Annotated in this window: 48 protein-coding genes and 1 pseudogene (1 of these 49 running past the window's edge); 36 read left to right on the top strand and 13 right to left on the bottom strand. The window is 55.1% G+C overall.

The window, feature by feature from the left end; genetic code table 11:
- Positions 1-762 carry the 3' portion of a hypothetical protein gene (locus HUS66_RS12215; RefSeq protein ID WP_175071189.1) on the top strand. It extends 483 nt beyond the left edge of the window, so the window shows 762 of its 1245 coding nt (coding positions 484-1245); its start codon lies off the left edge, out of view; its stop codon occupies positions 760-762.
- Complete coding sequence (locus tag HUS66_RS12210; RefSeq protein ID WP_175071188.1) at positions 759-1658, top strand: DUF7281 domain-containing protein; 900 nt, start codon at positions 759-761, stop codon at positions 1656-1658. The genes HUS66_RS12215 and HUS66_RS12210 overlap by 4 nt, the downstream gene beginning before the upstream one ends.
- 53 nt (positions 1659-1711) lie before the next feature.
- Here HUS66_RS12210 and HUS66_RS12205 read toward each other — a convergent pair whose 3' ends face one another.
- From HUS66_RS12205 to rarD, 7 genes are all read right to left on the bottom strand, one after another.
- Positions 1712-2248: a winged helix DNA-binding protein gene (locus HUS66_RS12205; RefSeq protein WP_175071187.1), complete on the bottom strand. Its 537-nt coding sequence runs from the start codon at positions 2246-2248 to the stop codon at positions 1712-1714.
- On the bottom strand, positions 2248-3546 hold the full coding sequence (locus tag HUS66_RS12200; protein ID WP_175071186.1) for a TRAP transporter large permease: 1299 nt from the start codon (positions 3544-3546) through the stop codon (positions 2248-2250). The genes HUS66_RS12205 and HUS66_RS12200 overlap by 1 nt, the downstream gene beginning before the upstream one ends.
- 15 nt (positions 3547-3561) lie before the next feature.
- Complete coding sequence (locus tag HUS66_RS12195) at positions 3562-4113, bottom strand: TRAP transporter small permease (protein ID WP_175071185.1); 552 nt, start codon at positions 4111-4113, stop codon at positions 3562-3564.
- 78 nt (positions 4114-4191) lie between these two features.
- Positions 4192-5205 (bottom strand): TRAP transporter substrate-binding protein, encoded by a 1014-nt coding sequence (locus HUS66_RS12190; protein WP_175071184.1) that lies wholly within the window; start codon positions 5203-5205, stop codon positions 4192-4194.
- A 300-nt stretch (positions 5206-5505) separates the two neighbouring features.
- Positions 5506-6168: a DNA-binding transcriptional regulator CsiR gene (gene csiR / locus HUS66_RS12185; RefSeq protein WP_254628816.1), complete on the bottom strand. Its 663-nt coding sequence runs from the start codon at positions 6166-6168 to the stop codon at positions 5506-5508.
- Positions 6169-6662: 494 nt separating this feature from the next.
- Positions 6663-8375, bottom strand: coding sequence for a SulP family inorganic anion transporter (locus HUS66_RS12180; RefSeq protein WP_175071182.1), 1713 nt, complete (start codon positions 8373-8375; stop codon positions 6663-6665).
- 5 nt (positions 8376-8380) lie between these two features.
- Positions 8381-9310 carry an EamA family transporter RarD gene (gene rarD, locus HUS66_RS12175; RefSeq protein WP_175071181.1) on the bottom strand — a complete coding sequence of 310 codons (930 nt, stop codon included), beginning with the start codon at positions 9308-9310 and terminating at the stop codon, positions 8381-8383.
- A 179-nt stretch (positions 9311-9489) separates the two neighbouring features.
- Between rarD and HUS66_RS12170 the strand changes: the two genes are divergently transcribed.
- Both HUS66_RS12170 and HUS66_RS12165 read left to right on the top strand, forming a co-directional pair.
- Positions 9490-10293, top strand: a complete 804-nt coding sequence (locus tag HUS66_RS12170; protein WP_175071180.1) for an amidohydrolase — start codon at positions 9490-9492, stop codon at positions 10291-10293.
- Entirely contained in the window at positions 10293-10994 is a 702-nt protein-coding gene (locus tag HUS66_RS12165) for a pseudouridine synthase (protein WP_175071179.1), read from the top strand. Before HUS66_RS12170 ends, HUS66_RS12165 begins: the two co-directional genes overlap by 1 nt.
- Positions 10995-11207: 213 nt before the next feature.
- On the opposite strand, the gene HUS66_RS12160 is transcribed toward HUS66_RS12165, so the two are convergent.
- Both HUS66_RS12160 and HUS66_RS12155 read right to left on the bottom strand, forming a co-directional pair.
- A complete protein-coding gene (locus HUS66_RS12160) occupies positions 11208-11795 on the bottom strand; it encodes an outer membrane beta-barrel protein (protein WP_175071178.1) in 588 nt (195 codons plus the stop codon).
- 79 nt (positions 11796-11874) lie between these two features.
- Positions 11875-12336: a hypothetical protein gene (locus tag HUS66_RS12155; RefSeq protein WP_175071177.1), complete on the bottom strand. Its 462-nt coding sequence runs from the start codon at positions 12334-12336 to the stop codon at positions 11875-11877.
- Positions 12337-12530: 194 nt separating this feature from the next.
- On the opposite strand from HUS66_RS12155, the gene pyrC reads away from it, so the two are divergent.
- Positions 12531-13571 (top strand): dihydroorotase, encoded by a 1041-nt coding sequence (gene pyrC / locus HUS66_RS12150; RefSeq protein ID WP_175071176.1) that lies wholly within the window; start codon positions 12531-12533, stop codon positions 13569-13571.
- A gap of 57 nt (positions 13572-13628) precedes the next feature.
- Positions 13629-16079 carry an ATP-dependent helicase HrpB gene (gene hrpB / locus HUS66_RS12145; protein WP_175071175.1) on the top strand — a complete coding sequence of 817 codons (2451 nt, stop codon included), beginning with the start codon at positions 13629-13631 and terminating at the stop codon, positions 16077-16079.
- A gap of 9 nt (positions 16080-16088) precedes the next feature.
- Here the strand turns inward: hrpB and HUS66_RS12140 are convergent, their stop codons facing one another.
- Positions 16089-17441, bottom strand: coding sequence for a pyridoxal phosphate-dependent aminotransferase (locus tag HUS66_RS12140; RefSeq protein ID WP_175071174.1), 1353 nt, complete (start codon positions 17439-17441; stop codon positions 16089-16091).
- Between the two features lie 73 nt (positions 17442-17514).
- Positions 17515-18465, bottom strand: coding sequence for a MurR/RpiR family transcriptional regulator (locus HUS66_RS12135; RefSeq protein ID WP_175071173.1), 951 nt, complete (start codon positions 18463-18465; stop codon positions 17515-17517).
- Positions 18466-18759: 294 nt separating this feature from the next.
- Between HUS66_RS12135 and HUS66_RS12130 the strand changes: the two genes are divergently transcribed.
- The 27 genes from HUS66_RS12130 to HUS66_RS12000 all read left to right on the top strand — a co-directional run bounded on the left by HUS66_RS12130 (position 18760) and on the right by HUS66_RS12000 (position 50919).
- The gene (locus HUS66_RS12130; protein ID WP_217488002.1) at positions 18760-19551 is read left to right on the top strand and encodes a ZIP family metal transporter; all 792 of its coding nucleotides are present in this window, start codon (positions 18760-18762) and stop codon (positions 19549-19551) included.
- Positions 19552-19749: 198 nt separating this feature from the next.
- Complete coding sequence (locus tag HUS66_RS12125) at positions 19750-19953, top strand: cold-shock protein (RefSeq protein WP_092523673.1); 204 nt, start codon at positions 19750-19752, stop codon at positions 19951-19953.
- 614 nt (positions 19954-20567) lie between these two features.
- Positions 20568-21734, top strand: coding sequence for a polysaccharide export protein (locus HUS66_RS12120; RefSeq protein ID WP_175071172.1), 1167 nt, complete (start codon positions 20568-20570; stop codon positions 21732-21734).
- 149 nt (positions 21735-21883) lie between these two features.
- Complete coding sequence (locus HUS66_RS12115) at positions 21884-24142, top strand: polysaccharide biosynthesis tyrosine autokinase (RefSeq protein WP_175071171.1); 2259 nt, start codon at positions 21884-21886, stop codon at positions 24140-24142.
- 139 nt (positions 24143-24281) lie between these two features.
- Positions 24282-25292: an NAD-dependent 4,6-dehydratase LegB gene (locus HUS66_RS12110; RefSeq protein ID WP_175071170.1), complete on the top strand. Its 1011-nt coding sequence runs from the start codon at positions 24282-24284 to the stop codon at positions 25290-25292.
- Between the two features lie 100 nt (positions 25293-25392).
- Positions 25393-26019 carry a NeuD/PglB/VioB family sugar acetyltransferase gene (locus HUS66_RS12105; RefSeq protein WP_175071169.1) on the top strand — a complete coding sequence of 209 codons (627 nt, stop codon included), beginning with the start codon at positions 25393-25395 and terminating at the stop codon, positions 26017-26019.
- Positions 26016-27035 carry an N-acetylneuraminate synthase gene (neuB, locus tag HUS66_RS12100; RefSeq protein WP_175071168.1) on the top strand — a complete coding sequence of 340 codons (1020 nt, stop codon included), beginning with the start codon at positions 26016-26018 and terminating at the stop codon, positions 27033-27035. The genes HUS66_RS12105 and neuB overlap by 4 nt, the downstream gene beginning before the upstream one ends.
- Entirely contained in the window at positions 27032-28228 is a 1197-nt protein-coding gene (gene neuC / locus HUS66_RS12095; RefSeq protein WP_175071167.1) for a UDP-N-acetylglucosamine 2-epimerase, read from the top strand. The genes neuB and neuC overlap by 4 nt, the downstream gene beginning before the upstream one ends.
- Before the next feature lie 14 nt (positions 28229-28242).
- Positions 28243-29301, top strand: a complete 1059-nt coding sequence (locus HUS66_RS12090) for a sugar phosphate nucleotidyltransferase (RefSeq protein ID WP_175071166.1) — start codon at positions 28243-28245, stop codon at positions 29299-29301.
- A gap of 76 nt (positions 29302-29377) precedes the next feature.
- Complete coding sequence (locus tag HUS66_RS12085; protein ID WP_254628810.1) at positions 29378-30067, top strand: cytidylyltransferase domain-containing protein; 690 nt, start codon at positions 29378-29380, stop codon at positions 30065-30067.
- Positions 30048-30845, top strand: coding sequence for an SDR family oxidoreductase (locus HUS66_RS12080; RefSeq protein ID WP_175071165.1), 798 nt, complete (start codon positions 30048-30050; stop codon positions 30843-30845). The genes HUS66_RS12085 and HUS66_RS12080 overlap by 20 nt, the downstream gene beginning before the upstream one ends.
- Entirely contained in the window at positions 30842-32092 is a 1251-nt protein-coding gene (locus HUS66_RS12075) for a polysaccharide pyruvyl transferase family protein (protein WP_175071164.1), read from the top strand. Before HUS66_RS12080 ends, HUS66_RS12075 begins: the two co-directional genes overlap by 4 nt.
- A 65-nt stretch (positions 32093-32157) precedes the next feature.
- Positions 32158-33087, top strand: coding sequence for a Gfo/Idh/MocA family protein (locus HUS66_RS12070; protein ID WP_175071163.1), 930 nt, complete (start codon positions 32158-32160; stop codon positions 33085-33087).
- Entirely contained in the window at positions 33065-33892 is an 828-nt protein-coding gene (locus tag HUS66_RS12065) for an SDR family NAD(P)-dependent oxidoreductase (protein WP_175071162.1), read from the top strand. The genes HUS66_RS12070 and HUS66_RS12065 overlap by 23 nt, the downstream gene beginning before the upstream one ends.
- A gap of 47 nt (positions 33893-33939) precedes the next feature.
- Positions 33940-34935, top strand: coding sequence for a polysaccharide deacetylase family protein (locus HUS66_RS12060; RefSeq protein WP_175071161.1), 996 nt, complete (start codon positions 33940-33942; stop codon positions 34933-34935).
- A gap of 31 nt (positions 34936-34966) precedes the next feature.
- The gene (locus HUS66_RS12055; protein ID WP_175071160.1) at positions 34967-36256 is read left to right on the top strand and encodes a DUF4910 domain-containing protein; all 1290 of its coding nucleotides are present in this window, start codon (positions 34967-34969) and stop codon (positions 36254-36256) included.
- A 101-nt stretch (positions 36257-36357) separates the two neighbouring features.
- Complete coding sequence (locus HUS66_RS12050; protein WP_175071159.1) at positions 36358-38163, top strand: ABC transporter ATP-binding protein; 1806 nt, start codon at positions 36358-36360, stop codon at positions 38161-38163.
- A gap of 110 nt (positions 38164-38273) precedes the next feature.
- Positions 38274-39704, top strand: a complete 1431-nt coding sequence (locus HUS66_RS12045) for a hypothetical protein (protein WP_175071158.1) — start codon at positions 38274-38276, stop codon at positions 39702-39704.
- Positions 39705-39800: 96 nt separating this feature from the next.
- Positions 39801-41582, top strand: coding sequence for an asparagine synthase-related protein (locus tag HUS66_RS12040; protein ID WP_175071157.1), 1782 nt, complete (start codon positions 39801-39803; stop codon positions 41580-41582).
- Between the two features lie 384 nt (positions 41583-41966).
- Positions 41967-42860 (top strand): hypothetical protein, encoded by an 894-nt coding sequence (locus HUS66_RS12035; protein ID WP_175071156.1) that lies wholly within the window; start codon positions 41967-41969, stop codon positions 42858-42860.
- A 277-nt stretch (positions 42861-43137) separates the two neighbouring features.
- The gene (locus tag HUS66_RS12030) at positions 43138-43947 is read left to right on the top strand and encodes a glycosyltransferase family 2 protein (protein ID WP_175071155.1); all 810 of its coding nucleotides are present in this window, start codon (positions 43138-43140) and stop codon (positions 43945-43947) included.
- A gap of 95 nt (positions 43948-44042) precedes the next feature.
- Entirely contained in the window at positions 44043-45206 is a 1164-nt protein-coding gene (locus tag HUS66_RS12025) for a hypothetical protein (RefSeq protein ID WP_217488001.1), read from the top strand.
- Between the two features lie 271 nt (positions 45207-45477).
- On the top strand, positions 45478-46689 hold the full coding sequence (locus HUS66_RS12020) for a glycosyltransferase family 4 protein (protein WP_175071153.1): 1212 nt from the start codon (positions 45478-45480) through the stop codon (positions 46687-46689).
- Positions 46670-47263, top strand: a complete 594-nt coding sequence (locus HUS66_RS12015; RefSeq protein WP_175071152.1) for a sugar transferase — start codon at positions 46670-46672, stop codon at positions 47261-47263. Before HUS66_RS12020 ends, HUS66_RS12015 begins: the two co-directional genes overlap by 20 nt.
- Before the next feature lie 67 nt (positions 47264-47330).
- Positions 47331-48533, top strand: a complete 1203-nt coding sequence (locus HUS66_RS12010) for an alanine racemase (RefSeq protein WP_175071151.1) — start codon at positions 47331-47333, stop codon at positions 48531-48533.
- Positions 48534-48614: 81 nt separating this feature from the next.
- Complete coding sequence (locus HUS66_RS12005) at positions 48615-49721, top strand: ATP-grasp domain-containing protein (protein WP_175071150.1); 1107 nt, start codon at positions 48615-48617, stop codon at positions 49719-49721.
- A 25-nt stretch (positions 49722-49746) separates the two neighbouring features.
- Positions 49747-50919, top strand: coding sequence for a DegT/DnrJ/EryC1/StrS family aminotransferase (locus tag HUS66_RS12000; protein ID WP_175071149.1), 1173 nt, complete (start codon positions 49747-49749; stop codon positions 50917-50919).
- A 142-nt stretch (positions 50920-51061) separates the two neighbouring features.
- Here HUS66_RS12000 and tviB read toward each other — a convergent pair whose 3' ends face one another.
- Together tviB and HUS66_RS11990 are read right to left on the bottom strand one after the other, a co-directional pair.
- Positions 51062-52348 (bottom strand): Vi polysaccharide biosynthesis UDP-N-acetylglucosamine C-6 dehydrogenase TviB, encoded by a 1287-nt coding sequence (gene tviB, locus HUS66_RS11995; RefSeq protein ID WP_175071148.1) that lies wholly within the window; start codon positions 52346-52348, stop codon positions 51062-51064.
- 21 nt (positions 52349-52369) lie between these two features.
- Complete coding sequence (locus HUS66_RS11990; RefSeq protein ID WP_254628809.1) at positions 52370-54463, bottom strand: polysaccharide biosynthesis protein; 2094 nt, start codon at positions 54461-54463, stop codon at positions 52370-52372.
- A 515-nt stretch (positions 54464-54978) separates the two neighbouring features.
- Here HUS66_RS11990 and HUS66_RS11985 point away from each other — a divergent pair.
- The 3 genes and pseudogenes from HUS66_RS11985 to HUS66_RS11975 all read left to right on the top strand — a co-directional run.
- The gene (locus tag HUS66_RS11985; protein ID WP_175071147.1) at positions 54979-55986 is read left to right on the top strand and encodes an NAD-dependent epimerase; all 1008 of its coding nucleotides are present in this window, start codon (positions 54979-54981) and stop codon (positions 55984-55986) included.
- Positions 55987-56023: 37 nt separating this feature from the next.
- A complete protein-coding gene (locus HUS66_RS11980; protein ID WP_175071146.1) occupies positions 56024-57376 on the top strand; it encodes an O-antigen ligase family protein in 1353 nt (450 codons plus the stop codon).
- A 163-nt stretch (positions 57377-57539) separates the two neighbouring features.
- Positions 57540-57671: pseudogene (locus HUS66_RS11975) on the top strand (UDP-glucose 6-dehydrogenase); the annotation flags it as partial.

Below are 57671 nucleotides of genomic sequence, written 5' to 3'. Positions count from 1 at the left end.
CGTGAGAATCATCGCGCCCAGAAGCAGATCGAGCGCCTTCTGGATGGCCTGACGCTGATCGACTTCGACGAGCTGATCGATCTGGTGGGTAGCGATGGCACCCTGCGCAAGTTGTTGATCAGCCAATTGCAGCAGCAACTTAGCCAACACTACACCAGCCTGCGCGAGGTGCAGCGACGCCTGACCGAGCTGATGGCACGTTTTCGTCAGCAGCAGTCGCAAAGTCGCCTGGTGGCCGGCATGGCCGCCTTCCTGCGCGAGCATCCGGGGTTCGTGCCAGGCAATTATGCCCGTCGTAGCGAGGTCCCGGCGCTGGTCAATCGTGCCACGCCTCTTGTCGCGGCGGCGGCACCCGCGCTGGACCGCCACCAGGATGCCGCTGTGCTCAGCGAGCTGATTAGACAGCTACCGGTGCCGGTGCACTCGCCACAGACCGTGGAAGCCGCGCAACCCGCCGAGCAACAGCAGGAATCCCATGTCGCTGCTCGCCAGCAGGCCCTGAAGCAGGATGTCGAACGCTTCTATCTGACGGTGGTCGACGAGGCGGATGTCTCCGGCGTCAGCGCCTTGGGCTATCTACATGCCAGGGAGCTGGAATGGCAGGACGAGATTTGGCTGTTCCAGGTAATCGCCGAGTATCAGAGCCTGCCGCGTAGCGAGCAGCGCGCCTTCCGTCTTCATCAGGAAGAGAGCCAGGCCAGCAGCTACAACCATGTGCGGCTGATCCATGACGTCACCCTGACGCTGGCGATTTCGGCATGAGGCTCTCCGGTGCCGCCCGTCGCGCGCTCAACGAAGTCGAACGCCGGCTGCGCGGTCAGCCAGCGCTCGACAAGCCGCGCAGTGCCAAATGGGTCAAGGAGGTCGAGGCGTGGTGCGAGCAGCAGGATATCGATCTTCGCTCAAGGCTGAGCGTCAAGACGCTGAGGTTTGATCGTGACCTGCTTTCCCAGATGAATGATGTGTTGGAGAGCCATGGGCAGGCGCCACTCGGAGTCAGCCTCAGTGGGCTCACGACGTCAGAACAGGCCGTTCTGGGCAATGAGGAAACGAAGGGAGTGAGAGAACGCCCGCGCTCGCGGCGTGTGCTGGTCAACCTGCCAGTCGATTCTTCTCTGTCTTGGCTTTCTGACGAGTCCCGCCAATATCGCGATCTGGACTGGCCGTCGATTGACCTGAGGGTCTTCGATGCACTCATCGAGATAGAGAATCTCGACAGCTTCTATGCCTTTAGCGGCGACACAGAGGCCAATGCCAGTCGCGCTACAATCGCAAGTCACACTTATCGGCCGTTGGTGGTCTATCGCGGTGACAAGCACTACGGCGAAGGGTTCGCCGACTTGGCCAGGGCGTGGAGTGCCACGGGTAAGCCGCATGGCTATCTGGGTGACTTCGATGCCTCCGGTGTGTCGCTAGCGCTTTCGGGCCACTCAACACACCTGATCTTGCCGCCATTGGACTGGCTTGTCGCCAATGTGATCGGCGAGCACCTGCCTCCAGGTCAGTTAGAGACACAGGCCGGGCTTCGCCGTCACCTGGAAAGGCTGGGGCGATACCATCCCTTGCCGTCTTACCTAGCGCTTATACTCGATAAGCAGCGTGGGCTTCGGCAACAGTGGTTTGGGGCCGATCTCGAGTGGATACCGCTGCACCCGTGATCGGATCAAGCTTCTTGCGACAAAATGAGCTGCGACTGAATGAGTAGAGGTTGCTATAGCGAGGCCGCCGAGCGAGCCGCCTGGTCGTAGAGCCCCGACATGGCACGTAGCAGCCCGGCCATCTGGTGCATGTCCTCGCGGCCGATGCCTAGCGAGGACAGCGATTCGACCAAACAGTCCTCGCGGATCTCGGCATAGCGCTGGCAGGCCGCACGCCCTTCAGCGGTGGTGCGAAACAGGGTTTCCTTGCCCTGTTTCTCGCCGGCCACCAGGCCATGCTTGCCCAGTTTCTTCAGCGCATAGGTGACGGTGTGGGTGTCCTCGACGTTGAGCACCAGGCAGATATCCGCCTGGCGCTTGGCGCGTTCACGATGGTTGACGCTGTGCAGCACCAGCACATCCAACACCCCAAGTTCCGGATATCCCGCCGCGGTCATGCAACGCACCATCCAGCGGTTGAAGGCATGCCCTGAGATGATCATGCCAAACTCGAACTCCGACAGCTCCTGTGCGCTGTGTGAGAGGTGTTCCGACGACACGATCGGGCCTCGGCGGGTCGCGGCGGGTGCGACGGCGCTGTCCTTGCTCATCAACTGTTCCCCATGGCCTCGGGCAGGTAGGTGACTATCTGTGGAAAGAGAGTGATCAGGATAACACCCAGCAGCATCAGGCCGAAGAAAGGCAGCGCGGCCCTGGCGATATGCAGAATGTTGCGTCCGGTCATGCCCTGCAGCACGAAGAGATTAAAGCCAACCGGCGGGGTGATCTGTGACATCTCCACCACGATCACCAGGAAGATACCGAACCAGATCAGATCAATGCCAGCGGCCTCGACCATCGGCAGCATGATCGAGGTGGTCAGCACCACCACCGAGATGCCATCGAGGAAGCAACCCAGCAGGATGAAAAAGACCGTCAGCACGGCCAGCAGCATCAGCGGTGACAGCCCCAGGGTGCCGATCCAGGCGGCCAGGTCGCTTGGCAGACCGGTGAAGCCCATGGCAGCGGTCAGGAAGGACGCGCCAGCGAGGATGAAGGCGATCATGGTCGAGGTCTTGACCGCACCGAGCAGCGCGTCCATGAAGATGCGCCGGCTCATGGCGCCCTGCAGCTTGGCGAGCAATAGCGACAGCACCACGCCGACGGCGGCCGCCTCGGTGGGTGAAGCGATACCGGCATAGATCGAGCCGATCACGCCCACGATCAGTGCGAACAGCGGAATCAGGCGGCGAGAGGCCCGCAGCTTGTCCATGAAGCTCATGCGGGCTTCGGCTGGTGGCACCTTGTCCGGATAGCGCCAGGACCACAGCATCAGATAGCCGGCGAACAGCGTGATCAGCATCACGCCCGGCAGCACGCCGGCCATGAACAGACGTGCGATGGACTGATCGGTGGCGACGGCATAGACGATCAGGATGATTGAGGGGGGAATCAGCAGGCCAAGGGTCGCCGAACCGGCCAGAGTCCCCAATACCAGGCGTTCATCGTAGCCCCGCTTGGTCAGCTCTGGAATCGACATCTTGCCCATGGTGGCGCAGGTGGCAGCCGATGAGCCGGAGACCGCCGCAAAGAGGCCACAGCCGACCACATTGGTATGCAAAAGGCGCCCGGGAATGCGTTGCAGCCAGGGCGAAAGACCGCTGAACATGTCTTCGGCAAGTCGCGAGCGAAACAGGATCTCGCCCATCCAGATGAACATCGGCAGGGCGGTCAGTTCCCAGCTGTAGCTGGCGCTCCAGATATCCGAGGCCATCACGTCGCCGGTGGGAATCGAGCTGAACTGACTGATGGCGATCCAGGCGAGCCCCATCAGGGAAAAGGCCACCCATACGCCGCTGCCGAGCAGCAGCAGTAGGGTGACCAGTAATACGGTCATCATGACGAGCATGGGAGTACTCCGCGCTTATTCGTGGCCGCTATCGTCGACCTGGAAGGTCGCCGGGCGAGTCAGGGCAATGACCAGGGTATTCACCCAGGCCTCGAGCAACGCCAGGCAGAACAGCAGGGTGCCGATCAGCATGGCGCTTTGCGGAATCCATAGCGGAATGCGTAAAAGCCCGTAGGAGGTCTCATTGAAGGCAATGCTGTCGGCCAGCAGACGGTATTCATAGAAGGCCAGATAGCTGGCCAGCAGCAGCGCCAGGCTCAAGCACCATAGCTCGATGAATACCCGGACCCTGGGGGGCAGGTTGCTGATCAGCAGGGTCACGCGGATATGGCCGCCATTGACGAAGGTGTAGGCCAGCCCCAGGAAGCTGGCGCCTACCAGCAGGAAGCCGGAGATTTCTGAGAGGCCGGGGATGGTCAGCCCCAGGCTGTCCAGGCCCAGCTGTTCTGCGGCCATGTCAGCCAACCGTCCAAGGATCTGGGCGGTGATCAGTGTACAGATCACACTCAGGCAGAGGGCCGCACCATAGGCCCCGAGGTCATACAGCGGGCGAAGTCGGAATTGCATGAGAAGTACCTAGGCGAGGGAAGGGTTAGGCCCCGGCAACGTGGCCGGGACCCTAGCTAACCGTTTGCTGTGCTGAACTTATTCTTGTGCGCCTTCCTTCGCATCGCGGTAGTTCTGGAGAATCTGCATGCCCTGGGGGCCGGCGCGATCGACCCACTCTTCGGTCATCATGCTGCCGATGTCTTGTAATGCCTTGGCCAGTTCCGGGGTAGGCTCGCTGACGGTGATGCCGTTTTCCTTGAGGGTCGCCAGGGCGTCCTGAGTTTCCTGGCGGCTCATGTCCCAGCCGCGCTGCTCGGCTGTCTTGGCGGCCTCGAGTACGGCCTGCTGGGTCGCTTCATCCAGGCGTGAGAAGGCTCGCTCACTGACGATCACCATGTTCTTGGGCAGCCACAGCTGGGCGTGGTTGAAGTGGCTCAGATAGTCCCAGGCCTTGGTGTCGGCGCCGGTGGCCGGCGAGGTCACCATGGCATCGACACGGCCGGTGCTGAAGGCGGTGGGGATGTCCGGCACCTCGATTTGCGTCGGCACGGCATTGGCCAGGCTCGCCAGGCGCTCGCTCGAGGTGTTGTAGGCGCGCATCTTGAGGTTGCGCAGATCCTCAATCTTCTCGACCTCACTCTGGGTGTAGATGCCCTGCGGTGGCCAGGGTACGGCGAATAGCAGGCGCAGCCCCTGTTTCTCGAGCTCCTCGCCGATGATCTCGCGAGAGGCCTCCCACAGTGTCCAGGCATCTTCGTAGTTGGCCGCCAGATAGGGCACCGAGTCGACCTCGAAAATCGGATTCTCGTTGGCCAGACGCGACATGATCAGCTCCCCCGCCGGGACGATGCCGCGACGGACTGAGTTCTTGATCTCAGCATGATCGATCAGCGAGCCGTTGGAGTGCACGGTGATATCGAGCTCACCGTCGGTGGCGTCGCGTACGTCATCGGCAAATTCGCGAATGTTCACGGTATGGAAGGTGCGGTCGCCATAAGGGGTTGGCATGTCCCATTCGGTGGCGGCCTGGGCGTTGGAGGCAAGCGTCAGGCTCGCGGCGGCAACACCGAAGCTGACGAGACTTGCGCTGGCAAAGGTCTTGGCGGTCATCGAAAAATCCTCATTGTTATTGGCGAGGTTGTTATCGGGGCATCGGTACATGGCCAAGCATCACATGGATACGGCGGAACCAAGGTACGAGAGGAAGCCTAGGTTGAGATAGTCGTCGGCGTCAACGATATTTCGACTATTTAGTAGCGTTTTAATAACAAAATGTAGATAAATTATTTTGCCTAGGCGTGCGATAGCTAGGTCGAGGAGGTAAAAAAGAGTGGAGTCCCGGTTCGTCAGCTTGCGTATCGCGAGAGGTAGGTAGGGTGGACACGGCCCCGGCGAGCCGGAGACAAGGGGTCAGACCAGTCCGCGGGCGTGCATCAGGTCGGTAATGATCGGCACCGGCGTCATAATGTGATCGCGCGTCAGGTCCCCGGCCCGCTTGGCATCGCGGGCGAGTATCGCATCGACGAGGTCGGCATGCTCCTGGCGCTTGGCCGCCAACGCCCGGTCGGAAAATACCGTTTGGCAGAGCCATAGGTGGCGATAGCGAGCGGCCTGGTCGAAAAGGCTCTCTCGAGCTATCAAAAGCTGGCGCGAACCACAGCCGGCCACCAGGGCGCTGTGGAAGGCCTGGTGTCGCCTGTCCCAGATGTCGAGCATTTCATCCGCACCATGTACCTCGGCCACCTTGGCCAGCGTGTGGGCCTTGGCCAGTATCTCTGCCTCCCAGGTGTCGTCGCCGCGCTCGATAGCCAGTTGCACCAGCATGGCCTCGAGCTGGGACCGGGCATCATAGATATCGGCAAGCTCCTCGATCGACATGGGGGCCACGCGATAGCCGCGCTGACTGATGGCCACCACCAGGTGCTCGGATACCAGCTGTGACAGAGCTTCACGCAGGGGACTGATGCCGAGGGCATATCGCTCTTTCAGACGACTCATCAAGAGTTTCTCACCCGGCTGGTAGACTCCACAGATGATGTCCTGCTTGAGCCAGGCATAAGCACTGATTCCCATGTTCTGGCGAGGCGTGCCTTGCTGTGTGCTGCTCTGGCGTGGGGGCTTGTCCTTGTGTGGGGACTTGTCCGTGGGGGATGAGTGATCCATTGGCGCTATCCATCGCGGGGTGGTGACAATATCAACATGATACCCAATCCGCAGGGAGCGAGCATATCGTCGCGGAGAGTCACTATTTTTCACGAAAGATTAAAATATCTATATTTTTAATATGCTGTTGTTATTACGCCTGACTATGGGTCCAACATTGGCCGAGCAGGCTTTTTGCAGGCCCTGGGCGGCTTGAGGGTTGCTTTGTCATGCCGGCGCCATGGGAGCGTATCACCACCAATGGCCTTGACGTCGACACCCGTCAGCGTCTGCAACGTGCCTTCGCTGGCGGCGACTTCTGCACCCCCCGTCGGCGAGTACATCGTCGATCGAGTCAAGGGGCGCTTGGCTGATATGTGCTGAACCGAGCTGCAGAGTAGCGCTGCTGAAAACGACAAAGGCGCTCACTCCTTGCGCTGACGCAGCTCGCACCAGGCCGCATAGGTGCTGAGGAAGATTCGTCCGCTAAGGCTATCCAGTAAATCGCTTTGCTTGAGCTTGTCCATCACCGGTCCTTTGACCTCGGCCAGGTGCAGGGTGACCCGGGAGTCTTTCAGGCGCTGATTGATGGCATCGAGGCTCTCGAGGGCCGAGGCGTCGATCAGGTTGACCGCCGAGCAGATCAGGACGACATGCTCGACCTCAGGGCGGTTGGCAATCAGGGCATAGACGGTATCTTCCAAATAGCGGGCGTTGGCGAAGTAGAGGCTCTCATCGATGCGCAGCAGTGCTACATGGCTATCGCTTTCGACATCATGGCGGGTGATGTTGCGGAAATGCTCGGTTCCCGGCACGCGTCCGACCAGGGCGCTGTGGGGGCGACTGGTGCGATACAGGAAGAGGCCGATCGACAGCGCTACCCCGGCAATGATCCCCGCTTCAACCCCTTCGACCAGGGTCAACAGGATGGTGGCCGCCATGGCGGAAAAGTCGCTGCGCGAATAGCGCCAAGTCTGGCGGATCATCTTTACGTCGACCAGGGTCAGGATGGATACCGTGATGGTGGCGGCCAGAGTGGCCACCGGGAGATGGTAAAGTAACGGCGTTAACGCCACGGTCACCAGGGCAATGCCGATGGCGGCGATAGTGCCGGCGGCAGGGGTCTGGGCGCCGGCATCGAAGTTGATCACGGTCCGAGATAGTCCACCGGTGACCGGCATGCCCGCTGACACGGCGGCCGCGATATTGGCGGTGCCCAGCCCGATAAGCTCCTGATTGGGCGAGATACGCTGGCGGCGCTTGGCGGCCAGCATCTGGCCCATGGACACCGATTCGACGAATCCGACTACGCTCAGCAGCAGGGCGGGTATCAGCAGTTCGTGCCACAGGGAAAGATCGAGGACGGGCAGCGTCAGAGGCGGTAAGCCGCGGGGAATGTCGCCGACCACGGCAACGCCCTGATTGGCGAGATCGAAACGCCAAGTCACCAGCGTGGTCACGATCACGGCAAACACTGGCCCTGCCTTGGCCAGCAGATCGGCGGCTCCCACGGGCAGACCTATCGCGCGCAGGCCCTGGCGGCCGTGGCGGCGCATCAGGACCAGGAAGGCGAGACTACCGGCTCCGATGGCAAGCGTCGCGGCATGTGTATCGGTCACGCCCGTAATCAAGTTCGGCAACAGCTCGGCGACGGTAAAGCCCCTAGCCGAAATGCCTAGTAGATTGGCGATCTGGCTGGTCGCAATCAATAGCCCCGATGCGGTAAGGAAACCGGAAATCACCGGGTGGCTGAGAAAATTGGCGAAAAAGCCAAGCTTGAGGACCCCCATCAGCGTCAGCATAAGACCCGAAAGCAGCGCCAGTACCATCGCCGCCTGCAGATATTCCGCGCTGCCGACTATCGCCACGGGCGCCAGGGCAGCGCCGGTCATCAGCGCAAGTATTGCGACCGGTCCCACCGCCAGAGTGCGGCTGGTCCCGAACAGCGTATAGGCCAATAGCGGCAGTATGCTGGCATAAAGCCCGACCACTGGTGGTAGTCCGGCGATGATGGCATACGCCAGCGACTGGGGAATGACCATGATGCTGACGATGATGCCGGCCACCAGATCGGCCGCAAACAAGCGGCCCGTGTAGTGAGGAAGCCAGGTCAGGATGGGAAGGTAGCGCTTTAGCATGGGCTCTACTTTTGGCTGGCAACGGCGGGAGCCGTGCGTGCACGAGATGTCCAGGCCGACCATGAGTAGAGCGCCAGGCCTACCCAGATCAGCAGAAAGCTCGTCAGTTGCAGCGGCGCCAGGGGTTCATGGAACACCAGCAGGGCGATACCAAACTGGATGCTCGGGTTGATGTACATCAGAAAGCCGAGGGTGGCCAAGCGTAGTCGTCGGGCTGCACCGGCAAAGGCCAGCAGCGGCAGGGCGGTAATCACCCCGCTGGTGATCAATAGCACCGTCTTGGTTGGGGTTTCCAGGAAGTGTCCACTGCCCTGGACGCCTAGCCAAGCGACAGCGGCCAGGGCCACCGGGAATAGCAACAGTGTTTCGACGAATAGCCCCGACAGGCCATCCAGCGGTACCTGTTTGCGCAGCAACCCATAGGTGCCAAAGGAGAAGGCCAGCGCCAGGGTGATCCAGGGCAGCTCACCCAGGCCCAGCAGCTGAATGGCGATGGCGATGCCAGCGAGGATGACCGCCACGCCCTGCAGACGGTGCATGCGTTCGCGCAGCACCAGCATACCCAGTGCTACATTGACGAGTGGTGTCAGAAAGTAGCCCAGGCTTGCTTGGAGCACCTGACGGCTTTCCACAGCATAGATATAAATGCCCCAGTTGATGCCAATCAACACCGCGCAGGCCAGCACCCGTCCGAGGCGCCGGGGCTCTTTTAGTGCACCGATGACTGGTGACCAGCGTCCCAGGGCGCTAACGAGTATCACCAGAAACAGGCATGACCAGAGCACACGGTGCGGCAGGATCTCGAGGGCCGGCACGCCATCGAGGAGGGCAAAAAACAGCGGGAAACAGCCCCACATGATATAGGCGCCCAGGCCAAATGTGACCCCCTTGGCAGCCTCTGGGTCGCGGGGTAAGGAAGTCGTCGTTTGTCCCATTGCTGCGTCCCTGCATCGCCTCGTAAAAGCCCTAAGCTAGCATAACGCTTGCATCAGCCCCAGCCGATGTTGATAGCGCGGGGCCAGCACCGCTCTTTCATCGGCAGGCGCACGACGACACGAGGCGGTCGAGACCGTTACGATAGGAACAGACTGGGTTGAATAACGGAGGGCATGTCATGAGCGACTTGAGAACCACTCTGGTGCAGTGCGACTTGCGCTGGGAAGACCCCGATGCCAACTGCGACATGCTCGAGGAGCTGCTCGGCGACCTGGGGTCGGCCGACACGGACCTGATTGTGCTGCCTGAGATGTTCGCTACCGGCTTCACCATGAACTCTCGGGAGATGGCCGAGCCCATGGCTCAGAGTAGAACCGTCGCCTGGCTTAGGCAGCAGGCAAGGTCGCGTGGCTGCGTGGTAACAGGCAGCGTTGCCATCGAGGATAACGGTAACTGTTACAATCGCCTGATATGGGCGCGGCCTGACGGTAGCATCACCCACTATGACAAGCGTCACCTGTTCCGTATGGCCGGGGAGCATGAACGCTATGGTGCTGGTGACGAGCGAGTGATCGTCGAACTCAAAGGCTTCCGACTGCTGCTGTCAGTCTGTTATGACCTGCGCTTTCCTGTATGGGTGCGTCAGCATCCGGATCACGAGGAGCATTTCGAGTACGACGTACTGCTGTGCATCGCCAATTGGCCGGCGCCGCGCCGCCAGCCATGGCGCACCCTCCTGGCAGCCCGGGCGATCGAGAATCTTGCTTATGTGATTGGCGTCAACCGCGTTGGTGAAGATGCCAAGGGTCTTGCCTATGCCGGTGATTCCATGCTGTTGGATTTCAAGGGCGAGTCCATAGTCGACCGTCCCCGTGATCAGCCTTTTCTGTACACCGCGACTCTCGAACGACAGCCGCTCGAGGATTTTCGCGACAAGTTTCCCGCCTGGCGGGATGCCGATGATTTTGAGGTTTCTCTTTAATGCGTTTGGACAAGTTTCTCAGTGACACCACCGACCTGACCCGCAGTCTGGCCAAGAAGGCCATGCATCGGGAAGAAGTCATGGTCGATGGTGTCGTCGTCAAGAACCCGGCTACCCAGGTCGGCTCGCACAACACGGTGAGCTGGCTGGGGCAGACGCTGGCATTGGTTGGGGTACGCTATGTGATGCTTCACAAGCCCGCCGGCGTCGAGTGCAGCGCTCGTCGCGGTCTTTACCCTCTGGCCCATGAGCTCATCGAGCTGCCCAAGGCAGAGCGGATGAACACAGTAGGGCGCCTGGACGTCGACACCACCGGCCTGGTGCTGATGACGGACGATGGTCAATGGTCGCATCGCATCACTTCGCCCAAGCGGCGTTGCGAGAAGGTCTATGAGGTGACCCTTGCCGAGTCGCTTCACGGTGAGGAAGTCCAGCGTGCGATAGAGGCATTTCAGGAGGGTGTGCTGCTTGACGGCGAGGAACAGCCGACCAAGCCGGCCACGCTCGAGATGCTTGGCTCTCATCAGGCCAGGCTGGTACTGATCGAAGGCAAGTATCATCAGGTCAAGCGCATGTTCGCCGCGATCGGTCATCATGTGACGGGCCTGCACCGTTCCTCCATCGGTCCGATTGAGCTGGATGCCGCCTTGGCTCCCGGAGAGTGGCGACACCTAAGCGAGGAAGAAATCGCCGCTTTTTAAGGCGATCCACACCGAGTAAGTATACCGTTATCTTGCTCGGTGTGATTTTGCGTATTGGGGCCTGGATTGAGAGAGCCTGAATTGAGCGCGCGTGATGGAGAGCAAGTCTTGAGTGGCAGGCCTGGAGAGAAAGTTCTGGAGAGAGGGTTCTAGAGAGAGTTCTAGAGAGAGTTCTAGAGAGAAAGGCCAGAAAAGCCACTCGGCTTTGCTAGATCAAAACCGGAAAATCAGTGAGGCGGTGGCCATGGTCAGGTGCTTGAGGTCGTTGGAGTCGATGACCTCGTATTCCATTTGCCCAATCAAGGAGCGGTGTAGCCGCATGTTGGCCCCCATGCCGTAGAGAGGAGCGGTACCACCTAGGGACCCTGACGAATCGGGGGAATTGGTGTCTCCGCGCCATTCTGCGAGCCCAGATTTGGCAAAGACGCCCACTCGCCCCATTTTTACACCGGCCAGCAGGCTGCCGTTTACGCTAATGGTGTCAAGGAGGGTGGGAGAGCCATCGAGTGATACAGAGACATTGTTGCTCTCTAGGTATGCAAGCTCTGCGCCGAATTCCAGGTGCGGAAGGCGAGAGAAGAAATAGCCTGCCATTACCCGAAAGCCGCTGGTATCGCCGTTGGCAGTACTCACTTGGCTTCCGCCAATTGTCAGACCATTGTCCAGAGTAAGGCCGCCGCCTTCGGCGTCCGCGTAGATCGAGCGGTTGTCAGGCTTGGCGGCCAATGCCGAGAAGCTAGTGCCCAGTAGACAGAGCAACGTCAAATGAATTAGCCAGCGGCTCAACGTTGGGGGCGTCATGTGATGTTCGCCTTTGCGTGGACCCCGGGAGAGTCAGCCATTAATCAGCTTAAAGCTTAGTGCTGGGAACGAAGTTTATCTACTTTTTGTCGCTCAGGGTCTTGGCGCTGTCACCGGCCTTCGCCTTGAATTTGCTGCGCAGGGTGAACAGCAGCGACTTGAAGGCCTGCGTCAATACAAAAACTACCCAGGCCGCCGTCGCGAGGATATTGACCATCAGCATTTTCTGGCTGCCGCTTAGCGGCGTAGCCAGGAGTCCCTCGACCACCACTGCAAAGAATAGCGCCATCAGCAAGGGGAGGGCGAAAAGGTGCATCTGCATCTCAGTGCGCCGACGGCGGACCCGGAAGCGGCGCAGGGTGATGCGCATCGGGCGGTGGCCCCAACTGACCACTAGGATGGTCGCGACCAGGGTCAAGGCCGCCACCGTTGGCATCGCCGAGCCATCCCAGACCGAGAAACTGACCGACCAGGCCAGGGCCAGCCACATGGCGCCCTCCAGGGCGGCAATGATATCGGCTGATTGGCGAACCCTTGGCATGTTGTCTCTCCCTAAATAAAGGCCACCATAATACGTAACCCGATGGGACTTGTCGCAAGCCGTTAGCGTAAGTGTTGCCGCTCTGAAGGCTAGCCGCTTCCGCTAACAACCGGGTTTGTCGGATCGTCTTGGGGCCACGCGGTGGGGGCGAGACGTTATACTATGCCCCCGCCATCCACTACACAGGATCCGCCGTGAATCAACTGACCATCACCACCCCCGACGATTGGCACCTGCACCTGCGCGATGACGAACCGCTTGAGGCGGTCTTGCCCTACAGCGCTCGCCAGTTTGCCCGGGCGATCATCATGCCCAACCTGACTCCACCGGTCACTACCACCGAGCAGGCACTGGCCTACCGGGAACGCATCCTGGCAGCGCTGCCTGAAGGGGTGAGCTTCGAGCCGCTGATGGTGCTCTACCTCACCGACAACACCCCGGCTGAAGAAATAGAGCGGGCCGTGGCTAGCGGTGTGATCAAGGCGGTCAAGCTGTATCCTGCTGGCGCTACCACCAACTCATCTTCTGGCGTGACTGATATTCGCCACTGCGATGCGGCCATCGGCGCCATGGCACGTATGGGCTTACCCCTGCTGGTTCATGGCGAGGTAACCTCGCCGGAGATCGATATCTTCGATCGTGAGGCCATCTTCATCGATCAGGTCATGACACCGCTACTCGAGCGCCATCCGAGCCTCAAGGTGGTGTTCGAGCACATCACCACCGCGGATGCGGTGAACTTCGTGCGCCAGGCGTCGGATAATGTCGCCGCCACCATCACCGCGCACCACCTGCTGTTCAACCGCAACCATATGCTGGTCGGCGGTATCCGCCCGCACTATTTCTGTCTGCCGGTGCTAAAGCGTGAGACTCATCGCGCAGCGCTGATCGAAGCGGCGACCTCCGGTTCTCCCAAGTTCTTTCTGGGCACGGATAGCGCGCCCCATGCAAGGGGGGCTAAGGAGTCCGCTTGTGGCTGTGCTGGTGCCTTCACCGCCCCCGCAGCCCTGGAACTCTACGCGACCGCCTTTGAGCAGGCAGGTGCATTGGATAAGCTCGAGGGATTCGCCAGCCACTTCGGTGCGGACTTCTATGGACTGGCGCGCAACCAGGGCACGGTCACTCTGATGCGTGAGGACTGGCAGCTGCCAGACGCGCTTGACTATGTCGGCGATGAGGTGATCGTGCCGCTTATGGCGGGAGAGACGCTTGGCTGGAAACTGGCTGGCGCCTGAAATACGCATGCCACATGAACGACAGCTCAATGGCGACCGACTTATGATGGCTTTCACATGACTGGTGCACCCACCACGCTGCCCATCGAGGACCGTCTGCCGGCTATCCGTGAAGCGATGGCCGGGCATTCCCGGGCCCTGCTGGTTGCCGAGCCCGGCGCCGGCAAGACCACTCGGGTGCCGCTTGCCCTGCTCGACGAGCCCTGGTGCCGTCAAGGCAAGCTGCTGCTGCTCGAACCGCGCCGTGTGGCGGCAAGGCTTGCTGCGCGCTACATGGCCGAGCAGCTCGGTGAGCCGCTTGGCGAGACGGTGGGCTATCGCATGCGGGGCGAGAGTCGGGTGGGGCCCAATACGAAGCTAGAGGTCATCACCCAGGGAGTGCTGACGCGTCTCTTGCAGAATGACCCGATGCTCGAGGGCGTGGCCGGGATCATCTTCGATGAATTCCACGAGCGCAGCCTGGAGGCGGATCTGGGGCTGGCGCTGACCCTGGATGCGCAGCAGGGGCTTCGCGATGATCTGCGCTTGCTGGTGATGTCGGCGACCCTGGACGTGGACGCGCTGAAGCAAGTGCTGGGTGATGCGATCCCACTGATCGATTGTCCCGGCCGCACTTATCCGGTCACCACGCATTACCGACCTGTGAATGGGCGTGAGGATGCTGCTCGTCAGCAGGCCGCGGTCGTGCGTGAGGCTTTGGCTGAGAATGAGGGTGACCTACTGGTGTTCCTGCCCGGTGTCGGCGAGATTCGCCGCCTGGTGCGGGCGTTATCGAGCCTCGGTGATGACGTCTTGTTGCTCGAGCTACATGGCCGTTTGCCCCTGGCGCAGCAGCAACAGGCACTGAGCCGAGACGATCAGGGACGACGACGGGTGGTGTTGGCCACCGCCATCGCCGAGTCCAGTGTGACCGTGGATGGCGTGCGAGTGGTGATCGATGGCGGCTTCGAGCGGGTGCCGGTCTTTCAGCCTCGCCTTGGCCTGACGCGATTGGCCACCCAGCGCCTCAACCGGGCCAGCGCTGATCAGCGGCGTGGCCGTGCCGCTCGACAGGGGATGGGGGTATGTTACCGACTATGGGCCGATGAACAGCCGTTGCCGGCTCACGGTGACCCCGAGATCTTGCAAGCCGACCTGGCGCCGCTGGCCTTCGAGCTGGCGCGCTGGGGGATTCAAGATGCCGGGATGCTCGATTGGGTTACGCCGCCGCCTGCCGGGCCCTTGGCGGCGGGACGCGCGCTACTGGTGCGGCTTGGCGTGCTCGATGACCAGCACCGGCTGACGGCGTTGGGGCGTGGCTGTAGCCGCTGGCCTTGTCATCCGCGCCTGGCGGTGATGCTCGAGCGAGCGAACGAACTGGGTGTCATGCCGCTGGCCTGCTGGCTAGCGGCGCTACTCGAATCCCGGGCAGGTGGCGATGCGCGTGATCTTTCGGTGACGCTGTCGCAGTTGCCCGATCGCGATACCCGCGGCAGCGATGTGCAGTGGTACCGGGATGCCAAGCGTCTGGCCGGTGTGGCTCAGTGCGGCCTCAAGGTGGCGTCACAGGAGCTGCTTGGCGCGTTGCTGGCGTTGGCCTATCCCGAGCGGGTGGCGCTCTTCCAGGCCCCAGGGCGCTTCAAGCTGGCCGCCGGCAACCTGGCGCTGCTCGATGCCGATCATCCGCTTGCCCATTGTGAGGCGCTGGTGGCAGCGGAGTTGGACGGTCAGGCGCAGGGGGCGAAGATCTATCGCGGTGCGGCCCTCAGTCTATCGCGTCTCGAGACGCTTTTTCCCCAGACCCGCATGTTTCGCCCTCGGCTTGAATGGAACGAGGAAGAGGGACGGCTGATCGGCGAGGAGGTGCGCTCGCTGGGGGAGCTGGTGCTGGAGCGTCGACCCTTGACGACCCTGCCCGCCGAGGCGGTGCGCGAGGCGCTGCTGGCGGCAGTGCGTCGCCGCGGTCACCTGGCCCTCGATGCCAAGGCCGAGCAGCTGCTGGCGCGAGTCGCCCTGCTGCGGCGGACCCTGGGCGATCCCTGGCCCGACTGGTCCCAGCCGGCTCTGCTCGGCGATCTGGAGGACTGGCTGGCACCTTACCTCGATGGGGTGCGACGGCTCGACAAGCTCGACCGTCTGCCGCTGGCAACCATCCTGCTGGACCGACTCGACTGGCCGCAGCGTCAGGCTCTCGATGATTTGACGCCGACCCACTTGTCCGTGCCGAGTGGCTCCAGGGTTCGTCTCGACTATACCGGGGCCGAACCGGTGCTGGCGGTCAAGCTGCAGGAGCTGTTCGGGCTTGCCGAAACGCCGTGTATCGCCGGTGGCCGAGTGCCGGTGCTGCTACACCTGCTGTCGCCGGCGGGCCGGCCCCTGCAGGTGACTCGGGATCTGGCGAGTTTCTGGGCCAATGGCTATTTCGAGGTGCGCAAAGACATGCGCGGGCGCTACCCCAAGCACCCCTGGCCCGAAGACCCCTGGGCTGCCCAGGCCACCGCCCGCACCAAGCACGCAAGACGTCAATAGCTCGTCTCTTCAGGCATTGCTAGCCGCGGTTGATCCGCCTTCGAGTGACTTCACGAAGACGGTCAGGGCGTGAATGCCATCGCGGACCTTTTCGAGGCCGGGATCTGCGATCACGGAGCCTGAGGTGGCGAGCAGAGCCTCGCCATCGAAGTCGACGTAGGCCAGGCGTGCCGTGAGTCGCTCGGCTGGAGCGCCGAAGGCGGCGCCTGGCAGCAGCGCTACACCGCATTCCTCGAGCAGCGCCTGGGTCAGTTCACTACCGGTCGTGATGCCTCGCTGGGCAAGAGCCTGGCGGTGCGCCTCGAAATCCGGGTAGAGGTAGAAGCCGCCGTCGGGCGCATGGGTGCGGATACCCGCGGCATCGAGCTCTTGAGCGGCCCACTGACCGACCTCGGTGAGAATCTGACGCTGACGATTGATATAGGCCTCCAGTGCCGGTGTGCGCTGGTAGGCAACGCAGGCCGCCTGTTGCACAGGGCTTGCAACGCTCGACCAGGTCTCGGATGCGATGCCGAGCAACCGTGAGAACAGCGCCTCGCCCAGCGCAGCCGGCACATGCATGGCACCGAAGCGCCAGCCGCCTGCGCCGCACCATTTCGACAGGCCGGTGGTGGTCACGGTGCCTTCCGGGTAGTCCCGGGCGAAGGCGCGATGGCTGCCGTCATGGTCGAGCACGCCGTAGATCTCGTCGGATAGTACCAGCAGGTCATGGTGTCTAGCCACGTCAGCAAGCTTGGCCTGCTCGGCATGATCAAGCGATAGGCCGGTGGGGTTGCCGGGCTGGTTGAGAATCAGCAGGCGCACCCGGTTGCTCGGTTCGTCGCGATCGGATAGGGCTGCCTCGAGCGAGGCAGCGTTGATCTGCCAGCGGCTCTCGAAACTGCACGTCACGCGGCGGGTGGCAAGATGACACATCCGCGCCTGAGGCGCGTAGGAGACCCAGGCGGGGTCAGGAATCAGTACCTCGGCGTCGGCGGGCAGTGCCTTCATCAGAGCGAACAGCAGAAGCTTTGAGCCCGGGGCCAGAAGCATTTCCTCGGCTTGCCAGTCGACGCCGTCCACCTCGCGATGAAAGGCAGCCACCGCTTCACGGGCCTCAGCCAGGCCCTGGACCGGCAGGTAGGCCTTGTCGGCAGCATGGGCGGCCAGGGCTTCGACGGCTGGAGTGAAGACTGGGAAGGGCGACTGCCCGAAGCCAAACTTCACGATCCGCTCACCGCCGGCCTCGCGCAACCGTGTCTGCTCATTGATCAGCAACGTGTCTGAGGCACGGGGAGCCTCGCCGGCATTGAGGCGTTGCGTCAATGTCGACTTGCTGACGGGTGCGGGGGGAACCTGGTGGTTGGACGAGGGAGAGGGCATGGCAGCCTCCTGAGGCGTTGCTCTTGTCTGTGGTGTCGGGTGGGTGTGGGGTGACATGGGATGCGGGTCTTCGTTACTCGACGCCAAGGCGCGCGATCAGTGCCTCACGGCGCCGGATTCGCTTGATGGCGTCCTGTCCCTGGCGAGTGGCCAGCCGGGAGAGCAACATTTCGATCAACAGGAATAGCGAGCTCATCGGGTTGAAGAAGAAGGGGCCGGCAGCCGCTGCGACCAGCGTTAAGCTGCTCAGCCCCGGGATTTCGCCGCGTGGATGGTTGGTCAGGCCGATGATCGGCGTGCCCTGGTGGGCGGCGGCACGGGCATAATCCAGCGTGCTGCGGCTCTCTGGGCGAAAGGCGATGGCGACGACGCAGTCTCGCTCGTCCAAGTCCAGCACGCGTTCGACATCGACGCCTGCAGTGGAGGCAATCAGGTGGACGTCATCGCGCAGATAATCCAGGTAGTAGGCCAGGTAATGCGCGGCGGCAAAGCTCGCGCGTAATCCTACGATATGCACTCGCCGGGCGCTGATCAGTTGGACGCAGGCAGCATCCAGCGTGGCGTCATCTAGCGCTTCCACGCATGCGGTAACATTGTCGTGCTCGGCTTGGTAGATGGCCTGATCTGCAGCCATGGCGCTCGAAAGTGTGCTCTGCTTGGTATCACCGATTAGGCGTTGGGCACGGCTTGAATAGAAACTGCTGTCGGCAAGGTCTTCACGGAAAAGGGCCTGGAAGGTCTTGAAGCCGTCGAACCCCAGGGCCTTGCACAGTCGGGTGAGTGTCGAGGGGTTGACCCCATGGTCATCGGCAAGCGTTGAGATGCTGCTCAGGCTGACCTGCTGGGGCTGGGCCAGAAAACTCTCCAGCAGCGTAAGCGCCCGGGCTGAAAGCTTAGGAAGCGGCGCGCTTTGCCAGTCTTTATCGCCCCGACGCGCAGCCTCGACCAAGCGTGCCAGTGTCGCAAGGTCATGAGGAGGAAGAGCATCTTTACAGGACGAGCCTTCAGACGGTGCTGGGGGCATTGGGGATCCTCTAGCCAACGCATGGATATGTCCGTGATGGTAGAGTGAATTTGCTTTAATGCAAATATTTTTGCTTTTATGCGATTTCGAGGCTTGCCCCCTCTCTTCAACGAGATATTGCCGTGGCTAGTGGCCGGTGTCGGCGGATAGGGCCATGCCGGATGGATGCCTGGCACGAAATAATGTCGACTGCCTGACAACGTATGTTCAACTCGGTCTGAGTCGCGTCCGCTATCAAGACGGATTGCCGCGTACCCCCTCTCAGGATAAAGCCCCAGGAGCCATGTTCGCCTAATGACAGATATCAGTAGCTTATCTCCTTTGATGCTTGGCACCTTGGGTAGCCTTGTCGCCGGCCTGATGACGGCCATCGGGGCCCTGCCTGTTCTCTTCGGCAGTATTCCATCGCCCGCCAAGCGCGACTTGTCGCTGGGGTTTGCTGCGGGCGTCATGCTCTCGGCATCTTTTTTCTCGTTGATCATTCCTGCGCTGGATGCGGCTGGTGGGCGCTATGGGGACGGCATGACTCCGGCGGCCATCGTGTCCGTGGCGGTGCTTCTGGGCATTGGTGCTGTGGCATTGCTCAATGAGCTCTTGCCGCATGAGCATTTCGAGACGGGGCCAGAAGGGCCAGCGAGTGTATCCCTGCGGCGAGTCTGGTTATTCGTCATGGCGATCACGATCCATAACTTTCCGGAAGGCCTGGCGGTAGGCGTCGGTTTCGGGTCGGGCGGGCTCAGCGGTGGGATGCCGCTTGCCATCGGCATAGGAATACAGAATATGCCGGAGGGACTGGCGGTAGCCGTGGCGCTGATGGGGGAGGGCTATCGGCGGCACCAGGCATGGGGCATTGCGGCCATCACTGGCCTGGTTGAATGCTTTGGCGGACTATTAGGCGCGGGCATCACCACGCTGTCGTCATTGCTATTGCCCTGGGGGCTAGCCTTTGCGGCCGGCGCCATGCTCTATGTCATCAGTCATGAAATCATCCCCGAAACACATCGCAACGGCCACCAGAAAAAGGCGACTGCGGGCCTCTCGATCGGCTTGGTGCTGATGTTGTTCCTTGATGTTTGGCTAGGATGAGCCAGGAAGGGCAAACGGTGGTTGACCTCCGCCGGTAAAAGCTTCAAGGTGTACTCAGTTGGTTAGCAAGTAGTAGAACGTCAGTTGTAAGCGATCCCCTTTGATCGTCCTGGTGTATTTCTTTCTTGTTTACCCACTGCTCCATCGGGTAACACCCGGCAATTGTATCAACGCGCTAACAGCGCAAGGATCGTTAAAATGGCAACTGGCACAGTCAAGTGGTTCAACGACGCTAAAGGTTTCGGCTTCATCGCACCGTCCGACGGTGGCGACGACGTCTTTGCTCACTTCTCCGAGATCAAAATGGAAGGCTTCAAGTCTCTCCAAGACGGTCAGGAAGTGACCTTCGAAGTGACCCAGGGTCAGAAAGGCCTGCAGGCGTCGAACATCCAGCCGGCCTAACGCTGCTGGTCCTGGCACTGCCAGGCATTTAGAGGTTTCGAGCCTCATACAACAAGGCCCGCGCAATGCGGGCCTTGTTGCGTCTAGATCTTGAAAGTTGCGTCTAGATCTTGAAGAAAGTCAACGTCTTTACGTTGAAGGCGGCCAGGACGCACTCAAGTGGTTCTTACTCCGCCCTCGCGTGGCTTTCCTAGACCCTGGGCGAGGGCGCCTGTCGCCGCCATGCCCTGCCAGTTTGATGACAGCTAATACTAAGTATTGGCCACCGTGAGGCTGGTCCCAAGTTATTGATAAATAAGAGCTAGATTGCTTGCTGCCGCCACTGGTTTGCAAGTAGAACTCCCGCCTGCACAAAGCGCCACGATTAGATCCCTCACACTCATTTGATGATGAAAATGATGATGTGAAATTCTCATTATTTTGTAACCTAGTGAAAGCAATCTTCATTTATTGTAACTGAATGTCTTTGATGAAGGTGCTGCCCGGCAGCTGGCTGGTGGTCCGCTTGGTTGGTCCAGGGTGACATAAAAAGATAAGAATATATGGCATTTGGCCAATACTGAAAACTGATTTCAGTGGCGGTAGCGTGGTTTTATTTCGCAGGGGAGTACGAAATGGAAGAAACCTTCCATGCTGAGGAAATTCAGCAAAGGCCCGCTGGCAAGGCTTATGTTTCCATCGGCCTTTCGTTGCTATTGTCCGTTATTATCTTGGCGTCTCAAGGCTGTGCCTATGCGCCAGGAGGACATATTAGCTATGAAACCGACACACCACCGATAGATGACTTGGTCGATATCAAAGCGATCACGCCTGAGCTTGTGGCGGCCTATCGGAAAGAAATCAATGGCGATATTGCCAGCTTGGTGCCACCTGCGCTTCAGCAAGAGCTCGAAGATTATCAATATCTCGTTGGGCCAGGCGATATTCTGAGCATCATTGTTTATGATCATCCGGAGCTGACCATTCCTGCTGGCGCCGAGCGCAGCGCTGCGGAAACCGGGAATACCGTACATCCGAATGGGACAATTTTCTATCCTTATATCGGTAGCGTTAGCGTTGCAGGAAAGTCATTGGATGAAATTAGGCGGCTTGTTACCCGCAGGCTGTCAAACTACATCAATGATCCACAGGTCGAAGTCAATATCGCCGCCTACCGTTCAAAGAAGGTCTATGTGAGTGGTGCAGTCACTACACCTGGGACTTTGCCAATTACCAGTGTCCCCATGACTGTGCTGGACGCAGTGAGTCAAGTTGGTGGCGCCACCGATAATGCTAACTGGCACAGTGTGATACTTAACCGCAAGGGCGGTAAGCAGGAAGTTTCCCTGTATGCTTTGTTGCGACAGGGCGATCAGTCGCAGAATCTGTTACTGAAGGATGGAGATGTTCTCCATGTTTCGACTCTCGAGAATCAGAATGTCGCCGTACTCGGTCAGGTGCGCACGCCGGGTAACCTGGCGCTCGGGAATGAGCGGATAACATTGACAACAGCGCTGGCAAGAGCTGGTGGTGTCATTGAAACAACCGCAAAACCTTCGGGCATATTTGTGATACGCGTCCAGCCTCCTGAGAGTGGAAAGCTGGCTACCGTGTATCAGTTAGACATCAGTAATGCCACTGCATTGACGATGGGCACCCACTTTCCGCTGCAACCGAAAGATGTCGTTTATGTAACGGCCGCACCGCTGGCTCGCTGGAACAATGTAATCAGCCTACTATTGCCCACTGCCGTGCTGCCAATCACTATATCTGATGCCAACAACGGACTCCAAGACTTGTAGTCGTCAGTTAAATAGTGTGCCTGATATTTGATAGTGGTTTGGTTGCTTCTGGCTGCCAAAAGTTAATTTCTAGGCAAAATAGTTTATTTTCTATCGGTTTTCTTTGCAGGTGTCTTTGAGCGAAGATAAGCCAGGCAAAAGGCACCGTTATGACTAAGATGCAGCAGATTCCCGGTGTGCCTCATGAAAATTCAGATATAGACATTTCCCGCTTGTTAGGCATTGTGCTGGATAATAAGTGGTGGATATTGTCTGTGGCATTCTTGTTTTTTCTAGGTGGGGCTTTTTATGCATTTATGTCGACTCCAGTGTATAGGGGTGACGCACTGGTCCAGATAGAAAAGCGCTCTTCCGTCAATCCGCTTGGAGATCTCAAAACGGTCCTGGGTGAAGAAGAAAACAATGGTTCATCGGTCGAGGTTGAAATTCTTCGTTCTAGGATGGTGCTAGGACGAGTTGTTGATCAGATGAACCTTGATACCCTTGTCGTTCCACATGCTTTTCCTCTCGTTGGAGAGTATATCCAAAGGAAAAATATATCTCGCCCTGGTACTTCCTCAGTACCTGCTGTGAAGAATTTTTTAGGGCGTTATAGTGATTATCTCCCTTTTTCCAATGAGGTTGAGGCCTCAGTATGGGGAGGGGAGAGTATTAACGTTGGCCTATTTTCCGTCGTGGATGCATTGCGTGGTAGATCTTTGACATTGAAATCCTTGGGTCCGGAGAGGTATCAGCTCTTCCTTGGCGATGAGCTGCTGGGTGAAGGGGTAAGCGGACAGAAAGCAAGTTTTATGGGCGGGGAAATAGAACTGCGAGTGTCTGACATAACAGCGCCAGAGGGCGCTGAATTTACCCTTACTAAGGCGCTGAGGTCGACTGCGATCCAGGCGTTGTCTTCTAGGCTCTCCGTTGCCGAGACGGGAAGTGGTTTTGTTGGCAATGCAGGCATGCTTCGCTTGACGCTGACGGGTACGGATCGCGACGAAATACGTCGCTTGCTTGATGCTATCAGTGAAACTTTTTTGATGCAGAATGTTGAGCGACAGTCGGCACAAGTTGATCAGAGTCTGGCCTTTATTAGCGAACAGGCGCCGGATCTGCGGACTCAGTTATCCAGTGCTGAAGACAAGTTGAACGAATACCGTGTCAAGATGGATAGCGTGGACCTTGATTCAGAGTCTCAGTCCGTTATTGCCCAATTGATTGATGTTGAGAAAAAATTGAGCGAAGTCGAATTCCAAGAAGCGGAGATGGCGCAGCGGTTCACTCGAAACCACCCCGCGTACCAAGCCTTGATGCGTCAAAAAAACTTCCTGAGAAATGAAAGAGACCGTCTTAATGCGCGTGTTGAGAAGATGCCTGCTGCTCAGCAGGAAGTTGTCAGGTTGACTAGAGATGTGGAAGTCACTCAGGCGATATATGTCAATTTGCTAAATCGTTCTCAGGAGCTGAATTTGGCAAAAGCTGGAACAATCGGCAATGTCAGAATCATTGACTCTGCACAGGTCAGCCCAAGCCCGATTGCGCCGAAAAAGGGGTTGATCATCATGTCCGCCACTCTACTGGGCGCGACTTTGTCCATTGGTATTGTATTGCTCCGAGCCTTTATTAATAGAGGGGTAGAGGTTCCAGAGCAGCTGGAGAGTATCGGACTGCCAGTGTATGCGACTGTGCCGTTATCGGATGACCAACAGAAATTAGTCCGGAAAAGCAGAAGCCATTCTCGAAGTGGGCATGTGATCAAGGGTATTCTTTCCGTGGAAAGGCCGACGGATATTGCCATCGAGGCGCTAAGGGGACTGCGAACCAGTTTGCACTTTGCCATGATGGAATCAAAAAACAACTGCATCATGGTGTGTGGGCCTAGCCCTGAGGTTGGCAAGAGCTTTGTGGCGATGAATCTTGCGGCAGTTTGTTCTCAGACAGGCAGTCGAGTCTTGCTTATCGATGCCGATATGCGCAAAGGGAATATTCATAAAGCATTCGGTGAGCATTCAGCAGGCGGGCTTTCAGATTTCCTGTCAGGGAAGGTTGAATGGAATAAGGTGATTCGTGATACGAGTATTGATGGACTTTCTTATGTTTCTAGGGGGTTAGTGCCGCCCAACCCTTCAGAACTTTTGATGCAGGGCAGGTTTGGTAGCTTTCTGGCGGATGCTGGAAAGGAGTACGACCTGATTATCATTGACACGCCACCCGTTCTGGCCGTTACAGATAGTGTGATAGTGGGCAAGCAGGCTGGAACCTCTCTCATGGTGGCGCGTTATAGGCATAACCCGCCAAAAGAGATAAAGCAGGCACTGCGACGGTTTGAGACCTCTGGCGTGGAAATTCGAGGTTTTATACTCAACGCTCTGGAGGGCAGGACGAGCGCTAACTATGGTTATTATAATTATGCCTATAAATAAATATTCTGCATTGGGCGTAAAACCATAGCGACGCCACCCGTTCGTGCTCATAAATATCATTATAGAAGGTCTGGGTGGGGTTTGACCTGACGTGCATCAGGGTCATGCTATTATTTCCTGGGAAATAGTGATAATTAAAATGAATCTAAAAGGCAGTAAAGTCCTTGTTACGGGCGCGGATGGTTTTATCGGCTCCCATCTCGTAGAGGCGTTGGTAAAGCAGGGGTGTTCTGTACGAGCCTTTGTGATGTATAACTCTTTCAACTCCTGGGGATGGCTTGATCACTGTGATCCAGTTGTCCGTAATGATTTGGATATATTTTCTGGGGATATACGAGACCCTAATGGGGTTCGCCAGGCCATGAAAGGGTGTGATGTCGTTTTCCACCTTGCTGCCCTTATCGCCATTCCCTACTCCTACCACTCGCCCGATACTTACATCGATACAAATATAAAGGGCACATTGAACGTTGTGCAGGCAGCGCGGGATCTGGACGTGGCGAGGGTCGTGCATACGTCTACCAGCGAAGTGTATGGAACGGCGCGTTACGTGCCTATCGACGAAGAGCATCCTCTGCAAGGGCAGTCACCTTATTCCGCGTCGAAGATCGGGGCTGACCAACTTGCCCTGTCGTTTCAGCGTTCCTTCTCTACGCCCGTGGCGCTGATTCGTCCGTTCAATACCTATGGACCACGCCAATCCGCCAGAGCTGTGATTCCCACCATTATCACTCAGGTCGCAGCCGGCGCACGCCGACTGAGCCTCGGTGCATTGCACCCGACCCGCGATTTCAGCTTCGTCTCCGACACTGTGGCCGGTTTCATGCGCGTGGCTGAGTGCGATGCTGCCGTGGGCGAAGTGATCAATGTCGGTAGTGGCTTCGAAATTAGCATTGGGGATACCGCCGGCCTGATTGCGGAGCTGATGGGCTGTGAGATCGACATCGGCACCGATGAGCAGCGGCTGCGCCCTCAAAATAGTGAGGTGGAGCGGCTCTGGGCAAGCATTGAGAAAGCCAACCGATTGCTGGGACACCAACCCGAGCATGGAGGCTTGGATGGATTGCGTCGTGGGCTAGAAAAGACCATTACCTGGTTCACTGAAAGCGACAACCTGAGCCATTACAAAGCGCATCTCTACAACATCTAGGCGCTGACGGACAACTGCCTGAGCTCGCCGATGTTTCAATTAAGATCATTACCGATATCAAGCGCACTGCTGTTGTGCCGTTGAATAGCCAGGAGAGCCAGTGAGTGAATTTTTCGTAGTGGGGGGCGGCGGCCACGCTAGGGTGTTGATTCATGGGCTTCTGAAGTTGGGGCATAAGGTCTATGGCTATACGGCGTTGCAAGATGAAGGAAGACTGATGGGCGCTCGTTATCTTGGCACCGACTTGTCATTTCATGAACCTGTGACTCATCTATCTGCATCCGCAGTACTTGGGATGGGAAAGGTATCGGTAGAAGGGCCAAGGCTCGCGAGCTTCGAGCAATACCGTGCCCGTGGTTTTAGCTTTCCGGCTATTTATATGGTGGGCGCGACTGTGCATGACGATGTTCGTGCCGGCGCCGGGACCGTTGTGCTGGATGGCGCTGTGGTCGTCACCGGCAGCCGCCTGGGACAGGCTTGTATCGTCAATACCTGTGCCTCGGTCGACCATGACTGCGAGCTGGGTAACGACGTTCATGTTGCGCCGGGTGCCACCCTCAGCGGCGGTGTTGTGATCGGTGATCACTGCATGATCGGAGCGGGCGCCACCATTATCCACTCCGTTCGGGTATGCGCGGGGTGTTTGATAGGTGCCGGCGCTACCGTGACCCGTGACATAAGCACTCCGGGAACCTATGTCGGCGTTCCAGCCAGGAGAATCTCATGAACGTGTCACCATCCACCTTCGTGATCGCTGAGGCGGGGGTGAACCACAATGGCTCCTTGGGCATGGCCATCGAACTTGTCGAGGCTGCAAAGCAGTGCGGGGCCGATGCCGTCAAGTTCCAGACCTTCAAGGCTGACCGCTTGGTGACTCGCAATGCCGCTAAGGCCGCCTACCAGCATCAGGCCGTGCCGGGCTCGAATTCCCAGTATGCGATGTTGAAGGCCTTGGAATTGACGGATGACGATTTCCAATATCTACATTCCCACTGTTGGGACATCGGCATCGAGTTTTTATCCAGTCCCTTCGATGCCAGCAGTGCCGTCTTCCTGAACGAGCTAGGCATGCGTCTGTTCAAGGTTCCTTCTGGGGAGATCACGAATCTGCCACTCCTCAAGTGCATCGGCGGTTTCGGCAAGCCGGTCATTCTGTCGACCGGCATGTGTTACCTGGCGGAGATAGAGGTTGCGCTGAACCTATTGAAAGAGGCTGGAGCAGGCGACATCACGATCCTTCACTGCGTCACCCAATACCCGGCTCCTTATCAAGAGATCAACCTGCTGGCGATGAACACTCTAGCGAGTGCCTTTGGTGTCAGCGTGGGCTACTCCGATCATACGGCGGGTATTGAAATTCCCATCGCTGCGGTGGCCATGGGCGCCACGGTGATCGAGAAACACTTCACCCTGGATACCACTCTATCGGGCCCCGATCATGCTGCTTCACTGGCACCGGGGGATTTCCGCCAGATGGTTCAGGCCATCCGTCATGTGGAAAGCGCCCGGGGCGACGGTCGCAAGTGTCCTGCTCCCTGCGAGCGCCCTAATCTCGATGTCGTTCGCAAGAGCATCGCGGCGGAGCGCCCGATTGCCGAGGGAGAGGTCATCACCCTGGAGCACCTGGCATTGAAGCGGCCGGGGAGTGGGCTTGCGCCAAGCCAGCTCGAGATGGTGGTGGGACGCCGTACGTCTCGCTCCATCGCTGCCGATGAACTCCTAGGCTGGGGAGACCTGGTGTGAGCAATCGACGGATATGGGTCCTATCGACCACTCGTGCCGACTATGGCCTGCTTTATTGGCTGTTACGCGAGATCGACGATGACCCCGAGCTGGAGCTGATGCTGGCGGTCAGCGGGTCGCATCTGTCGACCGAATTTGGTGAGACCGTTCGCGAGATTGAGCGCGATGGTTTCCGTATTCATCGCCGTCTTGAGGTACTGCTGTCTTCCGATAGCCGCACGGCGATGGTCAAGGCGATGGGACTGACCATGCTGTCCTGTGCCGAGGCCTTGGCGGAGGATCGCCCTGATCTGCTGGTGTTATTGGGAGACCGGTTCGAGATCGTACCGGTAGCACTCGCCGCGGTGGCGCACGGTATTCCTCTGGTGCACCTACACGGTGGCGAAACCAGCCGTGGTGCCCTCGATGAGTACTTCCGTCACGCTGTCACCAAGCTTGCCAATATCCACTTTCCTGCGACCGAGGTGTATCGGCGCCGCATCATTCAGATGGGAGAGGACCCAGCATGGGTGTTCAACTACGGTGCGCCGGGCCTGGATCACCTGCATCGCAGTGAGCCGGTTAGTCGCGATGCCCTGCAAGAGCTTCTCGGCATATCCCTGGACCGGCCAACGGCCATCGCGACCTTTCATCCTGCCACCAGCGATATGACGACCGGCTGCAGGCCACAGGTAGCGAATCTGCTGGAGGCACTCGAGGCGTGTGACGACCTCCAGGTGGTTTTTTCCAAGGCCAATGCCGATACCCAAGGGCGGGATATCAATCAAGCACTGGCTCGCTGGTGTGCAGATCATCCTGACCGCAGTCGCCTTTTCGACAACCTTGGGCCACTGGTTTACCAGGGATGCCTTCGCCATCTCGACCTGATGTTGGGTAACTCCTCGAGTGGTCTGGTTGAAGCGCCGTCTTTCGGGCTTCCTGTCGTGAATATCGGGTCTCGCCAGGAAGGTCGCTTAGCCGCTGGCAACGTCATATCAGTGGACAATCGAGTCGACGAGATTCGTCGGGGCATTGACCTTGCCCTCAGCCCCGAATTCCGAGCGCAACTCATCCATCTGCAAAATCCCTATGATCGCTACGGTGATGGCTGGACCTCGCGACGGATAAAGGAAACCTTGAAGGTCGTTCCTCTTGATACCGGGGTGACCAAAAAAGGGTTTATCGATGCCGTTATGGCAGCCGGGAACGAATGAGGGGAGGTTATACGATGTTCGACTCACTTTTGATTGATGAGCATCGCAAGGTTCTTGCGGCGTTGCACCAACTGGAAGAGACCCGGCGTAAGATTCTCTACGTCACCAATGAGGAAGGCCAGTTGCGTGGGACACTGACAGATGGTGACGTGCGGCGCTGGATTCTGGGTGGTGGAGACCTTGAAGGGCAGGTCGGCGATGTGTGTAACCACATTCCCTATTCTGCACGAGAAGGCTATCGCGTCGCCGATATCGAAAGTGCCATGTCGAAGCACAAGATTACATCGGTGCCGGTGCTGGATGACGATGGTTGCATCGTCGATGTTTTATTCTGGGAAGACCTCTTTCAAAAGGAAGGAGGCATCAAGCAGCAAGAGCCCCTTGCCTTGCCGGTCGTGGTGATGGCCGGTGGGAAAGGCTCTCGGCTTGCGCCTTTCACCAGTGTATTGCCCAAGCCGCTGATTCCGGTTGGAGAAAAGACCGCAATCGAGATGATCATCGACTCATTCGTTCAGTGCGGCGTCGATGATTTTTACTTGTCGGTCAATTACAAGTCGAAGTTGATTCAGGCTTATTTCGAGGAACTCGAACCCGCCTACCGCATTAGCTATATCCATGAGGAAAAACCGCTGGGCACAGGTGGGGGCTTGCATGCACTGATCGGTCGCTTTGATGGCGACCTGATCGTGACCAATTGCGATGTCATTATCAAGGCTGATTATCATGCCTTGATGACGCATCACAGCCTGGAGAATAACGATATCACCATGGTGGTGTCACTGCGCCATTACGATATTCCTTATGGCATCTGTGACATCGTCGATAATGGCCAGCTGTGCGAGATGCGGGAAAAGCCCCATTACAATTTCCTGGTTAATACCGGACTTTATGTGCTCAAGTCCTCGGTTCTCAATCTGATTCCCGAAAACCAATTTTACCACCTCACTGATTTGATCCAGGACGTCAAAGATCGGGGCGGACGTGTCGGCGTTTACCCCATCAGCGACAAGGCCTGGTTGGATACTGGTGAATGGCAACAGTACTGCGAGACGATGGCGCAGCTACGCGCTTGACGCTTCTCCGTGACAGCCACGGCATGCCCTTTGTTTGAAGGTGAACGCAATGATTGATAGCCAACGCGTCGTGGCCATGATCCCGGCTCGCGGCGGCAGCAAGACGATCCCTGGCAAGAACCTGCGTGATCTCAATGGCAAGCCATTGATTGCCTGGACCATTGAGTTGGCCTTGAGCCTCGAGGAAGTGGATCGGGTCATTGTGTCCACCGACAGCGACGAAATTGCCGTCGTTGCACGCCAGTATGGCGCTGAGGCCGTTTCTCGTCCTGCCGAGTTGGCAACCGATACCGCCTTGGTCCTGGATGCTGTGCGTGATCTCGCGCATCGCCTTCATCAGGAAGGTGAGGACGCGGCCTATGCACTCCTATTAGAGCCAACGGCACCCCTGCGCCGCGGTGTCGATGTGCAGTCTTGCCTGCAACGCTTGCATCAAGATGGCTTGGACTCGGTGGCAACGTTCAAGCCAGCTGACCTGAACCCGCACCGGGCTTGGCGTATCCATGACGGGATGCCGGAAACCTTCGTCGAGGGCAGCGTGCCCTGGTTACCGCGACAGCAATTGCCGGAGGCCTTTCAGCTCAGCGGTGAGGTTTATGCCTTCCGCCTCGACACGCTCGCAAAAGCGACGCGGGGCATGCTGTTCGGGCGGATCGGGGCCGTGGTTGTCGATGGAAGGGCATCATTGGACATCGATAACGAACAGGATTTTCTTATCGCGGAATTCATCACCAGGGAGAGCCAGGATGAACAGATCTCTGTATGACTTACTCAATCTCGAGGGGCGCACCGCACTCATCAGTGGTGGTGCCGGTCATCTTGGACTCGCCATGGGTGAGGCGCTCGCCGAGTTAGGCGCCAACGTAGTGATTGCCAGCCGTGATGCCGAACGGTGCAAGGCGATCGCGGCTGGGTGGTGTGATCGTTGGCCAGCCGCGCAGCACCGGGGAATCGCACTCGATGTTACCGACCGGGAGTCGGTTGCTCGCTGCGTAGCGTATTTGCAGGACACTTGCGGCGGTCTGAATATCCTGGTTAACAATGCCTGGTCGGGCCGCAAGAACAGCTGGCAGAGCATCGATGAAGATGACTGGTACTACGATGTGGACATCAGTCTGAATTCAGTATTCCGGATGGTGAAACAGTGCCACCCCCTGCTAAAAGCCAGTGCTGGCAATATCATCAATATCTCGTCCATGTATGGCCATGTGGCTCCCGACTACCGGCTTTATGAAGGCACTGACCATGCCAACCCGCCCAGCTATGGCGCAGCCAAGGCCGGTGTCCTGCAATTCACTCGCTACCTGGCCAGTTTTCTCTCGCCAGATGCCATTCGTGTCAACGCCATCAGTCCGGGTGCCTTCCCGCATACCGTAACCCAGGAAAACCAGGCCTTCATGGAGCGCTTGAAGAGCAAGGCCCCCGCCGGCCGCCTAGGCGAGCCAGAGGACCTGAAGGGCGCCGTAGCGCTACTGGCAAGTGATGCCGGTGCTTACATGACGGGACAGAACCTGTGTGTCGACGGTGGCTGGGCGATCTGGTGAACCTGAGTAGCGAGGATGAGCCATTAGCTGGGAAGGCGGGAGACGCAATGAAAGTATGCCTGGTCAACGATACCTCCGATGACCCGAATTGGGGCGCTAGAGCGACCTCTTTGGCGCTTCGCGAGTTGATTTATGAAGCCGGCGGGCAGGTCGAATCGACGCTGTATCAGTACCGTATCGGTATGGCGCAGACGGAAGATATTGCTTCAGCTCGAGACGCTGAGGCTCTATTAGGGCTGGTGGAGGATGTCGCGCCGAGCTGTTGGCAAGAGTTTGAGTCTAGCGCCCACGAGGTCATGGATGGCGTCATCTTTCCGGAAATATATAGCGCTCTGGCCACCAATGACGTCGTGCTAATCAGCGGTGAAGGTTGCATCTATGACTGTACTCGGCAAAGCCGCATGATCTATTTCATCGCCTATCTGGCAAAGCGCTTTTTCGGCAAGCCAACGGCGATAGTCAATCACAGTGTCGTGATGAACGACCCGGTGTTGAGGGAAATCGCCGACCATGTCTATCCGTTATTGGATGACATCGTGTTTCGCGAGCCAGACTCGGTGCTGGCCTGTTCCAGCGGACTGGGCCGCGTAGCGTCTGATGCCGCCTATCTGTACCAGCCACAAGGGTCAGAGTGGTGGTCTCGGCTGGGGTCACCTCAGGAATCGCCGCAGGGCGAGCACGAAGGCGAGGTCTTGCGCGGTGGGGCCTTCGACCCGCAGGCCCCTTATGCCTGCATCGGTGGAGGCTCGGTGTATTTTCGTGGACTCAAGCCAGGGTTCGATGCGATACCGAGCTTCAGCAAACTATGTCGAGCGCTGCAGGCATCTGTCGGGCAGGTCATTCTTACTGCGTCGTCGGGCAAGGATCTGAGCATCATGGCGCCCGTGTCTGAACGCCTCGACCTGCCTTTGGCCGGTGTTAATTTGCCTATCCAATCGGCGGTAAATCTGATGGGCAATGCCAAGGTGTATATTGGCGCTCGCTGGCACCCCAGCATCTTTGCACATAGCGGCGGTACACCGGTCATCGCCCTGAATCGGCATACCGTCAAAATGGATGCCTTTCTCAAGCAGGCGGACATGCCGCAGCGGGGCTTCGATCCATTCGCGATCGAGGATCAGTTTGATGACCTGATGGCAGAGGTCAAGGCACACCTGCAGGCGGGAGAGGGGCTCAGAAGCCGCCTGCGCATCGGCGCGCATCGGCTCGCCGGTATGGCGCGTGAGAACGTGCGCCTGCTGACTTGAGCCCTAACCCCCTATTCAGTCTCGAAATACCCAACTCCTGCCCTTAATTTAGAGGCGTACACCCCATGGTTACGCGTGTCGGCATGCTGGGAATGAGTGATGGTAACGGCCATCCGTTTTCTTTTTCCGCGATCATTAATGGTTACTCAGACAGTGGAATGCGTCATTCCGGCTGGCCAGGCATCTATGACTATGTGCGTCGCCGCCATGGCTCGGAATTCGGCGTGGGCGATATGCGCATCACCCATGCCTGGACTCAGCATGCCGAACAAACGGCGTCGCTATGCAGGGCCGCAAGCATTGCGCATGCCATTTCGTCACCTAGCGATATGTGGGGTGAAGTGGATGCGGTGATCCTCGCTCGGGACGATCACACCTCTCACCTCCCTCTGGCCAAGCCATTTCTGGAAGCCGGTATCCCCGTATTTATCGATAAACCTCTGACACTGGATCTAGATGAGTTGCGCTGGTTCACGCCTTACCTGGAGAGCGGCTTATTGATGTCCTGTTCAGGGATGCGCTATGCAAAAGAGCTGGATGCATGCAGAGCAGGGCAGATCAATCACGGTGAGATGAGACTAGTGCGTGGAACCATTGTTAACGATTGGGAGCGTTATGGCGTGCATCTTCTGGACGCCATCCTGCCAATGATGCCATCACGCCCGATATCGGTAAGCGCCTTGCCAACAGACCATGATTCTTTGGTCGTGGTAATGGGGGACGGTGTGCAGGTCCACATAGATGCACTTGGGCAAGTGCCGGCAATATTCCGCGTAGAAATGATGGGTAGCCAGCATATCTCAAGCTTCGATGTTACCGACAATTTCTCAATGTTTCGCCGCACGCTCTGGGCTTTCTGGCGACAGATCGTCGAAGGAAAACCTGCGATTGCTGCAGTTGAGACACTCGACGTCATTCGCACATTGATCGCTGGAAAACTGGCGCTCCATAACCGAAGGGAGGTGTCACTAGATGGATTCGACAACCTTTTATGACCTATTTGATCTCAAGGGCCGCGTCGCAATCGTTACAGGTGGGCTCGGCATTCTGGGACAGCATTTCTGCCAAGCCCTGGCCGAATTTGGTGCCAATGTGGTGGTGGCCGATCTGGATGGAGTGAGTGCGCAGCACTATGCAACTGAGCTGGGACGAGGTACAGGTGTGCGTTGTATCGGTCTGCCTTGTGATGTCAGCAATGAAGCTTCGGTGGAGGCACTGGTCACTAGTACTCTGGAACACTTCGGGGCCATCGACATTCTGCACAATAATGCGGCCAGCAAGTCCGATGATCTCAGTGCCTTTTTCACGCCGGTAGAAGAATACAGTCTGGCGGAGTGGAGAAAGATCATGGCTGTCAATCTGGATGGTGTATTTCTGGTGTCGCGCAGTGTGGGGCGCCGCATGATTGAGCAGGGTAGGGGAGGAAGTATCATCCATACTGGCTCCATCTATGGCGAGTTAGGCAGCGACCCTCGCATTTATGAAGGATCCGAATACTTAGGGGTTGCCATCAACACGCCACCTGTCTACGCCGCTTCCAAGGCGGGTGTGTCCGGCCTTGCAAGGTATCTTGCTACTAACTGGGCGCCGCACGGTATTCGGGTCAACACCTTGATTCCTGGTGGAGTCCAAAGCGGTCAGAACGCGGCATTCGTGGATCGTTACTCCCAGCGAGTGCCACTGGCAAGGATGGGGCAGCCCGGTGACCTAGTGGGAGCCCTTATTTTCCTGGCTTCTGACGCTTCGCGATACGTAACTGGTCAGTGCCTGTATGTCGATGGCGGACTCAGTGCCTGGTAGCCCGCAGAATATCTCGATAACAACACAACGACTAGGTAGCGACGATCATGGCGAATAATCTCACCATCGTGATGTATCACTATGTCCGTCCCCTGAAAGAGTCCCGCTATCCAGAGATCAAGGCCCTTGAGCTCGACAATTTTCGCGGTCAGCTTGATTTCATACAGCACCACTACACAGCAGTGACTATGGAAGATGTCATCGCTGCGAGCCGGGGCGAGGCCAGGCTGCCGGAGCAAGCCATCCTGCTGACATTTGATGATGGCTACCGGGATCACTACGAGCATGTCTTGCCGGTGCTGGTAGAGCGAGGCGTGCAAGGTAGTTTCTTTCCCCCCGCTTGTGCGGTGAGGGATGGTCGAGTGTTAGACGTCAACAAGATCCACTTCACCCTTGCCAGTGGCACCAATCCACAGCGGTTGGTCGACGAGATTTTTGTCGAGATGGATGTCAACCGGAAGCAATATGGTTTGCTGGGTAATGCGGAATACTTTGAGACTTTTTCAAGAGAAAGCCGCTACGACAGTGCCGAGGTGACCTTCATCAAGCGCATCCTGCAGAAGGGACTGCCGGCGCCAATGCGTGGCCCCCTCATTGATCGCCTTTTTCGTCAATTCGTAACCCAAGATGAGCGTGATTTTGCTACCGAACTGTACATGACTGATAGCCAGCTTCGGGATTTGCTTGATGCTGGCATGTTCATTGGCAGTCACGGTGATCAACATCTGTGGCTGAACACACTTAGTGGTGAAGAACAGCTCCGTGAAGTCGAAACCAGTCTGGAATTCCTGGCTGATATTGGTGCAGCGCAACAGGAGTGGGTCATGTGTTACCCCTTCGGGGGCTATAACGAAGCTCTGCTGTCGCTATTGCGGAGAAGGGGCTGTGCACTGGGGCTGACGGTCGATGTCGGTGTGGCAGATCTGGCGATAACAGACCCTCTATGCCTGCCCAGATTGGATACGAACGACTTGCCCAGTTCGCTAGATGTCTATTCCGCTCACAGTGCGCCGGCCAGCGATGGCCATCAACTCGAGGCGTAAACTCATATGAGTCGTCGTAACAGGACCGCCCATGACTGACATGATGAAACTGCTATCCGACCTGACACCGCTCAATCGCGTAGTCTGCTCCAGCGACTTTGACGATACCATTCGCTACATGCAGGACATTCTGCCATTTCGAGAGCATACCTATTTTGCTGATAATAATTACAACGGTTGGGTGATTCCCAATAAATGGGATATCAAAGCCGCTAGAATTGATTATCAGGGAAAAACGATCTACGAGAGCGGACATCCGCTGGCCGTCATGGCTCTCTCCACTTCTTTCAGTGGCACCGTGGATCGCGAGGAACTGCGGCGTCACCTCCATTACGATCACCGTTACCCCGATGCTGTCCCTTTCCACTTCCGTCAGCTCTTTCGTAGTTGGCAGCGAGACTGGGGGTTCTGTGTGCCAAAAACCTTCTACGACGGCCTACATGAAGGGGAGTACGATGTTCTGATTGAGACTGAAGAGGCGCCGGGGATATTGCGGGTGATAGATTATACCCTCGAAGGGAAATCCCCTGAAACGATCATTTTTGCTGCCAACCTGGACCACCCCGGTGTGGCTAACGACGGCCTATCCGGTGTAGCGGTGGGAGTGTCCCTGTTTGAGGCATTACGCCGGCGAGAGGAAAAGACCAACTTCAGCTACCGTCTGGTACTGGCACCAGGAATCATCGGCAATGAGTATTATCTGGGCCACCTCGCTAGCGAAGAGAAAGAGCATTTGCTAGAAGGAATAATGCTGGAAATGCTAGGTTCTCCTACCGAGCTGGCCCTTCAGCATTCTCGTCATCGAGAGTCCAACATAGAGTTAGCAGTGGCCGAGTCGCTAGTATCTAATGATTGTGAACATCATACCGGCGAATTTGAAAGCGAGTTACTTAACGACGAGTACATCTGGGAAGCCTATGGCATTCCCATGGCATCATTATCACGCTTCCCGTATCCCGAATATCACACCGATCACGATAATCTGGACTTGATGAAAACCGAAAGGTTGGAAGAGGCCGTGAAGGTGCTGCTGGATGCTGTCGAGACGTTGGAGTCAAGTCCCATCATCCGCAAGCGTTTCTCAGGCAACATCTGCCTGTCCAACCCCGAATATGATCTGTACATTGACCCTGGACAGGTCGCCTTTGGCGATATGCCTGACGAACAGCGCCGTCGCATGCGATTGCTGATGGATACCATCCCAACCCTTAATCGGCCTACGAGTATCAATATACTAGCTGAGCGTGTTGGCCTACCACTATCGATGGTCGAGAACTACCTCAAAAAATGGGTCGGTCATGGCTTGCTGGAAATGACCTGATTTTTAGCTGGTTTAGAAGGTTGGTTGTTTGAAATTCTGTGTTTCTCGGAAGCTTCTGCTCTTCTTCGAAAGAATTTCTACCCTGCCTTGGGGTGAGTGAAATGTTGAAAAGTATAAAAGAACTGTATTCACTATTAAACAAGGAACAGCGTTCTAAACTCCTCGTTATGCAGGTGCTGGTCGTTTTCATGTCTTTTTCTGAGCTGGCAGGTGTTGTCTCTGTTGGACCCTTCATGGCCCTGGTCGGCGATATGAGTCGACTCGAAGGTGATTCGCTGTGGGCTGAAATCTATCGTGCCAGCGGGGCATCTTCCCCCACTGATTTTATCTTCTGGTTTGGCGTTGGTGTGCTGTTGCTTCTAAGTCTTACCACGCTAATATCCATATTTGCCACCTGGCAGCTAGAGATGTTTGGTCACCGTGTCGGGGCGGAGCTTTCTAGCCGCTTGTTTAAACACTACATGTACCAGCCTTGGCTATTCCACGCCAATGGCAGTAGCAGTCAGCTTTCAAAACAAATAGCACAAGAATGCCAGCGGGTTACCGTCTCTGTGATAATTCCATTGATGAACATGAATGCCAACGCTGTAATGGCAAGCCTGATGGCAACAGTATTGTTCGTTTATGACCCGCTAGTGGCAACAGTTGGCTTGTTGATTTTCACCACCGCCTATCTTCTTCTCTACCGCACAGTGCGCCGTCGTTTGATTAACAATGGGACAACGGTTTCGGACACCCAGGCGCTAAGATTCAAGTTGATGGCGGAGGGTTTCGGCGGCATTAAAGATGCACTCCTGCTTGGGCGGCAGCGCGTATTCACCGAACGCTTCGAAAAAGTAAGCCAACGCTTTGCCAATGCACAGGGCACTACCTTGGCGATGAGCCAGGTGCCGCGCTTTGCTATGGAGCTGGTCGCATTTGGAGCAGTGATATTCCTTGTGCTGTATCTCCTGGCTGCTCATCAAGGCAACTTGGGTACCATCCTGCCAGTACTTTCCGTGTATGCCCTGGCTGGCTTCAAGCTCCTTCCGGCCTTCCAGCAGATTTACTCCAGTGTTTCGCGGGTACGTGGTAATCTGGCCGCATTCGAGTCAATGCGTGATGATCTTCACGCCAGTGTGGTCAGCAGTGTTGTTCAGGAGCGAGCGGATCCCGAGAAAGCTGGCCGCTGGGTACCTCGACAGTCCATAGAATTTCGCGACGTCCATTTTACATATCCGGGTAAACAAGCGTCTGCCGTGGCGGGATTGTCACTTAAGATTACCGCTAACCAAGTCATCGGTCTTGTTGGAGCCTCGGGTTCTGGGAAGTCGACTGCCATCGATCTCTTGCTAGGGTTGATCGACCCCGTAAGCGGCCAGGTACTCATTGATGGCGAGCCTCTGACCGCGATCAACAAACGCGCCTGGCAGAACAGTCTTGGCTTGGTACCACAGAGTATTTTCCTATCTGACACCAGCATTCGCGAGAACATTGCTTTTGGACTTCCGCCATCTGACATCGATGACGCACGCGTGGAGCGGGCGGCGAGTCTGGCGAATCTCGACGAACTGATATCGCAGCTTCCTGAAGGGCTAGAGACCGATGTGGGTGAGCGCGGGGTCCAGCTTTCTGGCGGGCAGCGTCAGCGGATCGGTATCGCGCGTGCCTTGTATCACGATGCCGACGTACTCGTGTTGGATGAAGCAACCAGTGCCTTGGATGGCATCACTGAGCAGTTGGTGATGGATGCTATCCATGAGTTCTCCGGCACCAAGACGATCGTTCTCATTGCTCATCGCCTTGCGACTGTGAAGCAGTGCGACTGTATCTACCTAATGAAAGATGGACGAGTTATTGATCAAGGGCGATTTGAGGACCTGGTCATTCGTAATGATACCTTCAAGCGGATGGCAGAGCGGGCCTGATTCAACTCAAAATTTTCAATGATCATTGAGGTCCGCCAGTAGGTGGTGTTGGCTTGTAATACCCTTTAATAAAATAAGAAACAGTTTTCGTAGCTGGGGAGTCGTTTAGGATGAAAAATATTTTCTTTCTTCTGTCAGTGAGTGAGCCTTTCTTTTCTGACTGTATGGAGTTGTTCAAGAAAGACTCGCGTAGCAAGGATGTGTACTTGTCTTGCTTCTCATATTGTAACAAGGGTGACAATGACTTATCTGTCTTTGATCATGCTGTTTATTTTAAAGATGTTCTTGATTCGAGAGAGCGTTTCAGTGAGAAAGAGTGCCTTCAGCAAGCGAGGCGGATGGAAGATGAGTATCAGTTCGTCTTGTCAGGTTTGATTCATGCTGAGCGTAATTTCGATCGCTTTGGCAAGCAGGATGCATTCCGTACTGCTGTTGTGATGGCATTAAAGATAGAAGAGATTCACTCATTCAAGCCGATTGAGATGGTGGTGTCAGAAGGGCTGGATGACTTTTTGAGCATGTTTTTATACTTTTTTTCGAAAAAGAATGGCTTGCCTTTCAGGTATCCCGTGCGGAGCAGGATCGGCACCGGTTTATACCTTTCTGACGGTCCAGATGGTCATGTTGTCAAGAAAAGCTCGCATAACAAGGCTAAGTCCACGTATGAAGCCGATGCCTATATAGAAAGTTACTTGAAGGAAAAGGTTCAACCATCATACATGGTTGCCAATAGGCGCTTCTTCAAGGTGGCTAGTAAGCAAGACATCCTCACTTTGGGGAAGATGTTGGTGCTAAAGGATAGAAACACAACCTTTCACGCATACCAGAACCCCTCTAATGCGTTGATGAAGAGATTGATTCGCATAATCAATGCTTCAAGATACGCTTCATGCTTGAAAAAGAATGAAGCTGACCTTGAGGCTTTGTCAAATACGGGCTTGAAGTACTTTATTTATCCGCTGCATTTTCATCCAGAAGCATCAACCCTTATAAAGGGGCGTTGGATAAATAATCAGCTTCAGATTATAGAATTCATCTCAAAGTCATTGCCTTCAGACTGTGTGTTACTTGTGAAAGAGCATAAGGTTTCTATAGGTAGAAGAGAGAGAAGTTTTTATGATGAAGTGGTCAAGCACCATAATGTGATGCTGGTGAGCCATCAGTTAAACCCCCATGACCTAATCAAGGGATCGTGTGGTGTGGTGACTATCTCTTCTAGCATGGGGCTAGAGGCAATATTCCATGATAAAGCCGTTATATGTTTTGGTGATGTTTTTTACAACCGCATAGGTGGCGTAATAAATGCTCGAAATATCGCCAATATGGATGAGTATGTATTGCGGGCTTTGCAATTCAAAGGTTACTCAAAGGATGATGTGAAATGTCTTATACATGAGATAATAACATCCTCGGCTTTTCCCGATAAGGATTTTAGCCCACATAAATATGCAGAAGAACACTGTGAGATCTTCCTGGATTTGCTCTCAGAAGATATTGACTCTGTCATCAACGGGGAAAGGTTGAGCGAAGCAGTGGCATAGCTTTATATCAGGAAATTTTCATGCCGGTTGCCTAGTTATCTGATGTCGATTTTAAAGTAAACCCCATGTCGATTATTGCCCCCGCAGGAGATTTAAATGTGCGGAATATTCTTTTGCAAAGTTCTCGATGAGGCAGGTTGCGGCCATGTCGACCTGGATGGGCTATTTGCGAGTGCTCTTGAAAAGATGAGGTATCGGGGAGAAGATAATGTAGCGGTTAAGCAAATAAACGGGCTTTACTTTGGCCACTCTCGCCTGGCCATAAACGGACTGAATTCGGCTTCCGATCAGCCTGTAGTAACTGATGACTACGCTCTTATATTCAATGGGGAGTATTATAATTATAAAGAAAATTATCCTAGCAAGGAGTCAGATACGCTTGCGCTATTTGACCATTTACAGGAAAAAAACTATACCCATTCTTCTGTGAATGGGCCGTATGCTTATGCATGGTACGATATAAAAAATGATATGGTTTTCTTTCGAAGAGATTTTTTTGGCGAAAAACCGCTGTACTACTATGTGGATAGAAAGATTTTTTTGGTTTCTTCAACTTTGAAGTCGATTGTCCATTTTGTTAAGGGGGTTGGGGGCAGTATTGGTTTAAATGTTGACGCTTTACGCAGTGACTATTTTTTTAACGGCTTTGTGAGAGAGCCAGAAACTATTTGGGAAGGGGTGCTGGAAATCCCACCCAATCATACTCTTGTCTTGGCCGGGGAAAGTGTCTCACTGAAGAAAGAAGTGGTGTCTAATTCAAGAAGTCGCGATACTAAAAAAGCCGAAGAATACTTTAAGTCTTCATTGTTGAGCAGAGATGTTGATGCTGCTTTGTTACTAAGCTCAGGTGTTGATTCGAACTACCTTCTAGTTAAGTCAATTGAAGCGGGCTCGGGGTTGTCGCTGGTTACCTACGGCGGTAATGATGGGGAAGGCGAAGTTGAGAAAGTTAAAAAAAACCTGTCCAAGTTGAAGTTGGATGAACATTTGTATAAGCATTCTTCTCTTATAGCGAAAGATAGTTGTAAAAGAATCATTGGTGAAGAATTGAGGTGTTACGCGGCTATCATAGAGCAGCCGACTTCCGATGGCTTACAGGTCAATAGAATATTACAGCACATGAAGAAAGAATTCCCCAGTTTAAAGGTTGTATATTCTGGTCTTGGAGGTGATGAGATGTTCGGCGGGTATCCAACCTTTAAGAACTTTTTTATTATTAATATTTTGGTTGATTTTCCGGGTGTTAATTTTGTCGTCCCTAAGATGAGAAGATTTGTTGAAGGGAGAGAAATTTTGGGGGAATGGGGCGTCTTGACGTACTATTTTCTATATAGGGCAGATCCGAACTACATAAGTATAGGAAATCATATTTCATTGAAAAGAGCTTATGAGCGATTCAAGAGTGGAGTTGATGATTCTGTGCCATCAGGTTTTTTTGAATGTTATGAAAATGACAAGAGTATGCAGATTAAGTTTTTAGAAACATTTGATTACTGTAAAAATCAGTTGCTTAGGGATATAGATAACATTGCCATGAACTATGGGGTTGAAGCAAGAGTTCCTCTTCTTAACCCATATTTGCTAAATGTCTCTGTAGACGGTAAGAAAAAGCTAAAAGAGTATGTAAAAGATAAAATCAAGGTCAACTTTGGAAAGAAAGAAGGTTTTTCTGTTCTTGATGGTGACTCTGCAGAGGTATATAAACGGTCATTGCTAGATAATCAAGAAATGCTCGAAAAAATATTTGGAGAGAGGGAGTTTGGCAGAATTTTTTCTTTAGATGTAGGCTCTATGAGAAAGTTTTCTATTGCTGCTGAGTGGTTGAATATAAATGTAGAATTTTGTGATGCGGATAGAAGAACTCTGGTTGCTAAATAATTTCAACCATGAGGATTGATGGTCAATGGTTTTGCATACTGTTGCATATAGAAATCTCGCCAAGATTAGGATTTTGGTAGCTTGCAGAAGTGATAGGGGCATTATTTTTGCGCACACGCACAGTGGGATGGTGAGAAAAGTCTTCACCCATGGATATGTCATTTAGCTTTAGGGAGGGGATGGCTTTTTATCTGTAGATGTTGATCTATTTTGACATGATAGGGGTGAGAAGTTAAGAGATAAGTTATAGAAGTCTTCATCGGTACTGTGTTTTTCCTATATAACTTTTTTCTTTATTTCCTGACTCATGTCTAAAGGTCTTTCTCTTACTGTTTGATAAAGAAAGTGGTCATATATAGGTTCGTTGAAGCGAGGGGGCATCACATGTCTAGATTTACCTATAAGAGGGGGTTTGTTGAGATCACTGAGGTGATGGATGATGAGGATTGCCTTGTCAGTAGTGGCGCCGATGTGTTTCTAACATTGGATCTCTTGTTAAAGAAAGAGGAAGCAACGAGGAAACCCCGTGAAAAGGGCTGTGTATGCCTCCTGATGCCTAGCTATGTTATTGATCTAAGACTTGGTGAGGATGAGATCTTTGGAAAAATTCATCGTAGCACTCGAAGAAATATCATTAAAGCAAATAAAAAAGGTGAGGTTGTCTATAACCGGATAACCAATCCATCTGATAGCGATATAATTATATTTTGTGAATTTTATAATCGTTTCGCTAAAGAGGTGGGTATAAAAAGGTGTGCTGTGGGCAAGTTGAAAGCGATTAGAGATCAAGGAGAGTTGTTACTTACGTCAGTATCAGATAAGTCTGGAAGGATTCTTTGTTCACATGCCCACCTGATAAATGGAAAACAGGCTTACGGAATATATTCCGCTCTCTTAAGGAGTATGGGTGAAGAGAAAGTCAATGGACAGTTAATAGGGATGGCTAATAAATATCTGGACTGGAAGAATATCGTGTACGCAAAAAAATGGGGCTGTGATTGGTATAATTTTGGCGGAAAAATTTTAGATCCAAAAGATGCAAAAGGTCAGGGTGTAAATGACTATAAAATCGCCTTCGGCTCGCAGGAAGCCTATGATTTTAGAGTCTACACTTCTAGGAGTTTACTCGGGAAGGCTTTTATTTTTCTCCTCCACTACTACTATAGGAAGAAGCGTTACATTGAGTACGGTTTGACTAAAGAAGTTTTGGGAAGTGTTTCATTTGATAAAATAAAATCGCCGGGTGGCCGTATGGACTATCAGTCAGACCGTCAATAGATATTGATTATAAATAGATGATAGGGAAGTGCGTGTGTGAGGTGGTGATGAATTTTATAGTCTACTATCCAGATAGAAATAGACTTGCTTCAGAATGTCTAGGTTTGGAGTTGGGGTGTTCTCTCCTTCACTTTTAAATTACCGAATATTTTAGCTGATAGGCATGAAAATCAAGGTGGTGGCGGTTTGGTAGTTATCCACTGATGTGATTTTCTAGCTCACAATTTTAGTGCAGTGAAATAGTGATCATAAGTGTCGGAGAAAACAGAGGTACTATATGAATAGCTCGCCCCTTCCTCTTGTGAGTTTTTACATGTCGGTAAAAAATGGCTTTCCTTTTCTTCAAGGGTCCATAGAGAGCATTAAGAATCAGACATATCCAAACTGGGAAGCCGTAATCGTTGATGACGGATCAACTGATGGTTCTTTTAGCTATTTACGGGATGTTGAGAAAAAAGATTCAAGATTTAAGGTTTTATCGAGTCAGGGCGGTGGGCGTGGAAAATCCTTGAATATGGCGATCATGCATGCCCAGGGTGAATATGTGGCTAATTTGGATGCGGATGACCTATCACACCCCCAGCGTTTAGATGTCCAAGTCGGTATTTTGTTAGCTCAAGGGATTGGTTTTTTATATAGTGAAACTAACTATATTCATGATGATGATGTTGTTGAGTGGAAACCCATTCCTCGGCCGTATTGTCAAAAGGTTGATGATGAATCAAGGGAGTTGATGAAGAGGAATCCTGTCAGCCACATAAGCGTAATTTGTTTGCGAAAAAATATTTTGCAAGTAGGAGGGTATAGTGAAGAGAGAAAGTCGCAACTTGACTATGAGTTATGGTTCAGGTTGGTCAAGGAGGGCGGGAGACTGCAGAAAACGAGCTACTCTCTTGCAGCTAAAAGAATACATACAGGACAGTCGTTTGAGAATAAAAAACGTATTTCTTATCTGCTGTCAACGGCATTGTTACAAAATAGAATAATCAGTGAAATGAAAGGGGGGTGGAGGTATCGCCTTTTTCCCTTTCTCCGCTTCTTCTATGGCTTGCTCCCACAAAAAATTCGTGTGCGTAGAGTGCTTTGACGGAAATTTAATTGCCAGGTTTGTAAAGATTGCTTATGAGTGGTTTTAGGTTTTAAAGGTGTTTTATTTTCTTTTAATGTAGTAAAGCACTCATAATGCTTCGAGAGAAGGGGGCGGCCGTGATTTTTATAATACTCTGGACCTTGGTGTTTGCAGGGGCATTAAGCCCTGTATATCTTTACCCGAGTGGCCAGCCACAGCCAACCGATTATGTGTTTGTGATCTTGGTGTGTCTTATTTACTTCCATTCAATAGCAACTGCAAGAGAGTTCCCCTTGGCAAGGATTCCGCTTTGTTGGCTGCTGCTAACATGCTGGGTCGTTATTCACTGCCTGGTTTCGTCATTAGTTCTCCAATCGTCTGAGTTCTATAGGGTGATGGCATTTTGGATATATAATACCGCAGTGGCGTCTTGTTTCTTATATATTGCCGAGTGTGGTGAGAAATATAGCCTGTATATCGAGCGTGCTATTTGTATGGGGTTGATAATATCTGGACTTGGAGTGGTTGTTTCAATTGGTGAGGGGGGGCGGACAACCGGTTTTTTCAACAATCCCAACCAACTTGCATTTTTTTCTTTGTTGGGTGTCTCGTCCTTGCTGGTGATTAACAGGATGTGCTTGCCACTTAAGCCCCTTACGGTTGCGGCAGTATTTTCCGGGATTGCCGGGATTTTCGCCGCAGCTTCATTGGCGGCAATCGCAGGATTCTGCTTGGTTGTTGTCGGGTACTTACTGGCTAATTTACAAGCTGTAAGACTTTTCAAGTTTTTGATTATGGTTGTGTTGCTCCTTATGGGCACCGTGTTATTTGACCATCAGGTGCTAACCGATATTTTCGAAAATGTTCATAGCCGGTCTCTCGTGGCAGGAGGTAAATTTGATTCGATAGGGGAAGAAAGGAATTATGATCGTATTGTTGCTTTCCCTGAATATACTATTGTAGGGGCTGGAGAAGGTCATTTAGAGCGTTTTTACCCGTATAATAAAAATGAAATACATTCGAGCTTTGGTAACTTGCTATTTGCTTATGGAATTCCTGGCATGACACTTTTTGTTATTTTGTTGTTTTCGCTTTTGCGGAATTCACCGCTGCCTGTCTGGTTCGTCGTGTCGGGCCCAATCGTATATTCTTTGACTCATATGGGGTTGAGGACAACATTGTTTTGGATTTTTCTTTCTTTAGTCTGGTCCCAATATGGAAAGAAGAAATCATGTGGGCTTGAGTCTTGGGTGCCAGGAAAGATTGGGCCAATGTAGTGTCAATGCTCAGGGCAGTTTGGTCTTGCGTCTTACCATATTTCGCTTATCTAGATTGTAATAGTCTTCGATGTTCAATTTTACTCTGGTGCCCGGTGTGCAGACCATCCTGACTGTAACAGCCTGCGGTGTCATGGCAATACACCAGATAATCAGACCGCCAACAGTATCCAGCCGCTGGTAATGCTTGCCTTGGTAAGTCTCTGCATACGCGTAGACCCTCCATTCAAAATCGATTTTTCCGACAAGACCAAGAAGCAGGTGAGTGTAGATGAAACGATTCCTGATGGTTGCTAGCTATGTTGAGTCTCTGGTCCACTTTCGTGGTCACCTGTTGGACTCCTTGATTGCCAATGGAATTGAGGTCCATGCCGCCTCGCCCGATGTCGAGTTTGGCAATATCTGGCGGCGGCAACTGGAGGAGAAGGGGGTCACGGTGCATGAGATCGGCATGCAGCGGGCCGGGATGAATCCGCTTGTCGATTTAAAGACCTTCGCCGAACTCTATCGCCTGATGCGGCGCATTCGGCCCGATATCGTCATGGGATACACCATCAAGCCAGTGATCTATGGGACCCTCAGTGCTTGGATATCACGGGTTCCCCGACGGTTCGTGCTGATCACCGGCCTGGGCTATGCCTTCACCACCGATGTATCGGGCCGGTGGTTCAGCAAGCGCAAGGGGCTGCTTTGGGTCGCACGACTCCTATACCGCGTGGCTTTGCGAGGGACCCATAAGGTGTTTTTCCAGAATCCCGATGACCAGACGCTCTTTCGGCAACTGAAGTTGCTGTCGGCCAAGACTTCCTCGCATGTCGTCAATGGCTCTGGAGTCGATTTGGTCCAGTACGCGGTTGCGTCACAGGCTAAAGGCCCGGTCAGGTTTCTGATGATCGCCAGACTACTCGGTGACAAGGGGGTGCGCGAGTATATAAACGCCGCCCAGCAGGTGCACCGTACCCATCCACAAGTAACGTTCGCCTTGGCCGGCTGGATCGATGACAACCCCGATGCCGTTGCCCAACAGGAACTGGATGACTGGATCGCCGAGGGTACAGTCGACTATCTCGGCTGTCTCGATGATGTACGGCCAGCCATCGCTGCCTGCCACGTCTACGTGCTGCCGTCTTATCGCGAAGGCACCCCTCGTACGGTCCTCGAGGCCATGGCCATGGGCCGAGCGGTCATTACCAGCGATGCGCCCGGCTGCCGCGAAACCGTAAGCGAGTCGGTTAACGGCTACCTGGTCCCGGTTCGCGATGTCTCACGGCTTGCCGACGCCATGCGGCGTTTCATTGATACTCCTGAGCTGATCGGCGCCATGGGTCGCAAGTCGCGTGAGGCCGCCGAGGCCAAGTACGACGTCGACAAGGTCAACGCGGATATTCTTAAGCAGATGGGAGTGGGGGCTAAAGCACGGGAAGGTCGTGTCGAGGTGGTGCCGACAGAACTGCGAGGCGTATATGACAAAACGACTCTTTGACGTCAGTGTTGCACTGGCGTTGCTCGTGGTGCTGTCACCACTCCTTACCATCGTGGCGCTGTCGATCGCATTCAGGTTGGGGCGCCCGGTACTCTTCCGCCAGCATAGGCCCGGCCTCCATGGACGGCCCTACGAGATCGTCAAGTTTCGAACCATGCGGGATGCGGTCGATTCACAGGGCAGACCACTGCCCGATGAGGCGAGGATGACGCGGTTGGGTACCTGGCTGCGCGCGACCAGCATCGATGAGTTGCCCGAACTTTGGAACGTCGTTAAGGGCGAAATGAGTCTGGTCGGCCCTCGACCGCTGATGATGGAGTATTTGCCCCGTTACAGTGCCGAGCAGCAGCGCCGTCACGAGGTACTTCCCGGCATCACCGGCTGGGCCCAGGTGAACGGACGCAACACGCTTTCCTGGCAAGAAAAGTTCGAGCTTGATGTTTGGTACGTGGATCACCGCACGGCTTGGCTGGATCTTCGTATTCTGATGTTGACCGTAAAGAAAGTATTTTGCCGAGACGGGATCTCGGCGGAAGGGCATGTGACCGTCGAAGATTTCTATGGCAACGATTGACGCTTCGAGCTAGGAATCATCTCTTTGTTGCATGAAGCCAATTCCATGGAGCCAGAGGAACCGGGGTATGTCCTACGATTATGCATTGCTTGCAGATATTTCGGGGCGTGTGGGAGGCTCCTTTTACATTTTCGATAGCGATCTGTTCGAGCGTAACTATCGAGCATTCAGGGACAGCCTGCGGCAGTATTATTCCAATGCGGATGTCGCCTACTCGTTCAAGGCCAACTATATGCCGGCCTTGGGGCGTATCCTGGATGACCTGGGCGGTATGGGGGAAGTCGTCTCTCGGCTTGAATACGATATTGCCAGACGGCATCTGCCGCCTGATCGGGTGATCTTCAATGGCCCGGTGAAGCGGGCGGAGGATGTGAAGCATTGTCTCGCTTCCGGTTCACGCCTCAACATCGATTCGTTCAATGAGATCGAGTATCTCGAGGCCTTGTCAGAAAGTTTCGATCATATCGAGGTGGGACTAAGGGTCAGTTTTTCCCTGGAAGGCCGTACCTCGAGGTTCGGTTTCTGTAGCGACAATGGTGATCTGGAAAAAGCGATCGAGCGGCTTCAAGGGATCGGTAATGTCACGGTCAACGGCATTCACTCCCACCTCAGCACGCGTGAAAAGAGCCTGACGTTGTTTGCTTCAAGATCGAGGAGGATGATTGAGTTGGCCGAGCGCATCAGCCCCTCCCGGCCACTGGAGTCCATCAATGTCGGGGGAGGGTTTTTCGGTGAGATACCGCCAGCGATGCGTGACCAGTTTCCTGCCGACCTTCCTTCCTTCGATGACTATGCGCGTACTATCGGTCGTATCTTCCAACAAGAGTACGGTGAACAGGGGCCGCGGCTGATCATAGAGCCGGGTATCTCTCTGGTTGGCGATACCATGGTACTGGTGGCCGAAGTCATCGAGATCAGAGAGCGGCAGGGCATCAGGTACGCGTTGTTAGACACCAGTATCAATGTCGTCAATCCGACGCATTCGACCGCTCGGCGATGCTTCACAATCGTGCCTCGCCAGGTGCTGCGCGAGCCCGGCCACGACCGCTATGTACTGGTCGGCAACACCTGCATGGAGCATGACGTCATTGATGCCGGTTACGCGGGCCGAGTGCAGCGAGGTGATTTCGTGGTCTTTCCCAATCGCGGGGCCTATTCGAACAACTATACGCCACCTTTCATCATGCCGCCGGTCGCGATCGTCTCGCCCCGCGGTGTCATCCATAAGGAAAGGGATGACGTGGAGAGCGTACTCGCGACTTACCGCTAGTGATCTGTTCTACCTGTGCCGACCGTCGGTCGGCGCCCTGACTGCCTGCAATTTCAATGACGACCTTCCTGGAGAATGGCGATGAACGTGTTGCTTACCTGCGTGGGGCGACGCAGCTACCTAGTGGACTATTTCAGGCAAGCACTGTCCGGTGAGGGCATGGTCATCGGTGTCGACATGGATGCTGATACCGCCGGCATGGCATGTGTCGACAAGGCGTATCTCGTACCAAGGGCTGACTCCAGTGATTATATTCCGGCGTTGTTGGACATCTGTACGCGGGAGGGTGTCGGTCTGCTGGTATCGCTGTCGGACCTGGACCTGGGGCCTCTTTCTCGCGCCATTGACGCTTTCGGGCGCATCGGCGTTAAGACGTTCGTCAGCGATCCCGATGTCATCGAGGTTGCCAATGACAAGTGGGCCTGTTTCGAGTTTCTTAAGCGCCATCACATCCCGAGCCCTCTCACCTGCCTGCAACTCGACGAGGTGCAACAGTATCTGCGTGATGGCCATCTTGCTTTCCCGCTGATGGTTAAGCCGAGGTGGGGCATGGGCTCGGTCTCGTTGTTTAAGGTAAACGACGTCGAGGAGTTGGCATTCTTCTATCACCATGCCCGTAATCAGGTTCGTGACTCCTTCCTTAACGTGATCAGTCAGGAGGATATCGACCACTCTGTGATTATCCAGGAATGGCTGGTAGGCGATGAATTCGGCATTGACGTATTGCATGACTTTGACGGCGAGCACATTGCCACGGTGGTTAAGCGAAAGCTTGCCATGCGGGCCGGAGAGACCGACAGCGCCATCACCGTAGAGGATAGTAGGGTCGCGAGCACCGCTGAGCGCGTTGCCGCGTTTCTTCGCCACAGGGGAAACCTGGATATCGACATCATGCTCGATGCCAACGGTTTGCCGCGTGTACTGGAGCTCAATGCGCGATTCGGCGGTGGCTATCCTTTCTCGCACCTTGCCGGTGTCGATTTTCCCAAGGCATTGATCGAACTGGCGGAGGGGCGGCGCCCCGCTCCTTATCTGTTGCGTCCATCGATCGGTGTAAGGGGCATGAAGCATATCGTGCCGACCGTATCCTCAGCCTCACGTGCCGACAGGGCACTTGAGGTGTTACCCCAAACAGAAGGCAGGGCCAGCATGCAGATATCACCGGCCGGCAGTCGGCGTTCCGTATAGCAACGTTGCCTTGGAGGGCGCCAGAATGCTCAATTCTCATTTTTCTCCCTGGCCTGCTTTCACTGACGAAGAGGCCGATACCGTCAGGCAGGTGCTACTTTCCAACAAGGTGAACTACTGGACCGGTAATGAAGGGCGTTTATTCGAAAGTGAGTTTGCTCGCTTTGCGGGTACCGAATACGCCGTTGCTGTTTCCAACGGCACCACAGCCCTTGACTTGGCAATGAAGGCGTTGGGAATCGGTGAGGGTGACGAAGTGGTAGTCACTTCTCGAACCTTCATGGCGTCGGTGTCCTCCATCGTCACCGCTGGAGCAGTGCCAGTGTTCGCGGATGTCGATCGCGACTCTCAGAACATTACGGCGAGTACGGTGGCACCCTTGATTACGCCGCGCACCAAAGCCATTATCGCGGTCCACCTGGCTGGCTGGCCCTGTGACATGGAGGGCCTGATGTCGCTGGCAGAAAGCCATGGTCTCTATGTGATCGAGGACTGTGCCCAGGCTCACGGTGCCACCTGGCATGGGCGTAGCGTCGGGGGGCTCGGGCATGTGGGGGCCTGGTCGTTCTGCCAGGACAAGATCATGACCACCGGCGGAGAGGGAGGCATGGTCACCACCAATGATCGGGGCTTGTGGCAACGGATGTGGGCCTATAAGGATCATGGCAAGAGTTGGGAGGCGGTCTACGAGCGCGAGCACCCGCCAGGGTTTCGCTGGCTGCATGAATCTTTCGGCACCAATTGGCGTCTCACCGAAATGCAGGCCGCCATTGGTCGCCTGCAACTGCGCCGTATGCCCGACTGGACAGGGCAGCGTCGTGACAATCTTGAGCGCATTTGGCAGGCAGCGCGAGCCTGTGGCCTGCGTGTTCCTGAGTTGCCAGGCCATGTCGGACACGCCGCCTACAAGGCTTATGTATTCGTTGATCCGCCGTCGCTTCGGCCAGGCTGGGATCGTGACCGGATCATCGGCGAAATTCAGCAGCGAGGGGTGCCGTGCATGGGGGGGAGTTGTTCCGAGGTTTATCGCGAAAAGGCCTTCGATGACACGGGATGGCGGCCAGCTCGTGCCCTGCCGGTCGCCGCCGAACTCGGGAAGACAAGCCTCATGTTTCTTGTCCATCCCACCTTGACCGAGGAGGAAATTGATCGCACTTGTCTGGCGTTGCAGGACGTCATGGCCTTGGCCGTGGATTGACCTTCTTAGCATTGTGAATATACGAAGCGAGTCTATACATAACGCCCCTGATCAAGATGTCTTGGTCGGGGGCGTTATGTGATGTGCAAGTGTTAGGGTTTGTGCGAAAAGTCAGCGAGCGCAGGTAGTTTTCGCACAGAGCCTAGAGCCGCAAGTCGGCCTCGCCATTCCCCAGCAGGTACTTCAGGTCAAAGAGCACGTGGTTGGGCTTGCCCCAGGAGCGTATACGGTCAATGCCATAGTCGCGGAACTCATTGTGGGCGACTGCCAGTATCATCGCATCATAGCTGCCTTCATCCGGCCGCTCGACCGGGCGGATTCCATAAGCCTTTATGGCTTCGTCACGATCGGCATGGGGGTCTAGGACATCGACCATGACGTTGAAGTCCGCCAGTTCGCGAATGATATCGGTGACACGTGTATTACGCAGATCCGGGCAGTTCTCCTTGAACGTCAGGCCTAAGATGAGCACTCGTGCGCCTTGTACGTGGATCCTTTCCTTAATCATCTGCTTGACCAGTTGGCCAGCCACATAGGCGCCCATGCCGTCATTGATACGGCGGCCTGATAGAATGACTTCCGGATGATAGCCCACCTGCTGGGCTTTGTGCGTCAGGTAGTAGGGGTCGACCCCGATGCAGTGGCCGCCGACCAGCCCTGGCCGGAAAGGCAAAAAATTCCATTTGGTTCCTGCCGCTAGCAGCACCTCTTCGGTATCAATCCCCAAGCGGCTGAAGATCATGGCCAGCTCGTTGATCAGCGCAATGTTCACGTCACGCTGAGTGTTCTCGATGACCTTGGCGGCCTCCGCCACCCTCATTGAACTGGCTTTGAAGGTGCCCGCCAGGATGACCGATGCATAGAGCGCGTCGACGAAGTTTGCCACATCGGGAGTTGAGCCTGACGTCACCTTTCTGATCGAGGTGACTCGATGTTCCTTATCGCCTGGGTTGATGCGTTCCGGACTGTAGCCGGCGAAGAAGTCGCGATTGAAGGCAAGCCCCGAGCCTCTCTCGATGACAGGAATGCATTCCTCTTCGGTGGCGCCAGGATAGACGGTCGATTCATAGATGACGATATTGCCTGGCGAAATGACCTGGGCCACCGTCTGGCTGGCCTTGAGCAGCGGGGAAAGGTCTGGGCAGTGCTGTGCGTCTATCGGCGTTGGAACCGTGACTATATAGACATTGCATTCCCGCAGTCGCTCGACATCATCACTGAAGTCGAGTTGTTTGGCGTCTCTGAGTTCATCGAATGAGACTTCTCGCGTGGCGTCTATGCCATCGGAGAGCTGCAGGATGCGATGGGCATTGATGTCGAAGCCCAGCGTCGGATAACGCTTGCCGAATTCCACGGCCAAAGGCAAGCCGACATAGCCTAGTCCAATCACGCCAATACGAATAGAATCCAACTTCAGGGTCAGGTCCATGATCCATTGTCCTTGTGATAATCAGAAGTGGCTGTCCTTGGCCAAGGCCGCGGTCGAGAGGTTGAGTTGAGCTGCTGACACCACTTTTTGTGCGGCAGGTGATGGGATGGCAGCTCTTTGGCTTACTTGATGCTTTTCGCTGTCAACGACGGCAGACTCTGTTGGCTGATAGGCCTTTGCATTCCCGTATCGCTGGAGCCAGAGCAGGTCGGAAATAGGGTGGTTAGGGTGATAAGCGATGGGGGCCTCCAGCAATAACTCTCTGATAACTTCGTGCTGGACCTTGGTCACGGCGTTATGCAAACGATGAAGGTAGTCTTCTAGACGCGGCCATTCCCAGCAGGTTTCCCATGCAGTCATGATGCGTGGATGTGCCGTCGATGTGGTATTGGCGCCGACCAACAACTCCTCATATAACTTTTCTCCGGGTCGCAAGCCGCTATAGTGGATAGCGATGTCGCCCTCCGCGCTGTCCTCGGAGATCAACTCCAATCCTGAGAGTCGAACCATTTGCTTTGCCAAATCGGCAATTTTGATTGGTTCACCCATATCCAGAACAAATACATTACCGCCACTGCCCATGGCACCCGCCTGAATTACCAACTGCGCGGCTTCGGGGATGGTCATGAAGTAACGCGTTATATTGGGGTGGGTCACCGTAATCGGCCCGCCATCGCGAATCTGGCGCCTGAACAAAGGCACAACGGATCCGGAAGAGCCCAGGACGTTGCCAAAACGAACCATGCAGAAACGCGTCTTGGTCTGTTCACTGGACAGGGCCTGGCAGATGAGCTCTGCAATACGCTTGGTCGTACCCATGACATTGGTTGGCCGCACGGCTTTGTCGGTCGAGATCAAAACGAAGGTTTCAACGCCGCAGTCGATAGCTGCCTGCGCCGTCTTCAGCGTGCCGAAAACATTATTGCGAATGCCTTCGGCCATATTGTGTTCCACCATTGGCACGTGCTTATAGGCCGCGGCATGATAGAGCGTCTGCACACCAAAGCTGCGCATTAGAAGCGTGAGACGTGGTCGATGCTGAACGGATGCCAGTAGTGCCTTGATGGAAATATCGAGATGATGACGCTCAGCGAGTGTCTTGATTTCTTGCTCCACTCGGTAAAGGGCATACTCACAGACATCCAGCAACAGCAACTGGCGTGGCTGCTGTAGCAGAATTTGCCGACTCAGCTCGGAACCTATCGAGCCGCCTGCTCCCGTCACCATCACGACCTTATCCAGGATATTGGCTTGCATCAGTGATGGTTGAGGTGGAACGGGATCGCGTCCCAGAAGATCCTCGACGGTCACGTTGCGAATGTCGTTGATTTTCGCGCGACCGGCGACAATGTCGGCCGTGCCCGGCACGGTTTGCACGGGAATCATCAACGGCTCAAGAGCACTCAAAATGGCTCGTCTCCTCGCCCTAGTCGCGCTGGGAATCGCTAATAGAATCCGCTCAATGCCGTAGTCATTGATAAGCTTGCCCAACTGCGTCGGGGAGTACACTTCCAGCCCCTCGACATGTGTGCCATGCATACCGCGCCAGTCATCCACGAAGGCAACCGGTACATGTTGATCGCTATGTTTCAGTGAATTGACCAAGTGGGCCCCAGCGGCCCCAGCACCGTATATCGCGACACGTGACCGGTTCTTGATGCTGGCCCTTCTGTAGGCTGAACGAAGCAGGTAGCGGATACCGCCAATACTCACGAATGCCAGCAGGAAAAAGACCACAGGAATGGAGATGGGAGATGGCGCCCTAAGTGCGAAGCTAGCGGTGATGAGTGTTACCGTCGTGGCGACGAGCCCCTGCACGATGGTTTTCAGCGCGCGTTGATTGATATATCGGATGACCGCACGATAAAACCCCAGTCTGACGAAATAGTAGATACTGACAGGCAGTGTCATGAAGAATGCCAGCCAAGCTTCCTTGTCCAGTATCTGGTCCCAATGTTCGAATTTGATCAACATGGCGAGCAAGAAGCTGAGCGTCAGGGAGGTAGAGTCAACCAATACCTGGATGAGTCGCTTGTATACACGAGGCAACCTAAAAATGTAATCAATTGATTTGTACATTGCTTCACCTTCATCCCTGTGTTCGTGTGCGATCATTTTTTCTTCTTGAATCGCATTTTTTATAATTATTGTGTAAGTTTTCCTTGGTGCTCCGGTTATAAAATATTGCCTAGCAATCTCAGCGGCACCCTATTGCGTGCGCCGTGTTTTTTTGTGTTGCGCTGTTATCTTGTGTTGTCATATGATAAGAGATGTAAACTTGCTTCCCAAGATGGTTTTTCTAGTCCATTTCTGGCTGAGAAGGTAGAAATAAAAAGTAGGTTGCTAATGGCATGAGTACTAGACTTTTAATTATAAAAAAGCACTCGCTTTATTAGTAAAAAAGTCATTTGGCATTAGGAGGCTGATCACATCGGTGATGCTGACCATGCCAGAATGACTTATTGTTCGGTTGGCAGGTGGTAAGTCGGCAGGTGGTCCAGCTACTCGGGTGATGTAAAGCGGTGAGATGACTGTTTGTTAGTGATGAGCGTTGGCGCCTTGAGTCAGGCTCGGACACATTTGCTATACAGTATTTGTTGGGTTATCAGGCCCCTCGTCAGGAAATTGATATGAAACTATTGATCACGGGAATGGCAGGTTTCATTGGCTTTTCATTAGCTCGGCGGCTTTCCGGTAGGGGGCACCAGATCGTTGGCATTGATAACCTCAATGATTATTACGATGTATCGCTTAAGCAGGCGCGACTGAATGTGCTGTCAGAGTATGAGGATATCCATTTCGCCAGGCTGGACCTCTGTGATCGGGAGGGAATGACAGAGCTCTTTTCGAAGCATGGCTTTGACAGGGTCATTCATCTCGCCGCCCAGGCGGGGGTGCGTTATTCACTGGACAACCCTCATGCCTATGTCGATGCCAACCTGGTGGGGTATCTCAATGTGCTGGAGTGTTGCCGTCATCATGGGGTAGGGCACTTAGTTTATGCCTCATCCAGCTCTGTCTATGGCATGAACGAAACAGTGCCGTTTTCTACTCGGGACAGTGTTGATCACCCGGTCAGTCTCTATGCGGCGACCAAGAAGGCCAACGAGCTGATGGCCCATACCTACTCCCATCTTTATGACTTGCCCACCACAGGCTTGAGATTCTTCACGGTCTATGGGCCCTGGGGACGACCAGACATGGCGATGTTCATGTTCACTAAGTCGATCCTGGAAGGTCGGCCTATCGACGTCTACAACCATGGGGATATGTCACGGGACTTCACTTACATCGACGATATCGTCGAAAGCATCGTGCGGATTGCCGAGGTCGTGCCACAACGTGACCCTGACTGGCGGCCTTCGCTGGCCGGGCCGGATAGCAGTAGTGCCCCTTATGCCCTTTACAACATCGGGCATGGAAGCCCCGTCAGGCTGATGGATTTTATCCATGCGCTTGAAGGGGCGATCGGAAAGCGAGCCGAATGCAACTATCTTTCCATGCAGCCTGGTGATGTGCCACATACCTTTGCCGATACCGAAGCGCTCTATCAGGTGATCGGCTATCAGCCACGAGTGGATGTCTGTGAAGGGGCCAGGCGGTTCGTCGCTTGGTATCGCGACTATCATCGGGTTTGATGAATGGTATCCCGTCTAATATAGGTAGGCTGGGTCGATGACCACCGAGATGTGGCACCGGTTCAATAGCCGGTTATTGTTTGCTTTTCTGACGATGTTGATCGTGGTTCCGGGAGGGTATGCGCTGGCGCCACTGCTGTGCTTGGGTGCCCTCCTGGTAGCGGCGATAACGGGCGCCTTAGCTGCGGGTTGGCGAACCTCGCGACTGGATTGGGAAGACGGGCTGTGGTGCCTGGCGCTGCTGGTGTTCGCGGCAAGTTGGCTAGGTGATGTGGCGCGGACCCTTAAATGGCCGGAATCTGCTACAGGCAATGGCATAGGGTTGCCACTATGGCCCCTCGTGGGAGCTATGTCGCTGATCTGGTTACGTTGTCATGGCTCGTCGGCGCGTCATTGGTGGCTGGGGCTTTCTTGCGGCGCTATGGCAGCAGGCTTGATTGCGCTTTTTGAAAGACTCATTCTTTTGTACTCGCGTGCCAGCAACGACATGAATGCTATTCCGTTTGGCAATCTAGCCTTGCTGCTGGGTTTTCTCTCTTGGCTGGCAACACTTTGGTGGATGTACCGACTACCTCGCCTTCAGCGCTCCTATCGCCGTTACTGTCTCTGGCTATCTATGGCTGGTGGCATGGCTGGCCTGTTGGCATCGTTGCTATCCGGCACCCGTGGTGGCTGGTTGGCCGTGCCTCTACTCGCACTGATGCTCTATGTGGCCTGGCGCCAGATCCCCTTCAGGAAAGCGCGCCGGCGGCTGGTGGCGCGATCCATGGCAACAGGTGCGCTCCTGTTGGTCGTCATGCTGGTGGCTATTCCGGAAACGGGCGTCAGGCAACGCTTAGCAGGCGCCGTCGTAGACGCTCAAGAATACTGGCAGGGCGAAGATCGCGATGGCTCTGTCGGGCTTCGTCTGGAGATGTGGCGCGGCGGTTTGCAGCTTTTTGTAGAGCGGCCATGGACCGGATGGGGAGAGGGACGCCTGGAAGCTGCGCGAGATGCCTTGGTGGCAGACCATATCCTGCATCCGGGCGTCAGTTACTATGATCAATTGCACAGCGACATCATCGATACGGCGGCGAGAAGAGGTGTATTGGGGCTCTTGGGATTGGCTCTCTTATATGGCGTGCCGATCTACCTCTTCTCGAGGCGGCTTGGTTGCTGTTCTCCCGGCGTGAGGACCTTGGCCATGGCGGGATTGATGACTCCCCTAGCGTTTATTGTCTTCGGGCTGTCGCAATCCATGCTGCGAGATGTGCACGGCCTGAGCGGTTATCTCGGTCTCAGCATCGGTTGCTGGGTGATCTTGAGGCGGGAAGAGCGGCGCACGCTATCCCAGGAATGCCCCCGTGCCGACCGGCGTTATGCTGCCGAAGTCTTTGTCGGCAAGCCGTGATGAGCGGCATTGTTGGCATCTTCGCCATGCAGGAGGCCTGCACCATACCCATTCTGCCTTTGCATGTGTAACATTCCTGCCCGAAACGGCATCTACCTGGGTGTAAGCGGTTAGGCTCGGGTTGCCAGGGGCTTACAGGTTATTTATTGGCAGGAGTAGCGACATGAAAATCACCATTTTCGGCACGGGATACGTAGGCCTGGTCACTGGCACCTGCCTGGCCGATGTGGGGCATGACGTGATGTGCATGGATGTGGATGCCGACAAGATCGCTCGCCTGCATGAGGGCGAGATT

This window comes from Onishia taeanensis, assembly GCF_013349955.1.
Taxonomy (GTDB): domain Bacteria; phylum Pseudomonadota; class Gammaproteobacteria; order Pseudomonadales; family Halomonadaceae; genus Onishia; species Onishia taeanensis_B.
This window is presented reverse-complemented; position numbering and strand designations above follow the sequence as displayed.

Bases quoted from the DNA above. Each gene is read 5' to 3' on its own strand.
- HUS66_RS12210 (WP_175071188.1), top strand. From the start codon at position 759: ATGAGGCTCTCCGGTGCCGCCCGTCGCGCGCTCAACGAAGTCGAACGC.
- HUS66_RS12205 (WP_175071187.1), bottom strand. From the start codon at position 2,248: ATGAGCAAGGACAGCGCCGTCGCACCCGCCGCGACCCGCCGAGGCCCG.
- HUS66_RS12200 (WP_175071186.1), bottom strand. From the start codon at position 3,546: ATGCTCGTCATGATGACCGTATTACTGGTCACCCTACTGCTGCTGCTC.
- HUS66_RS12195 (WP_175071185.1), bottom strand. From the start codon at position 4,113: ATGCAATTCCGACTTCGCCCGCTGTATGACCTCGGGGCCTATGGTGCG.
- HUS66_RS12190 (WP_175071184.1), bottom strand. From the start codon at position 5,205: ATGACCGCCAAGACCTTTGCCAGCGCAAGTCTCGTCAGCTTCGGTGTT.
- csiR (WP_254628816.1), bottom strand. From the start codon at position 6,168: ATGGGAATCAGTGCTTATGCCTGGCTCAAGCAGGACATCATCTGTGGA.
- HUS66_RS12180 (WP_175071182.1), bottom strand. From the start codon at position 8,375: ATGCTAAAGCGCTACCTTCCCATCCTGACCTGGCTTCCTCACTACACG.
- rarD (WP_175071181.1), bottom strand. From the start codon at position 9,310: ATGGGACAAACGACGACTTCCTTACCCCGCGACCCAGAGGCTGCCAAG.
- HUS66_RS12170 (WP_175071180.1), top strand. From the start codon at position 9,490: ATGAGCGACTTGAGAACCACTCTGGTGCAGTGCGACTTGCGCTGGGAA.
- HUS66_RS12165 (WP_175071179.1), top strand. From the start codon at position 10,293: ATGCGTTTGGACAAGTTTCTCAGTGACACCACCGACCTGACCCGCAGT.
- HUS66_RS12160 (WP_175071178.1), bottom strand. From the start codon at position 11,795: ATGACGCCCCCAACGTTGAGCCGCTGGCTAATTCATTTGACGTTGCTC.
- HUS66_RS12155 (WP_175071177.1), bottom strand. From the start codon at position 12,336: ATGCCAAGGGTTCGCCAATCAGCCGATATCATTGCCGCCCTGGAGGGC.
- hrpB (WP_175071175.1), top strand. From the start codon at position 13,629: ATGACTGGTGCACCCACCACGCTGCCCATCGAGGACCGTCTGCCGGCT.
- HUS66_RS12140 (WP_175071174.1), bottom strand. From the start codon at position 17,441: ATGCCCTCTCCCTCGTCCAACCACCAGGTTCCCCCCGCACCCGTCAGC.
- HUS66_RS12135 (WP_175071173.1), bottom strand. From the start codon at position 18,465: ATGCCCCCAGCACCGTCTGAAGGCTCGTCCTGTAAAGATGCTCTTCCT.
- HUS66_RS12130 (WP_217488002.1), top strand. From the start codon at position 18,760: ATGACAGATATCAGTAGCTTATCTCCTTTGATGCTTGGCACCTTGGGT.
- HUS66_RS12125 (WP_092523673.1), top strand. From the start codon at position 19,750: ATGGCAACTGGCACAGTCAAGTGGTTCAACGACGCTAAAGGTTTCGGC.
- HUS66_RS12120 (WP_175071172.1), top strand. From the start codon at position 20,568: ATGGAAGAAACCTTCCATGCTGAGGAAATTCAGCAAAGGCCCGCTGGC.
- HUS66_RS12115 (WP_175071171.1), top strand. From the start codon at position 21,884: ATGACTAAGATGCAGCAGATTCCCGGTGTGCCTCATGAAAATTCAGAT.
- HUS66_RS12110 (WP_175071170.1), top strand. From the start codon at position 24,282: ATGAATCTAAAAGGCAGTAAAGTCCTTGTTACGGGCGCGGATGGTTTT.
- neuB (WP_175071168.1), top strand. From the start codon at position 26,016: ATGAACGTGTCACCATCCACCTTCGTGATCGCTGAGGCGGGGGTGAAC.
- HUS66_RS12090 (WP_175071166.1), top strand. From the start codon at position 28,243: ATGTTCGACTCACTTTTGATTGATGAGCATCGCAAGGTTCTTGCGGCG.
- HUS66_RS12085 (WP_254628810.1), top strand. From the start codon at position 29,378: ATGATCCCGGCTCGCGGCGGCAGCAAGACGATCCCTGGCAAGAACCTG.
- HUS66_RS12080 (WP_175071165.1), top strand. From the start codon at position 30,048: ATGAACAGATCTCTGTATGACTTACTCAATCTCGAGGGGCGCACCGCA.
- HUS66_RS12070 (WP_175071163.1), top strand. From the start codon at position 32,158: ATGGTTACGCGTGTCGGCATGCTGGGAATGAGTGATGGTAACGGCCAT.
- HUS66_RS12065 (WP_175071162.1), top strand. From the start codon at position 33,065: ATGGATTCGACAACCTTTTATGACCTATTTGATCTCAAGGGCCGCGTC.
- HUS66_RS12060 (WP_175071161.1), top strand. From the start codon at position 33,940: ATGGCGAATAATCTCACCATCGTGATGTATCACTATGTCCGTCCCCTG.
- HUS66_RS12055 (WP_175071160.1), top strand. From the start codon at position 34,967: ATGACTGACATGATGAAACTGCTATCCGACCTGACACCGCTCAATCGC.
- HUS66_RS12050 (WP_175071159.1), top strand. From the start codon at position 36,358: ATGTTGAAAAGTATAAAAGAACTGTATTCACTATTAAACAAGGAACAG.
- HUS66_RS12045 (WP_175071158.1), top strand. From the start codon at position 38,274: ATGAAAAATATTTTCTTTCTTCTGTCAGTGAGTGAGCCTTTCTTTTCT.
- HUS66_RS12040 (WP_175071157.1), top strand. From the start codon at position 39,801: ATGTGCGGAATATTCTTTTGCAAAGTTCTCGATGAGGCAGGTTGCGGC.
- HUS66_RS12035 (WP_175071156.1), top strand. From the start codon at position 41,967: ATGTCTAGATTTACCTATAAGAGGGGGTTTGTTGAGATCACTGAGGTG.
- HUS66_RS12030 (WP_175071155.1), top strand. From the start codon at position 43,138: ATGAATAGCTCGCCCCTTCCTCTTGTGAGTTTTTACATGTCGGTAAAA.
- HUS66_RS12025 (WP_217488001.1), top strand. From the start codon at position 44,043: ATGCTTCGAGAGAAGGGGGCGGCCGTGATTTTTATAATACTCTGGACC.
- HUS66_RS12020 (WP_175071153.1), top strand. From the start codon at position 45,478: ATGAAACGATTCCTGATGGTTGCTAGCTATGTTGAGTCTCTGGTCCAC.
- HUS66_RS12015 (WP_175071152.1), top strand. From the start codon at position 46,670: ATGACAAAACGACTCTTTGACGTCAGTGTTGCACTGGCGTTGCTCGTG.
- HUS66_RS12010 (WP_175071151.1), top strand. From the start codon at position 47,331: ATGTCCTACGATTATGCATTGCTTGCAGATATTTCGGGGCGTGTGGGA.
- HUS66_RS12005 (WP_175071150.1), top strand. From the start codon at position 48,615: ATGAACGTGTTGCTTACCTGCGTGGGGCGACGCAGCTACCTAGTGGAC.
- HUS66_RS12000 (WP_175071149.1), top strand. From the start codon at position 49,747: ATGCTCAATTCTCATTTTTCTCCCTGGCCTGCTTTCACTGACGAAGAG.
- tviB (WP_175071148.1), bottom strand. From the start codon at position 52,348: ATGGACCTGACCCTGAAGTTGGATTCTATTCGTATTGGCGTGATTGGA.
- HUS66_RS11990 (WP_254628809.1), bottom strand. From the start codon at position 54,463: ATGATCGCACACGAACACAGGGATGAAGGTGAAGCAATGTACAAATCA.
- HUS66_RS11985 (WP_175071147.1), top strand. From the start codon at position 54,979: ATGAAACTATTGATCACGGGAATGGCAGGTTTCATTGGCTTTTCATTA.
- HUS66_RS11980 (WP_175071146.1), top strand. From the start codon at position 56,024: ATGACCACCGAGATGTGGCACCGGTTCAATAGCCGGTTATTGTTTGCT.